This window comes from Brevibacillus sp. FIR094, assembly GCF_050477165.1.
Taxonomy (GTDB): domain Bacteria; phylum Bacillota; class Bacilli; order Brevibacillales; family Brevibacillaceae; genus Brevibacillus.
Map to the genome: position 1 here is coordinate 1 of NZ_JBEAES010000041.1, position 46,957 is coordinate 46,957.

At 47.6% G+C, this 46,957-nt stretch carries 47 protein-coding genes and 1 pseudogene; 8 read left to right on the forward strand and 40 right to left on the reverse strand.

The features are described 5' to 3' along the window. Positions 1–151: 151 nt before the first annotated feature. From ACQ5DJ_RS25710 to ACQ5DJ_RS25755, 10 genes are all read right to left on the reverse strand, one after another. The gene (locus ACQ5DJ_RS25710) at positions 152–937 is read right to left on the reverse strand and encodes a 3-hydroxybutyrate dehydrogenase (RefSeq protein WP_429844907.1); all 786 of its coding nucleotides are present in this window, start codon (positions 935–937) and stop codon (positions 152–154) included. Between the two features lie 66 nt (positions 938–1,003). Beyond that, positions 1,004–2,386: a GntP family permease gene (locus tag ACQ5DJ_RS25715; protein WP_429844908.1), complete on the reverse strand. Its 1,383-nt coding sequence runs from the start codon at positions 2,384–2,386 to the stop codon at positions 1,004–1,006. Between the two features lie 413 nt (positions 2,387–2,799). Further along, a complete protein-coding gene (locus ACQ5DJ_RS25720; RefSeq protein WP_429844909.1) occupies positions 2,800–4,170 on the reverse strand; it encodes a sigma-54 interaction domain-containing protein in 1,371 nt (456 codons plus the stop codon). Positions 4,171–4,250: 80 nt separating this feature from the next. Then, a complete protein-coding gene (locus ACQ5DJ_RS25725) occupies positions 4,251–4,634 on the reverse strand; it encodes an MmcQ/YjbR family DNA-binding protein (protein WP_429844910.1) in 384 nt (127 codons plus the stop codon). A gap of 31 nt (positions 4,635–4,665) precedes the next feature. Further along, on the reverse strand, positions 4,666–5,892 hold the full coding sequence (locus ACQ5DJ_RS25730) for an MFS transporter (protein ID WP_429844911.1): 1,227 nt from the start codon (positions 5,890–5,892) through the stop codon (positions 4,666–4,668). A gap of 278 nt (positions 5,893–6,170) precedes the next feature. Beyond that, on the reverse strand, positions 6,171–7,511 hold the full coding sequence (locus tag ACQ5DJ_RS25735) for an alpha/beta hydrolase-fold protein (protein ID WP_429844913.1): 1,341 nt from the start codon (positions 7,509–7,511) through the stop codon (positions 6,171–6,173). 9 nt (positions 7,512–7,520) lie between these two features. Continuing rightward, a complete protein-coding gene (locus tag ACQ5DJ_RS25740; protein ID WP_429844914.1) occupies positions 7,521–8,540 on the reverse strand; it encodes a FecCD family ABC transporter permease in 1,020 nt (339 codons plus the stop codon). Beyond that, positions 8,533–9,540 carry a FecCD family ABC transporter permease gene (locus ACQ5DJ_RS25745; RefSeq protein ID WP_429844915.1) on the reverse strand — a complete coding sequence of 336 codons (1,008 nt, stop codon included), beginning with the start codon at positions 9,538–9,540 and terminating at the stop codon, positions 8,533–8,535. Before ACQ5DJ_RS25745 ends, ACQ5DJ_RS25740 begins: the two co-directional genes overlap by 8 nt. Positions 9,541–9,559: 19 nt before the next feature. Next, a complete protein-coding gene (locus ACQ5DJ_RS25750) occupies positions 9,560–10,564 on the reverse strand; it encodes an iron-hydroxamate ABC transporter substrate-binding protein (protein ID WP_429844916.1) in 1,005 nt (334 codons plus the stop codon). Between the two features lie 112 nt (positions 10,565–10,676). Then, positions 10,677–12,326 carry an AraC family transcriptional regulator gene (locus tag ACQ5DJ_RS25755; RefSeq protein ID WP_429844918.1) on the reverse strand — a complete coding sequence of 550 codons (1,650 nt, stop codon included), beginning with the start codon at positions 12,324–12,326 and terminating at the stop codon, positions 10,677–10,679. 282 nt (positions 12,327–12,608) lie between these two features. Between ACQ5DJ_RS25755 and ACQ5DJ_RS25760 the strand changes: the two genes are divergently transcribed. Then, positions 12,609–13,622: an ATP-binding protein gene (locus ACQ5DJ_RS25760; RefSeq protein ID WP_429844920.1), complete on the forward strand. Its 1,014-nt coding sequence runs from the start codon at positions 12,609–12,611 to the stop codon at positions 13,620–13,622. A 205-nt stretch (positions 13,623–13,827) separates the two neighbouring features. On the opposite strand, the gene ACQ5DJ_RS25765 is transcribed toward ACQ5DJ_RS25760, so the two are convergent. From ACQ5DJ_RS25765 to ACQ5DJ_RS25775, 3 genes are all read right to left on the reverse strand, one after another. Continuing rightward, positions 13,828–14,343, reverse strand: a complete 516-nt coding sequence (locus tag ACQ5DJ_RS25765) for a DinB family protein (RefSeq protein ID WP_429844921.1) — start codon at positions 14,341–14,343, stop codon at positions 13,828–13,830. 84 nt (positions 14,344–14,427) lie between these two features. Next, positions 14,428–15,393: a helix-turn-helix transcriptional regulator gene (locus tag ACQ5DJ_RS25770; RefSeq protein WP_429844922.1), complete on the reverse strand. Its 966-nt coding sequence runs from the start codon at positions 15,391–15,393 to the stop codon at positions 14,428–14,430. Between the two features lie 69 nt (positions 15,394–15,462). Beyond that, the gene (locus ACQ5DJ_RS25775) at positions 15,463–16,113 is read right to left on the reverse strand and encodes a polysaccharide deacetylase family protein (RefSeq protein WP_429844923.1); all 651 of its coding nucleotides are present in this window, start codon (positions 16,111–16,113) and stop codon (positions 15,463–15,465) included. Positions 16,114–16,397: 284 nt separating this feature from the next. Between ACQ5DJ_RS25775 and ACQ5DJ_RS25780 the strand changes: the two genes are divergently transcribed. After that, the gene (locus ACQ5DJ_RS25780; RefSeq protein WP_429844924.1) at positions 16,398–18,401 is read left to right on the forward strand and encodes a dipeptide ABC transporter ATP-binding protein; all 2,004 of its coding nucleotides are present in this window, start codon (positions 16,398–16,400) and stop codon (positions 18,399–18,401) included. Positions 18,402–18,463: 62 nt separating this feature from the next. On the opposite strand, the gene ACQ5DJ_RS25785 is transcribed toward ACQ5DJ_RS25780, so the two are convergent. Then, a complete protein-coding gene (locus ACQ5DJ_RS25785) occupies positions 18,464–20,719 on the reverse strand; it encodes a heavy metal translocating P-type ATPase (protein WP_429844925.1) in 2,256 nt (751 codons plus the stop codon). Between the two features lie 190 nt (positions 20,720–20,909). After that, positions 20,910–21,206, reverse strand: a complete 297-nt coding sequence (locus ACQ5DJ_RS25790) for a hypothetical protein (protein ID WP_429844927.1) — start codon at positions 21,204–21,206, stop codon at positions 20,910–20,912. Between the two features lie 142 nt (positions 21,207–21,348). Here ACQ5DJ_RS25790 and ACQ5DJ_RS25795 point away from each other — a divergent pair, with 142 nt between their 5' ends. Continuing rightward, positions 21,349–21,723 carry an ArsR/SmtB family transcription factor gene (locus ACQ5DJ_RS25795; RefSeq protein WP_035290894.1) on the forward strand — a complete coding sequence of 125 codons (375 nt, stop codon included), beginning with the start codon at positions 21,349–21,351 and terminating at the stop codon, positions 21,721–21,723. Positions 21,724–21,765: 42 nt separating this feature from the next. Here the strand turns inward: ACQ5DJ_RS25795 and ACQ5DJ_RS25800 are convergent, their stop codons facing one another. From ACQ5DJ_RS25800 to ACQ5DJ_RS25895, 20 genes are all read right to left on the reverse strand, one after another. Further along, entirely contained in the window at positions 21,766–22,206 is a 441-nt protein-coding gene (locus ACQ5DJ_RS25800) for a hypothetical protein (RefSeq protein WP_429844928.1), read from the reverse strand. Positions 22,207–22,232: 26 nt separating this feature from the next. Further along, on the reverse strand, positions 22,233–23,642 hold the full coding sequence (locus tag ACQ5DJ_RS25805; protein ID WP_429844929.1) for a sensor histidine kinase: 1,410 nt from the start codon (positions 23,640–23,642) through the stop codon (positions 22,233–22,235). After that, positions 23,639–24,319, reverse strand: coding sequence for a response regulator transcription factor (locus ACQ5DJ_RS25810; RefSeq protein ID WP_429844930.1), 681 nt, complete (start codon positions 24,317–24,319; stop codon positions 23,639–23,641). Before ACQ5DJ_RS25810 ends, ACQ5DJ_RS25805 begins: the two co-directional genes overlap by 4 nt. A gap of 16 nt (positions 24,320–24,335) precedes the next feature. Then, the gene (locus ACQ5DJ_RS25815) at positions 24,336–25,592 is read right to left on the reverse strand and encodes an efflux RND transporter periplasmic adaptor subunit (protein ID WP_429844931.1); all 1,257 of its coding nucleotides are present in this window, start codon (positions 25,590–25,592) and stop codon (positions 24,336–24,338) included. Between the two features lie 20 nt (positions 25,593–25,612). Next, positions 25,613–28,663, reverse strand: a complete 3,051-nt coding sequence (locus tag ACQ5DJ_RS25820) for an efflux RND transporter permease subunit (protein ID WP_429844932.1) — start codon at positions 28,661–28,663, stop codon at positions 25,613–25,615. Between the two features lie 236 nt (positions 28,664–28,899). Beyond that, positions 28,900–29,517 carry an alpha/beta hydrolase gene (locus tag ACQ5DJ_RS25825; protein WP_429844933.1) on the reverse strand — a complete coding sequence of 206 codons (618 nt, stop codon included), beginning with the start codon at positions 29,515–29,517 and terminating at the stop codon, positions 28,900–28,902. After that, entirely contained in the window at positions 29,514–30,464 is a 951-nt protein-coding gene (locus ACQ5DJ_RS25830; RefSeq protein ID WP_429844935.1) for a ring-cleaving dioxygenase, read from the reverse strand. The genes ACQ5DJ_RS25825 and ACQ5DJ_RS25830 overlap by 4 nt, the downstream gene beginning before the upstream one ends. A 22-nt stretch (positions 30,465–30,486) precedes the next feature. After that, positions 30,487–31,125, reverse strand: a complete 639-nt coding sequence (locus ACQ5DJ_RS25835; protein WP_429844936.1) for a nitroreductase family protein — start codon at positions 31,123–31,125, stop codon at positions 30,487–30,489. Positions 31,126–31,679: 554 nt separating this feature from the next. Then, complete coding sequence (locus ACQ5DJ_RS25840) at positions 31,680–32,243, reverse strand: hypothetical protein (RefSeq protein ID WP_429844937.1); 564 nt, start codon at positions 32,241–32,243, stop codon at positions 31,680–31,682. Between the two features lie 17 nt (positions 32,244–32,260). After that, a complete protein-coding gene (locus ACQ5DJ_RS25845) occupies positions 32,261–32,773 on the reverse strand; it encodes a hypothetical protein (RefSeq protein ID WP_429844939.1) in 513 nt (170 codons plus the stop codon). 417 nt (positions 32,774–33,190) lie between these two features. After that, positions 33,191–33,694 carry a DinB family protein gene (locus tag ACQ5DJ_RS25850; protein ID WP_429844940.1) on the reverse strand — a complete coding sequence of 168 codons (504 nt, stop codon included), beginning with the start codon at positions 33,692–33,694 and terminating at the stop codon, positions 33,191–33,193. A 35-nt stretch (positions 33,695–33,729) separates the two neighbouring features. Further along, on the reverse strand, positions 33,730–33,873 hold the full coding sequence (locus ACQ5DJ_RS25855) for a hypothetical protein (protein ID WP_429844941.1): 144 nt from the start codon (positions 33,871–33,873) through the stop codon (positions 33,730–33,732). A gap of 167 nt (positions 33,874–34,040) precedes the next feature. Beyond that, positions 34,041–34,355: a DMT family transporter gene (locus tag ACQ5DJ_RS25860; protein WP_069852705.1), complete on the reverse strand. Its 315-nt coding sequence runs from the start codon at positions 34,353–34,355 to the stop codon at positions 34,041–34,043. A gap of 19 nt (positions 34,356–34,374) precedes the next feature. Then, positions 34,375–34,710 carry a DMT family transporter gene (locus tag ACQ5DJ_RS25865; protein WP_376900230.1) on the reverse strand — a complete coding sequence of 112 codons (336 nt, stop codon included), beginning with the start codon at positions 34,708–34,710 and terminating at the stop codon, positions 34,375–34,377. Positions 34,711–34,819: 109 nt separating this feature from the next. Continuing rightward, positions 34,820–35,392, reverse strand: a complete 573-nt coding sequence (locus ACQ5DJ_RS25870; RefSeq protein ID WP_429844942.1) for a TetR family transcriptional regulator — start codon at positions 35,390–35,392, stop codon at positions 34,820–34,822. A gap of 61 nt (positions 35,393–35,453) precedes the next feature. Continuing rightward, the gene (locus ACQ5DJ_RS25875) at positions 35,454–35,795 is read right to left on the reverse strand and encodes a GNAT family N-acetyltransferase (protein WP_429844943.1); all 342 of its coding nucleotides are present in this window, start codon (positions 35,793–35,795) and stop codon (positions 35,454–35,456) included. Then, positions 35,792–36,007 (reverse strand): hypothetical protein, encoded by a 216-nt coding sequence (locus ACQ5DJ_RS25880; RefSeq protein ID WP_429844944.1) that lies wholly within the window; start codon positions 36,005–36,007, stop codon positions 35,792–35,794. The genes ACQ5DJ_RS25875 and ACQ5DJ_RS25880 overlap by 4 nt, the downstream gene beginning before the upstream one ends. Before the next feature lie 19 nt (positions 36,008–36,026). Next, the gene (locus tag ACQ5DJ_RS25885) at positions 36,027–37,133 is read right to left on the reverse strand and encodes a threonine aldolase family protein (RefSeq protein WP_429844945.1); all 1,107 of its coding nucleotides are present in this window, start codon (positions 37,131–37,133) and stop codon (positions 36,027–36,029) included. A 17-nt stretch (positions 37,134–37,150) separates the two neighbouring features. Then, positions 37,151–38,356, reverse strand: coding sequence for a serine hydrolase domain-containing protein (locus tag ACQ5DJ_RS25890; protein ID WP_429844946.1), 1,206 nt, complete (start codon positions 38,354–38,356; stop codon positions 37,151–37,153). Between the two features lie 120 nt (positions 38,357–38,476). Next, positions 38,477–39,031 (reverse strand): bifunctional transcriptional activator/DNA repair enzyme AdaA, encoded by a 555-nt coding sequence (locus ACQ5DJ_RS25895; protein ID WP_429844947.1) that lies wholly within the window; start codon positions 39,029–39,031, stop codon positions 38,477–38,479. 169 nt (positions 39,032–39,200) lie between these two features. Here ACQ5DJ_RS25895 and ACQ5DJ_RS25900 point away from each other — a divergent pair, with 169 nt between their 5' ends. The 3 genes from ACQ5DJ_RS25900 (at position 39,201) to ACQ5DJ_RS25910 (ending at position 41,656) form a co-directional block, all read left to right on the forward strand. Further along, on the forward strand, positions 39,201–40,133 hold the full coding sequence (locus tag ACQ5DJ_RS25900) for a DNA-3-methyladenine glycosylase 2 (protein WP_429844948.1): 933 nt from the start codon (positions 39,201–39,203) through the stop codon (positions 40,131–40,133). 19 nt (positions 40,134–40,152) lie between these two features. Further along, positions 40,153–41,271, forward strand: coding sequence for a deoxyribonuclease IV (locus tag ACQ5DJ_RS25905; RefSeq protein WP_429844949.1), 1,119 nt, complete (start codon positions 40,153–40,155; stop codon positions 41,269–41,271). An 85-nt stretch (positions 41,272–41,356) separates the two neighbouring features. Further along, positions 41,357–41,656: an Ada metal-binding domain-containing protein gene (locus tag ACQ5DJ_RS25910; protein ID WP_429844950.1), complete on the forward strand. Its 300-nt coding sequence runs from the start codon at positions 41,357–41,359 to the stop codon at positions 41,654–41,656. Between the two features lies 1 nt (position 41,657). On the opposite strand, the gene ACQ5DJ_RS25915 is transcribed toward ACQ5DJ_RS25910, so the two are convergent. From ACQ5DJ_RS25915 to ACQ5DJ_RS25930, 4 genes are all read right to left on the reverse strand, one after another. Beyond that, positions 41,658–41,900: a hypothetical protein gene (locus ACQ5DJ_RS25915; protein WP_429844951.1), complete on the reverse strand. Its 243-nt coding sequence runs from the start codon at positions 41,898–41,900 to the stop codon at positions 41,658–41,660. A 20-nt stretch (positions 41,901–41,920) separates the two neighbouring features. Next, positions 41,921–42,316, reverse strand: a complete 396-nt coding sequence (locus ACQ5DJ_RS25920; RefSeq protein WP_429844952.1) for a hypothetical protein — start codon at positions 42,314–42,316, stop codon at positions 41,921–41,923. A 4-nt stretch (positions 42,317–42,320) separates the two neighbouring features. Beyond that, positions 42,321–43,100, reverse strand: coding sequence for a cyclase family protein (locus tag ACQ5DJ_RS25925; RefSeq protein ID WP_429844953.1), 780 nt, complete (start codon positions 43,098–43,100; stop codon positions 42,321–42,323). A gap of 136 nt (positions 43,101–43,236) precedes the next feature. Beyond that, positions 43,237–44,040, reverse strand: a complete 804-nt coding sequence (locus ACQ5DJ_RS25930) for a MerR family transcriptional regulator (protein WP_429844954.1) — start codon at positions 44,038–44,040, stop codon at positions 43,237–43,239. Positions 44,041–44,132: 92 nt separating this feature from the next. Between ACQ5DJ_RS25930 and ACQ5DJ_RS25935 the strand changes: the two genes are divergently transcribed. Next, positions 44,133–45,143 (forward strand): alpha/beta fold hydrolase, encoded by a 1,011-nt coding sequence (locus tag ACQ5DJ_RS25935; protein WP_429844956.1) that lies wholly within the window; start codon positions 44,133–44,135, stop codon positions 45,141–45,143. 186 nt (positions 45,144–45,329) lie between these two features. After that, the gene (locus tag ACQ5DJ_RS25940; RefSeq protein ID WP_429844957.1) at positions 45,330–45,881 is read left to right on the forward strand and encodes a dihydrofolate reductase family protein; all 552 of its coding nucleotides are present in this window, start codon (positions 45,330–45,332) and stop codon (positions 45,879–45,881) included. A 205-nt stretch (positions 45,882–46,086) separates the two neighbouring features. On the opposite strand, the pseudogene ACQ5DJ_RS25945 reads toward ACQ5DJ_RS25940, so the two are convergent. Further along, positions 46,087–46,957 (reverse strand): annotated as a pseudogene (locus ACQ5DJ_RS25945) (collagen-like protein); the annotation flags it as partial.

The window sequence follows — 46,957 nt, forward strand, 5'->3', positions numbered from 1 at the left end:
CGTTTTCTTTTCTCGTATTTTGTCGTCGTTCTTGGCGACAAGGAATAATCTATCATATCTAAAAAGAGAATACAAGACCTTTTTTACTAGTTTTTTAAAAAAAGATAGCAAAAATGAAAAAGCCCCTATAAAAATAGGGACTTTAACAGGCTTACTGCGCTGTATACCCGCCATCGATGACGACAGCCTGACCCGTGACACCTGACGCTTTCTTGCTAGCTAAAAAGGCAGCGTAGTTCGCTACTTCCTTTACTTGCAGCAGTCTCTTCTGCGGCACCAGCGGGTAGATGACTTCTTCCATCACTTTTTCCAACGGCACATTTCTTGTCTTAGCCAAATCCGCTAATTGGTTTTGTACCAGCGGCGTATCGACATACCCCGGACAAATGGCATTTACCGTAATACCAGCGGCTGCACCTTCTAGGGCAGCAACCTTGGTAAGCCCGATGACTCCGTGCTTGGCACTGTTGTACGCTGCCTTCCCCGCAAAGCCAATCAAGCCGTTGATCGAAGACATATTGATAATACGTCCATGACCTTGTTGCTTCATAATGGGGAACGCGTGTTTAATCGCAACAAAAGGCGCTGTCAGCATAATACTTAGCATTTGTTCAAATTTTGCAGTCGGGAACTCTTCTATTGGAGAGACAAATTGCAATCCGGCATTATTCACTAAGATATCAAGTCTGCCAAAAATCTTGACTGTCTGCTGGATGCACGCCTGCACTTGTACCTCGTCGGTAACATTACAACCAAAGCTGATTGCTTCATGCCCTTCCTTTTGCAATTGGTCTGCTGCTGCTTCCGCTGCTTCCCCATTCAAGTCCAGTATGACGACTTTCGCCCCTTCCTCGGCGAACGTCCGGGCAATCTCCAAACCAATTCCACTCGCAGCCCCTGTTACTACTGCTACCTGCTGCTCCAACAACTTCTCCATGCCTTACTATCTCCTCTCCTGTTCCTCATTTTCTCTGTCTATAAAATGGCTGATCTCTGATGAAAATTAGAAAATAGAAACGGCAAATGCCAGAATGAACACGACCGCTGTTTTCAAAACCGTAATCGCGAAAATGTCTTTGTACGATTGACGATGAGTCAAACCAGTAATCGCGAGCAGTGTAATGACCGCTCCGTTGTGTGGCAATGTGTCCATACCACCAGAAGACATTGAAGCAATACGGTGCAGCAACTCAGGGCTGATTCCCGCAGCATTTGCCATCTCTAGGTATTGCTTGCTCATAACCTCCAGCGCGATCGACATACCGCCCGACGCTGAACCGGTCACACCTGCCAGTACGTTTACAGCCAGTGCCTCAGAAACCAGCGGATGATCACTTGCTCCCATAATCCAACCTTGGATGAGTTTGAAGCCCGGCAATGTTTTTACAACGTTTCCGAACCCAACTTCGGAAGCAGTATTGAAGATCGCCAAGAGAGAACCCATCGCGGCTGCCGTCAAACCACTCGCCAGCTTGTTTTTTACTTGTTTCACATTGATTAAAATTGCGGCAATAATTCCAAGACAGAGCGAAATAATCAGTGACCAAGAAGATACAACGTTTTTCACTTTCTCAATCTTAAATGATTCTTTGAGAATCGCCGGATCGTACCACGTCTCTACTGTCCAAATCCCTCTGCTGAACAAATAGTTACCCACGAGCACCAATGCCAACGGGAGAATCGCAATCCAGATGTTCATGTAGGATTCATTTTTGATCAGCTCTGGCTCATTCGTATGTCCCTCGCCATAGCCTTCCCCAGCAACGGCAGCTTGCTTGCGTCTGCGCTCCAGCCATAGCATCCCGCCAATGAAAACCATGATGGCGCCAATCGTTCCTAGAACAGGTGCAGCATAAGCATCCGTACCGAAATAAGTCGTAGGAATGATGTTTTGAATTTGTGGTGTACCTGGCAAAGCGTCCATCGTATACGTAAAAGCGCCGAGCGCAATCGTTCCTGGAATGAGACGCTTCGGAATATTGGCTTCACGGAAAATCGCAGCGGCAAACGGATACACAGCAAATGCCACAACGAACAGGGAAACTCCGCCATACGTCAAAATCGAGCAAGCCAAAACAACAGCCAAGATCGCACGATTGGAGCCAAGTGCTTTCACAATCGTGTGGGCAATGGACGAGGCAGCACCGCTCAACTCCATGACTTTTCCAAAAATGGCACCCAGTAAGAAAATAGGGAAGAATGATTTCACATAGTTTGCTGCATTCGTCATAAAGGTTTCGGTGTAGCTCGGCAGCAGAGAGATCCCGGAAAGAACAACGGCCAGCAGCGTAAAAATAGGGGCAAATACGATAACAGGATAGCCCCGATACGCAAAAAACATCAGGAGACCGAGCGAAATCAAGATGGATAACACTTCGATGATCATATAATTCTCCTTTCAATTTCTCCTCCGCTTACAGAGGAAATGGTGTGGATTCGCTTGGAGAAAACGCTTTCATATTCAACCCATTTGCATGGACCATGCCAATTCCAGCCGATTCCAGAAAAATCGTTCAACCATGCCCGTTCATTGTGCCTCCACTGTTTGCAAGCAGATGATAGCGCTTGCAATTCTTCCGGATTTCCGGAATTTCTTGTCCGGTTTTATGGAATCTAGCAAAAATCTGCCCAGCTTTTAGGGAATCTGCTCGAGGAAGGCTACCGGGTTTAAGCGGGAGGTCATCTTGCTCTATTCCAGAAAACCGGAATCTACCAAAAAGTTATCCCTGCAGATGAAAAAAGCCGCGAACCTGGCTCAACGCCACATCCCCGACTTATACGCGCCTCATACTACTCGTACTACTGGTACTTCTCCCACTTTTCGTAAAAGCTGGACTTGCTGATTTGCAACAGCTTGGCGGCGGAAAGCTTGTTCCCCCCTGCTTGCTGCATCGCTTGGCGAAGTGCTTCCTGCTCAGCCTCTCCCAAGACTTGTTTCAATGGGCGAACGGCATGAGTTGGAACTGACAAGAACTCGAGTGACCCTTCGTCAGATACAGGCAGCCAAACATGCTCCTTTTTCAGGACATCGTCTTCCATTAGATGAAGGGCTCGTTCCAGCACGTTTTTCAGCTCTCGTACATTGCCTGGCCAGGAGTAGCCCCGAAGTACATTCCATACTTCTTCATCAATGGCCCTGACCGCAACGCCAGTGGACTCGCCAAGCTGTTTGAGCAGATTCGAAACCAGCTCCGGCAAATCCTCCAGACGCTCGCGCAACGGAGGGATCGAGAGTGACACGACATTCAACCGATAATAGAGATCTGCCCGAAACTTCCCTTCCTTGATGCTTTGAAGCATGTCCGAATTCGTGGAAGCAATCACCCGCACATCGATTGGCGTCGTCCGAACAGCACCTACCCGCTCGACTTCTTTTTCCTGCAACACACGCAGTAGCTTGGCTTGCAGCGGTAGCGGCATGTCCCCGATCTCATCCAGCAAAATGGTTCCGTGGTTGGCCAACTCGAACTTTCCTTTTTTTCCGCGGCGAACAGCTCCGGTAAACGCTCCTTCTTCATAGCCAAACAGCTCTGATTCTAGCAAAGAATCCGGAATAGCGGCACAATTTACCCGAATGAAAGGACCCATTTTGCGCTTGCTCTCGGCATGAATGGCGTGGGCAAACAGCTCCTTGCCCGTCCCGCTTTCGCCTGTGATGAGCACAGTCGAATCGCTTTTCGCAACTTTCTGAGAAAATTTCTTAAGCTCCTGCAGCTTCTGGCTGTACCCGACGATTTGATCAAAATGATAGGTAGCCCCCATTCGCCTCCGCAGCTCTTTCTTATAATAGGTCAGCTCATCCTTTAGCTGAGCAACCATCGCAGCCAAAGCGGTGAGCTCCTGCACATCCTGGAACAGCACCGTTCCCAGAACGGCAATCACTTTACCTTCGTCCATGATCGGTATGCGATGCGCAATCATGTTCTGTCCTTTTATTTGCTGAATATCGGCGATCTCGGCAACACCTTCCTGACCGACAATATGCATCCTCGTGTTTTCGATGACATCCGTCACTGGCTGTCCGATCACGTCCTGTACATTCAGGAATTCCCGATAGCTACGATTCAATAAGAGTATTTTTCCGTCCTTGTCCGTTACGATCATCGGTTCATGGGCATTTTCAAAAACGACCTCAAGCAATTTGCTCATCTGCTGGAGATTCCAATCCAAAACCGGCTCCCCCTTTGTCTGAATGCTGCTGTGTCGAACGTTCGCTCATTACTCGTTACGCCCAAATTATACAGGAACGATCAGAGGAGGTGTTGTAATTGCTTGACCAATCGCTTGGGAGCCGCGCACATGTAGCCTTCCCGTATGTAATCCTCGATTTCACCATAGCTAGTCACGTTTTTGTCCAGGATTGAAACCCAGCCGTGATGACCAATGTATGGCGTCTTGTAAAAATGCTCCTGGGCAAGCAAAATCTCTTGGGTCGTCTTCAGCACCTTCACAGAAAGGGAGGGGCCATCCGTGCCCCCCTCTCCCATAATGACAAACGGCTTGTCGTTTACGCGAAACGATGTATGTCCAAAAGCGTCTATCTGCTCCGTTACTTCTGGCAACCGCAGCGCCAGCTCGCGAACAGCAGCTACCATCTTCAAACCTTCTATAGAAGAAATCTGTTCGTGCACCATCTGGTTCAAGCCTCCCTTTACTTCCAAACGCTTATATACCAGTCTGTTCTGTACTTTGCACCACGTTTCCTTCCCTCATACGATAAAGCGGCAAAATAAAGCTGAGACCAATGATCATCAGGAATGCAGCGATCCCGTATATGACTGCGAGCGGAAGATGCAGCTTCAATACCCCCGTGATACTCATCATGACGACCATGGAGCCTGTAAACAACGGGGTCAGTATTCCATTCACCCGACCGATAAAAGTACTGTCGGTATTTTTAAGCAGCATGGTGTTGATTCCAATTTGAATAGAGGGCAAGAGCAATCCCGCGATGAACTGGGCAACAAGCGTCAGCCACAGATTCGTGGACATCCCGCAAACCGCTACTGCGACCGCATTTCCAAGAAGTCCCATGACCAATAACTTTTGAGGTGGAATCGTTTTGGCAGCTGCCATCGTCATGGCGCCTCCCGCAATCATCCCCACACCTTGGGCGGTAATTAACCATTGCAAGCTTTCTTTCGGTAATTGCAGTTGTTCGGTCACGATAAAAATCCCAAGCGGTTGAATCATTCCCAATGAGAAACCCACAGCCAAAAAGCAAAAGCCAAGCATAGACAATACGCGACTGGAGAACACATAACGAATCCCGCTGACCATCTCCCCAAGCAATGCCGTTTCTTGCTGCTCTTCTTTCTCGACACGATCTGGCGGCAACAAATACAGGACGCCGGCCGCAGAGAGGAACGCAACTGCCGTGATGACCATGGCAACCTCCATCCCCCATTGCTGGAACACAAATGTACCGACAATCGGACCAAATACCATGAAGATCGCGAAAATAGTCTGGTACGCGGACATTCCTACCTGAAGTTGTTCACCAGGTACATGCAGCTTGAACAGCTTCATTCCGGACGGTTGAGAAAACTGAGAGAGAATGGCTGAAATGAGTGTGGCAAAAAAAATGGCCTTCCACGAGCCGTAAACGAAGGTAAGCAGCACTCCGACAACCGATAGAGCACTGAGCACCTCACACCAGACCATCGTTTTTCTCGGTTGCCAGCGATCAGCAAACGTACCAGCAAGAAAGGAAAACAGAAAGATTGGCGCATACTCTGCCACAGAAATCATGGAAACCGCGAACGGATCGCCTCCTGTATGATCCATCACAAAGAGCAGAATCGCCATGTTGCGCACCCATACTCCGATTTGCAGCAGAAATGCTGATAACAAAATAGCCCTGACATAGCGGTTTTTCAAAACATTTGACATAAAAAAGCCTCCTTATCCATTGCGATCTGGACAGGAGGCTACGCATATTATCGTCAAAAAGACATAGAAACCCTTTGATGAGTCTAAAAAAGGATCTACCATCTATTCGCCAATATGCACATACTACCCCTATCCGAAAACGCATCGTTTTGTCCGATTGGTTTTGTGGAAATAGGAGTTAGCAGATCATTGGCTTAATGGTCACCCTTTCTTGTAGAATGACCCAAGGGTACCACAAAAAGTAATCCTGTGACAAGAAAAATTCACTTGATCTTGTCCTATGCCTTGTCGACGAGTGTGATGCGCTCTGCTGCTGGAATACGAGGCTGAGCGCCAGGAATCGCGGCTGGATATCCGATATGCAGGTTCCCTAGCACTTTTTCTCCTGGTCGGATGCCCATCGCTTCACGGAATTCCGGCTCGTGAATCCACGGATACGTCTCCCACGTCAGACCGATGCCTTTTTCCCACGCCAGCAAGCTAAAGTTATGAATGACAATGCTGGTGGAAGCGAAATCGTCTTGGCGTGTAATCAGGTTCGGGCTTTCTTCCATGATGACCGTCATCAGCATCGGAATCGCCATGATTTTATTGTAAAACTTCTCGCCGACTTCTTTCTTTTTCGCAGGATCAATCTCCCGCTTTTCCTTCATGATCCGCACGGCCTCCGCGATTCTTCTCTTGCCTTCCCCGTACGTCACAATAAAGCGCCAAGGTTGTGTCATGTGATAATTTGGCGCCCACACGGCTGTATCCATCAGTTCTGTAACCAGCGCAGGGTCTACCTCACGATCTGTAAAGCGATGAATCGAGCGACGCTCTCTAATCAATTTGTCCAGTTCCATTTCTTTCTCCTCCTTCTCATTCCAGAGCCATTGCAACGCCCCCGGAAATCTGGCGTTTGCACATTCACTCAAATGATCCGCCCCTTCCTCAATGAATAGGGCGAGCTGATCCGCTGTGAAGCCACTATCAGCCAATATCTGATGCGCTTCTTTTGTCAACGGGACCATTTGTTTCTGGATGTTTTGTTTTTTGGCACCTTCCTTACTGCCAACATCCATGTAGATGCGCAGTCCGGGACGGTACATTTTCTTTTCCCGCATAAACGGAACCATGCCTTCATACCAATACGAACCCGAGATGCTGCCGATTTTCGTGAAAACGTCCGGATATTGGTGCGCAGCGTACATCGAGATCAAGCCACCAAGCGAAAATCCGATGATCCCTGTTTTTTCCGGCCGAGGGTCTGTCCTGTACTTGCTGTCGATATAAGCCTTACATTCATTGGCGACGTAAGAAAGATACGCATCTCCTTGTCCGCCAAAATCAATGTTACGCTCAGGCGAGATCGCTTTGGAAAACCAAGGCGTATAGTCATCCCTGCGGTTTCCTGGTTGGATGCCGACGAGAATCAGCTCAGGAATTTTTCCCTCTACAAACTGATCTTCGATTACATCGAGTGCCGTACTAAACGCAGGATCAAACAAGTCACCGCCATCATGGACATACATAACGGGGAATTGGGACGTACTCTTGTCATAGGATGGCGGCAAATATACGAGCAGTGCTCGGTGATGGCATACGTCTGCAAACAATTGTCCCTTCACAATTTGCACGTCCCCTCTTTATTTTTTTCTTCTACTCAGTAAATAGAAGAAATACGGTACACCGATGATCGAAATGACGATACCCACTGGCAGTTCAATGGGTGTGAACACAATTTTGGCGATAAAGTCAGCTGCCACGACCATGAGCATCCCGATTGTCCCCGACAAGGGAAGAACATACCTGTGCTGGATTCCCGTCAAACGCTTCGCAATATGCGGTGCCATCAAACCGACGAATCCGATGCCTCCCGAAACCGAGACACACGCGCTCACGATCCCAATACTCGACAGCAGGAGAATATTGCGCTCCTTTTCCACGGACACACCCAGATTCTTGACGGACTCCTCACTCAATTGAAGCAAATCGAGAATATGCACCTTGCGCATCAAAACAGGAATGAGGATGACTAGCCATGGCAGCATCCCAGCAATATGCGTCCAGTTGGCACTCCAGATACTTCCCGAGAGCCATACGGTTGCCATTTCAAAATCGTTGGGATTCATTTTTAACGAGAGATATAGTGACACGGCACCCAATCCGGAGCCAATGGCGATCCCCACCAGAATCAGTCGTTGTGGGTCAAGTGCTCCGTTACGCCAAGCAAATAGATAAATCAGTCCAGCCGCAAGCAATCCGCCTGTCAAACCGAACAAAGGCATGGCGATGATGGAATACCAGCTCGCATCCATGAATTGCCCACCGAAGAAAAACATAAAGGCGACGATAGCGGCTCCTGCCCCAGCGTTAATACCCAAAATCCCCGGATCAGCCAGCCCGTTACGGGTGATCCCCTGAATGACAGTACCAGCGACCCCTAAGCCAAAGCCGACCAACGCCGCAATAACAATCCGAGGCAGGCGGAAATCGAAAATAACCAAATCGTATTCCGCTACAGGATCAATACGCAATAACGTATGGATGACATCAAATATCGTCATGTCAAATACACCGTTGGTCAGACTGATATAAATCGCTAGCAAAATCAAGGCTATGTTGACGAGAAACAGCAAACGAAATTTACCTTTTCGATTAGGCATGCTTTCCCCCTCCTCTCTTGTAAATCAAATAGAGGAAGAATGGAACGCCAATAAAAGCCGTTACCACACCGATTGGAGTCTCAAATGGACTGTTCATAAATCGGCTGAGAACGTCAGACAAGGCGAGGAAAATACCGCCCAATAAACCTGCACATGGAATGATCCATCGATAATCGAGACCTACCAAAAAGCGGGTAATATGCGGAATAATCAGCCCGACAAAAGCGATTTTTCCTGCTAACGCAACAGAAATACCTGTCAGAATGACAACAGCGGTCGTTGCCAGCACTTTGACCATCACCGTTCTCTGTCCGAGACCGCGCGATACTTCGTCACCCAAAGATAAGATCGTAATCGATTTGGACAAAAGAAGTGCGAGGACAATCCCGACGATGGCAAAAGGAACCGCTAGCTTCACCAGGCCTGGCTCCAAGAGATGTAGCCTAGCATTGTACCAGAAGCTGACGTTTTGCGAGACTTGAAAATAAGTAGAAATCGCAGCTGAAATGCTACTCAAAAAGGTACCCGTAATCGTGCCGATGACCGCCATACCCACGGGTGTCAAGCCGTTTGGTAACAGTCGGGAAAAAGCGAGAACCATCGCCACCGCAAATGCTGAACCGATCAGGGACATGGTAATCATCGTGACACTCGTAGCGGATGGAAGGAATACCATGCACAGCGTAACGGCAAAGACCGAACCGTCAGACACGCCCATAATAGAGGGGGACGCGAGGTAATTCCTCGTCATCCCCTGCATCAACGCTCCTGATATCGCTAGAAATGCTCCGATCATGAGTGCGCCCAAAACTCTTGGCAAGCGAGAATGCATGACAATTTGATGATCCACATTCCCTTCATCAAAAGCAAAGAGAGCTTGATAAATGGTTCCGGCATCAATCGACTTGGCTCCGTAATGAATGGAGAGCAAGATGGTAAGCAGGATCACCAATGGCGAAACAGCTAGTATGATCATGGAAGTTGCTTTTTTGGATTGCATAGCCTACCCTCGCCCACTTTTACTTGGCAGACAAATTTTCAACAGCCGCCTTCAGGAATTGTGTTTTACTCCAAGCAGTACCGCCTTGTGCGAGAGGATCGACTACGTTTACGTAGACCTTGCCGTTTTTCACTGCATTCACGCTCTTCCAAATCGGGTTGTTCTGCAAATCTTCCAATACGTTCGGCTTGTCTTTATTCTCGTCTGGAGAGAATTGGATGAACAGATAGTCCGGGTTGATCTGGCTGAATTTCTCCATGGAGATAATTTCTTGTGCCTTCGCCGCTTTTACTTCTTCTGGTGCAGTTAAACCAAGGTCTGCGTACAGAGCTGGGTTGAAGAACACCTTCTCTGGATAGATGTTGATGTTTCCTTGGCGCAGACGAATCACCAACACTTTTTTATCCTTCACGCTGTCTCCCAATTTTGCTTTTGCCGCTTCAATCCCTGATTTGTATTCATTGAGCGCTTTCTCTGCCTCAGCTTGCTTGCCAGTCAGTTCACCCAACAATTGCAGGTTCGCTTCCCAGTTGGTTGAAATATGAGACACAGGGAAAGTAGGAGCAATCTTGTTCAGCTTCTCAGCCATTTCTGGCGGAAATTTGCTACTGCCCAAGATCACGTCCGGCTTCAAGGACAGGATCGTTTCCAGGTTCGGTTGTATTTTCTCCCCGATGGATTTGGCTTCGCCCGTAATCGGCGCAAACATCTCCGGGAATTTGCCGCCGACAGAAATCGCGCCTACCGGGTTTACGTTCAGCACAAGGGAATCTTCCATGGACTCCATGCTGCCTACAATGACGATTCTTTCTGTTTTGCTAGGAACGGTATATTCTTTATCCAAATATTTGATTGTGCGTGTCTCAGCTTTATTCGCATCATCGGCCGGCTTTTCTGCTGTAGCTGTTGTCGCAGGTGCTGAGGTAGGTGCAGTCGTGTTATTCGCTGCTTCTTTTCCTCCGCCGCACGCTGTCAGAGCCAATGTCAGCGCTGCAATGCTCAAGCCTAGGTATATCTTTTTCATTCTTGAAAGACCCCTCTCAGAAATGTAAGGTTTCACTCTGCGCGAGTGATAACGATTATCATTCGTGATTATAAAGCATCCACTCGTACACGACCATGGACGAAATCCAGAATCAACATGGACGATCTCCTGAAAACAATCTCACACTCTCTTCCACGATCCGTTCATGAGCCGTTGCCGAGTATTCCCGCCAAGGGTCCGACATAATGACATGCGCCCGATTGTTGCGGACTGCTTCGATCTCTTGCCATGGTCCCGATGCTTTCAAGGCTTGGAAGCATGCCAACGTTTCAGCCTCTTGGCAAACCAACAGCAACAAGCGATCTGGCGCGAGTGTAGCTAATTCCTGTACGGTCACAAGCTGGTCGTACTCGTTCTGCTCCGAGACAAAAGCAGGTTTGACTTGCAGATCTTGATAAAATACTTCATTCATGCTGCGATTGCAGTGAACATAGATCTGGTTTTTCAATATCCGCACGATGAGCACCGTTTCATCGTCTAAAACGTGTTGAAGCTTTGCCCGGGCCCTCTTCACCTTTTTCTCATACTCGCAAAGCCAATGATGCGCTTCCACGGACTCACCCAAAAAGTCTGCCATAAGCTGCAGTTGTTCTTTCCATCCCCGCTCTTCAAAGGGTACATACAAGGTGGGCGCAATCTCGTTCAGTTGCTTCTGTTCCTGCAGACTCGTCTCGTCCAAGCCGATGATCATGTCTGGCTTGGCATCGCGAAGCATTTCGATATTGGCTTTCCAATTCTGATTGATTCGAAACGCGCTCAGATGTACCGGGATATCGTTTCGATAGCTGTGATGATAGTAAGCCGTCCATTTCGGGTGCAGTGGCGCCGCGTAAGGGATCATTTTCAAAGCCAGCAAATGCCCGATGATGGCCGAGCCGTACGCCGCAATTTTTCGTTGGCGGCTTTTCATATAGAGAGTGGGTGAAACACCAACAGCTTTCTTGAATTTTCGACTAAAGTAAAACTCGTCGTTGTAGCCCACTTGATGAGCGATATCGCGCAGCTTGGCATGCGACTGCACCATCATCTGCTTCGCCCGGCTGATGCGAAGCTCTGCCAAATAGTCCATAGCTGAAATGCCATACGTTTTTTTGAACAGATCGACGAAATATTTTGGACTCACCTCAGCGATACGAGCCAGCTGTTCTATCGTCACATTTTCCGAGTAATGCTCTTCCATATGTGCACGAGCCCGCTCCAGCGCCATTCCAGAATCTGTGGCCGAAAAGTGAGCATGCTTGACGATGTGGTACCATAGCTCTTGAAACGTGTTTTGACCTCGAAAACGCTCGAGTGCCGTATCCTGCTTCCATAGATTCTGGATCAAATCACAATAGACAGGCAGCTGCCCTGCCGATTGGACAGAGATCTCTCCCCGAAAAGGAAACATATCCTTTTCCCGAAGAGCTTGGAAGCGCCGATGTCTGTCTCTCGTTTCCATAAAGACATCAAAACGAAGCATGTACATCTCCAAATGATCAGCCGAATCAGGGACGATGCCAAACGTTAGCATAGGAGGACATACGTAAATCGCGTCCTGCCGCAATTGATACTCCTCGTTCTCCAGTCGCAGGCGCCCTCGTCCCCCGGTTATTACCAGCAAAATATGCGAATGAGTAAATTGTTGGCGTAATCGGTCATGTCCTTGTGCTTTGAGCCATGTAATATCACGCAGCTTAAAAATGGCTTCTGCCATGGTCTTCTCTGTGAATTGTTGAACCAAGGCTTGTGTTTCGTTCATGTTCTCACCTCTGGTCGATCCTCTATGTAAATATTGATAATCATTCTCATTATCATCAATAGAGAAAGTATATCAAAAGTGACGCTTGCTTCCTATCGGGAATATTTAATCGATTTGAACCGATAACTTGAACGTGGTATGGTACGTACCAATAGAAAGGGAACGACGGGAGGGCGGCAGATGGCGGGGAGGCTTTGCGAAAAGTGTCAAAGGACGCCTATTGCAGCAGCTATCCTAGTCACCCGATTGAAACCATTCAACATAACGGAGTGAAATGAAAATATGAAACGATATGTTCTACCTTTTGTCTCTAGCCTCGTTGCGATTACTTTTGTGACAGGGTGCACCTCAGCCCCTGATCAACTGACGGTAAAAGACCCTACCCCGCCTGCAACGGAAAACACAGGGAAGTCTCCTGCTGATGCAACAAAAGGCGAAAAGCCTTTGGATGATTTGCTCAAGCAGTTCACCGTACTAGCTGCGCAAGCCAAGGAAGCGAATGAGCTAACTGTCTTTTTGGATCAGCATCTGGCGAAAACGGACACGAAGACTGCCGATCAATTATTTTTTGCCCTTGATCAGTACTATGAAAAACATCTGCCTACGATAAACGATAACTTCAAGGCACTCCTCGCCCAGCCGGGAAATGCGGATAAGCTGTACGCCTTGCAATACCCATATGATTTCAACAAGCTAGAAGGCGATGACAGCTTCAAGCAATGGCTCCTCGATCAAACAGAGGGTGGACTCGTCTTAAAGGCAACGAACGACATGTCCTTCTACTGGCAAGTAGATTACAAGGCATTGCAAAAATATGCCGCTTCGCTCGATGAGGAAGGGAAGGATTACTTGTCTATTCAAGAAACGGAAACGGGCAAACCGTATTTGGGTGAAAGCGGGTTACAAATCACGCGAGCCGAGCTCGGACCGAGAATGGTGGAAGTCGAAGAGTATTTGGTCAACTACCGCAGCAGCCCACGTGCAGTGAAGCTCCGTACTCTCTATATCGACTATGTCAAAACATACTTATCTGACTACCGTTATGATGCGATTGACGAAAAAACAATGAAGCTGCTCCCGGCCGTCAAGGAAGAGTATCAGAACTTTGCCAAGAAATATGAAGCGACGAAAACAGGACTGCTCGTTAAGGATTACTTGAGCGAGGTCGCCAAAAACAAGGACGTGATCTTTGAACCCGGCAAGCCTGGTGAAAGCATCTTCGGAGACGCCAAACCGAACATTAGTCAGTTCTGGAACGGGGTCGAGGGGCGGATTACTCGGACGATGAATCCTTAAAAACAAGTCATTTTCGTTGCTGTAGTGGAGGAGAGGGAACAGGAGAAAACGACTCAGCTTCTAGGGCCACCCGCTGGGGGCTTGACTGGCCGACTCCATGCAAAAAGCGAAACCTCGTCCAAAGTGGTCCAATCTGGATGTTTCTCAGAGGTGGACGCTTAAGGGCGTGTTTCGCTTTTTGCATTGCGTCTCGGTCGGAAGACTTTTACTGTTCTACCGCGGAAGTCTCGAACAAATAGAAAATGTAATCGGAGGAAGCTCCCGCGTGGCCCATTTGTCTGAGCATGGCGGAGATATTGCCTCGGTGATAGGTTCCGTGGTTGGCGACGTGTTGGACGATGTCGGCATAACGAGCATGAACCGTGCCCAATGCCGGGTGCGTATAGGCCGAGGTGTCTTCCATCGAGATTTGCCCGAAGAAATCTCTGAACTGCTGGGCTGATTCGGCAAACAGTTTTCGCAGCTCGTGTACGTTCTTCCCTTTTAATTCCTGCAAGAGAACCCCTACTTTTGGTCCTACCTCTTCGTAGCTCTCCCCCTTCATGGCCAATAACCAAACATAATCCGTCTTGAGAACGTGAGCCAACGTCTGGGTGATGGTCGGAAACACACTCGGAACCTCCTGCTCACTAACTCCCTCCGGTACCTCCTGCAACCGCTCGAATACCTTTTCGTTTGCCCATACATGATATTCGTACAAACGCAATGCTTCATGCTTCATAATCAATCTGCCCCCATTCACTTTTTCCATTTCTTCTTTGCTTTCAATATAAATCAACTCTACTGACAAAAATGGTCAGTGAATTCAAGTCGACTGATAAAAATGAAATAAATCGGCAGCGATGGCAGCCAAACGCTCTTTTACAAAGGCTGGCTCTTCAACTTGAATGGATTTTCCGTATGGCAAAAGATAATGAGAAAGGATCGAATGGGCCATATGCTCATCTACTTGAAAGATCACCTGCGCCTCGCTGCGCTCGATCACAGTATGTCCGAGATACCAATGCCTGCACAAATCAGCGAGTGACTGTGGTCTTCCTTTGACCTTGATCAAAATGGTGTTGCCCTGCTTGTCTGCTTCCGGTAGTAAATTCGAGAGAAAAAAATGGCGCGCAGAAAATTCAGGAGGGCGTTGAAAGCTGGCATCTGTACGTTGGATCTCATAAACACGATCTGCACGAAAGCTGCGAATGGTACCTCGGAGATGGCAATAGGCAACGATGTACCAATTTCCCTTCCAATAAACAAGTCCGTATGGATTGATTTGACGCATCTGTCTCGTTGTCTGGTAAGCTTTCTGATACTCCATCGAGAGGGTGTATCCATTGGCAACAGACAGCTCCAGTTCCTGTAGGGTAGATTCGAGAGAAGGATCAACAGGAGGCTGGATCACCTCAAAGCCGATACTATGTCGGTCAATCGCGTCACGCTGCTCTTCATTTGTATAACGTTTTAGCTTGGAAATGGCCCGGTGTAAATCTGCTCCGAAGGGATAACCGGCCTCTTGGGCAAAAGCCGCTGCATGAATCAGGGCTTTTTGCTCGTTGAGGTCGAAAACCAACGGAGCTTCATTGAAATGCTGAAGTAAACTGTAGCCACCATTGTGTCCGGCATCGGAAATGATGGGTACACCGCTCGCACACAATGAGTCGATATAGCGATAAACGGTTCGAATATTGATCTCGAGAATCTCTGCCAATTGCTTGGCTGTCATTCGCTTGCCGGTCTTCAACAGCCACAAAATGGAGAGCATATTATCGGCTTTGGACATGGACGGATTCGCTCCCCTGAAAGAAATCTTCTGATTCTACTAATTACCACAGGATTCAATCCATTTCCTCTATCTGCCCCTTCTCCTTTTCTCGACAGGACAGGTCTTTTCTCGATACGCTGGCAGTTGAAACATGGCGGAAACGGTTGAGAAGCTATATTTCTGTTCACTTAACACCTCAATGACATAGGGCAAGGCGTCCACACTCCCCTTTAGCGTGTCTTTCGTACCGCCAGCGGAATGTTGAAGCACGACTGCTCCTGGGGTGACATGTCCCAAGATGTTTCTCGCGACCTGTGGGCCAGTGAGACCTTTCCAATCCCAACTGTCTATATCCCACAAAATCATTTCGTAGTCTCTCGCTACAAGCAGCTGGTTGACCTCCTCATTCACTGCTCCATATGGCGGCCGAACTAACCGAGGTCTCACTCCTACTACCTTTTCGATCTGATCCGAGGTACGTTCTACCTGCTCCTGTACAGCCAAGAGAGGTATTTTCGTAAAGTCTGGGTGATCCCAGCTATGGTTTCCTACAATGTGACCTTCCTTTACGATCCGCTCCAGTATTTTCGGATTGTACTTCACCATTTGTCCCACGCAGAAGAAAGTTGCCTTTACTTGATAGTGGGCTAATATGTCTAACACACGAGGCGTCCACAATTGATCTGGTCCATCATCAAAAGTGAGTGCGATTTCCTTTGACTGATTGAGCTTGTTCACAAGCGTTACCCTCCCTATAAGCCAGTATTCGGCTGCATTGATGCATTGTATGACTGGGCTCTCGTTTGGTAACTCTAAAAAAGCCCCTATTCTAGGCTTTTAGCAAAATTCAGGAAGAGATCGGCATGAGTATGCAGCGTATAAAAAATTTTTTTAACAACAGTTAATGAATATAGTATAATGATGATAATGATTTTCATTTTCGTAAAAATTCCTACTAGAGAGATTGTTGGATATACATGGAGGGTTAATCACGACAAAGCATGTTCGAAAGGGAGGATTATATGGGAAAAGTTTTAGAAGTAAAAGATTTGCATGTGTCATTCGATACGTATGCAGGTGAAGTTAAAGCAGTACGGGGCGTCTCCTTCGATCTGGAAAAAGGAGAAACGCTGGCGATTGTTGGTGAATCTGGTTCCGGTAAATCCGTAACCTCACAAGCACTTATGCGCCTCATTCCTTCTCCTCCTGGACGCATTCCAAAAGGACAAGTTCTTTTTGAAGGAAGAGATTTGGTTACGCTTTCCGAAAAAGAAATGCAAGATGTTCGCGGTCGCGACATCTCGATGATCTTCCAAGACCCGATGACTTCCTTGAATCCGACGATGACTATCGGTAACCAAATCATGGAGAGCTTCATCAAGCACCAAAAGCTAAACCGTGCAGAAGCGCGCAGCCGTGCTATTGAACTGTTGGAAATGGTAGGGATTCCATTTGCCAAAGAACGTGTCGATCAATACCCGCACCAATTCTCTGGTGGGATGCGCCAACGGATTGTCATTGCTATCGCACTGGCCTGCAATCCCAAAATTATCATCGCCGATGAGCCGACAACTGCTCTGGACGTATCGATTCAGGCGCAGATTTTGGAGTTGCTGAAGGAACTGCAAAAGAAGATGGGTACCTCGATCATCTTTATTACGCATGACCTCGGTGTAGTTGCTAACATGGCAGACCGTGTAGCAGTTATGTATGCAGGTAAAATTGTGGAAATCGGTAAAGTCGATGAAATTTTCTACGATCCTAAGCACCCGTATACATGGGGTCTATTAGGTTCCATGCCTAGCCTCGATGCCAGCGATGACGAGCTGATGTCCATTCCTGGATCGCCGCCTGACATGTTCAAGCCACCTGTAGGGGATGCCTTCGCAGCTCGTAACCCATTTGCGTTGAAGGTCGATCTGGAATATGAACCACCGATGTTCAAAATCTCCGATACGCATTATGCGGCAACATGGCTCTTGCATGAAATGGCACCTGACATCAAGCCGCCTGCTTCGGCTGTGAGACGAAAAGTCAATTCTGATAATGCGACTGACGCTCCAGTAAGCACAACAAAAACCTTCAACTACGAGAACCGTGAGAAGCTGGTTGAAGTCAAAGATTTGAAACAGCATTTTGACCTCGGGAATGGTCATACGCTGAAAGCTGTAGATGGTATCACCTTTGACATCTACAAAGGGGAGATTTTCGGTCTTGTGGGTGAATCCGGTTGCGGTAAATCCACCACAGGACGAACCATCCTTCGCCTGTACGATGCAACTGGCGGAGAAGTCCTGTTCAATGGGAACAGTGTACACGGAAAGAAAACACTCGAAGAAAAGAAATGGCTCAACCGCAAAATCCAGATGATCTTCCAAGACCCGTACTCGTCGTTGAATCCACGTCTGACTGTATCCGACATTATTGCAGAGGGTCTAGACATTCATCGTCTGGCTACCAAGGAAGCACGCATCGCCAAGGTACACGAGCTGTTGGAAACTGTTGGCCTCAACCGCGAGCACGCAAACCGTTACCCGCATGAGTTCAGCGGCGGACAGCGCCAACGGATCGGGATTGCACGGGCATTGGCTGTTGATCCGGAATTCATCATTGCCGATGAACCGATCTCTGCTCTCGACGTGTCCATTCAGGCGCAGGTCATTAACCTGCTCAAGCGCCTGCAAAAAGAAAAAGGCCTGACTTATCTGTTCATCGCCCATGACCTATCCATGGTTAAATACATCAGTGACCGCATTGGTGTTATGTACCGCGGACGTATTGTGGAGCTGGCAGAAAGTAATCGCCTGTACGAGAATCCGATTCATCCGTACACCAAATCGTTGCTCTCGGCAATTCCATTGCCAGACCCTGATTATGAGCGCAACCGTAAGCGCATCGTTTTCGATGATCAGGAATATTTGCGAGATCAAGGGGAAGAACGCGTCTTGCGTGAAATTGAGCGTGGTCACTTTGTTGCTTGCACCCAGAAAGAATTCGAAAGATATGGCGGCGGCGTCTTGGTGTAAACCATAAACCATATACACAAGAAAAGGGAGAGAGCTTCGACAGCTCATCTCCCTTATTTTATTTAGTCCTTCATCCGCAAGAGTCTCATGCTGTTTAAGATGACCAGCAATGCGGCTCCCGTGTCACTGAGTACCGCTAGCCACAAGGTTAGATAGCCTGGGAATATCAACACAAGTGCGACCAGCTTTACGATGATCGAAAACCAGATGTTTTGCTTGATAATCGTGAGTGCTTTTCTGCTGACCTTCATCGTGTGTGGCAGCTTTTCGAGATTGTCAGCCATCAGTACGATATCCGCGGTTTCCATTGCCGTATCGGTACCAGCTCCACCCATGGCAATCCCCAAGTCAGCTGATGCCAGAGCAGGCGCATCGTTGATCCCGTCACCCACCATGGCGACGACCTTGCCTTCTTGCTGGAGTCGCTTGACCGCCTCTACCTTATCTTGTGGCAGTAGCTCTGCAAAATAACGGTTGACGCCTGTCTGGTTCGCTACCTTTTTCGCCGTACCCGCATTGTCACCAGTCAGCATGACGATGTCTTCGATACCTGCGGCCTTGAGTTTGCCAATGGCACTAACCGTAATCTCACGAATGGTGTCAGCAACGGCAATCATCCCGATCAATTTCGTTGCGGTACCGATCACCACCAGCGTATGTCCCTCACTCTGCAACGACTCGATTTTCGTTTGCCATGCCGACAGATCGACTCCCAGCTCTTGAAACAGTGCGGGCTTCCCTGCATAAAATGTCTCGGCTCCGATGACAGCGCTCGCCCCTTTTCCGACGATCGCCTTGAAATCTTGCCCACTCTGGGAAGCGACCTGCTTTTGTTTCGCATAGGTGAGAATCGCTTGTGCAATCGGATGGGAAGAACGCTCTTCAATCGTTCTGGCGATCGAAACTACTTCGTCTTCGCTTCCCCCCATCTCGATAACCGTTGCAACCTGTGGTTTTCCTTCCGTCAATGTGCCCGTTTTATCAAAGGCAATTGCGGTGATCGCTCCTGCCTTTTCCAAAAACGTACCGCCCTTGATCAGGACGCCGTTTCTCGCGGCATTTCCAATCGCAGACACAATCGCAACTGGCGTGGAAATGACCAGTGCGCACGGGCAAGCAACAACCAGCAGCTCAAGTCCTCTGTAAAACCATTCTCCCCAGGTGCCGAGTCCGAGTAATGGTGGGAAGACGATCACGAACAAAGCAAGCACGAGCACGATTGGTGTGTAGATCTCAGCGAATTTGTCGACGAATGCCTGAGTCGGCGCTTTTTTCTCCTGCGCTTCCTCCACGAGATGAATGATTCTGGCAATCGCCGTATCCTCCACCAGCTTTGTTACCTTGATCTCCACCGCGCCGCTTTCGTTGACACTCCCTGCAAAAACACTGTCGCCGACCAGCTTATCTACGGGAATCGATTCACCTGTAATCGGCGCCTGATTGACGCTCGATGTCCCGTGTACGATCACACCATCCAGCGGGATTTTTTCTCCTGGCTTCACTACGATGACTTGGCCGACAGCGATGTCCTCAACTGGCTTGCGGGTAAGAGACTCCCCCACCTTGACCCACGCCTCAGGCGGAGCCAAATCCATCAAATTGCGTATGGAGTCGCGCGTTTTTTCAATCGACTTGGTCTGTAGCAGGTTTCCGATAGAAAAGAGCCAGACGACCGTTGCACCCTCCAGCCACTCACCGATTAATGCTGCTCCAACAGCCGCAACAGACATCAATACGTTCATATCCAATGAACCGCTTTTAATCGCGTAAAAAGCACTGCGCGCAGGTCGGTATCCGCCACTTATGATCGACAACGCATAGAGCACAGTAACGACTAGTGGAGATACGCTTGGTGAAAGGGAAGCTAGAAAACCAAGAGCCAATAACACACCGGAAATGGTAGTCAGTATCGTTCCTGCTTGATCCGTTTTCGGTACTGCTTTGGCGGTTCGCCTCGTAAGTAGCATGGCACTGTATCCAGCCTTTGCAACTTCCTTGACCACCACATCGGCTTCCAGCCCATCCGCGACGAGCTGCATTTTACCCGTGGAAAAGTTCACGTTTACCTCTTTTACGGCAGGCAACGCCTGCATATGCTTTTCCAGCGATTTGGCGCACGAACTGCAATCCATACCTGTAACGCGATAGACAACAGCGTGTGAAGAAAGAATGCCTGCGCTTTCTGTTGCTGTTGCTGTTGCCGTTGCCGTTGCCGCAGCCGCAGGCTCGAGAACCGTGAGAATTTTACCAGCATGCTTATGCTCACTGCCGCATTGATGCCCGCTGCAACACTCTTCTTTTTTTCGTTCTTCTGCCATCTGTTCTCACCTTTTTCCAAGCATCTATTTTGCCCAGCTTCGAATGAAATCAATCCACAAACATTCAAACAAGTATTTAATTATTATATTATCGCATCCTTCTGGTTCGTTCAAGAATTGATTTGAATATTCCGCCCATTTTTTTACAGCTCGAGAATAAAGAAAAAGACCCCTATTCCTAGGAGTCTTGTTACTTGGTACGGGCTTCTACAGGTGTTGGGGTGGTCTGCCAACGCTCCCCACAGTCCAGACATTTGCACTTGATTACTTTACGCTTTTCTAAGGCAAGACGAACGGCAAACAGGATAAAGGCCCCTGACAGTCCGAGGAACAAAAAGATGACAGGAGTCCCTTTCACCAAAATGCCGATCAAGGCAAGCACTGCCAAAACCGCTACATAAATGGTTATGTATAATGGCTTATTGATCGATTCCGTCAAATCGATTTTTGCAGAACGGCACTTCGGGCACTTTGGTTGCGCACTCATGGAATTCTCTCCCCATTTCTTAGATCATGTTCATCTTACACGAAAACAGAGAGGGACACTACACTGCTATGAAAATGTCGTTTTTCCTTTTCACTTTCTCCGCAAATGTCTATAATAGTAGGACATTGTAGAGCATGAGGTGATGGTTACAGTGGATGACATCTGTGAAATCCAATGTTTTGATGAGGAAAAAGTAAATCGGTTAAAGCCGTTCGCCACAGAATCAGAAGGGGTAGCAAAAATCTTCAAGGCGTTGGCCGATGACACCCGCGCCAAAATCATTCACATCCTCTCGATGGAAGACGAGCTCTGTGTCTGTGACGTGGCTGCTATCATCGGAAGCTCGATCGCTAACACCTCCCACCATCTGCGTCTTCTTCGCAACATGGGACTAGCCAAGTACCGCAAAGAAGGAAAGCTCGTTTTTTACTCGTTGGATGATGACCATGTACGCCATCTCATATCTGCGGGAATTGAACACGCCAAAGAACAGAAAACCATTGTCCGAGCTACCTAATTGCTCGGGCTTTTTTGTTACTCCCGCATTTTAAACATTTGATTAACCATGGCGGTTTACACTCGTTTTCCGGGTAAACCGCTTCCTGATCGCCTCTATTCCCACAAATATAAGGAAGTAACATATCGCAGCAAACACAAAAACCGTTGCCTGCGGATAAAACAAGGCAGCATGTGGATCAACACTCACTAACCATTGAATAAACACGGGCACATAGCCGATGACCGCATATCCACCGAAACGCACCGTGTATTTTTTCCACCCGATCAATTGCGACCTATTCACTAGCCCGTCCACGAATACCGACAGCCATACGAAGACAATCAGATTCAATGCCATGCTGAAGAGCACACCCAGCAAATACTCTTTTCCGAACCCATACGGCGCACTTGGATCACGATAGTTATAGATGATCAACGCAGCATACAGACCGGTAATAAAAGGGGATATGACTGCGGCGAGTAGACGCCTGCCGATATTCATGGAAATCACTCCCTTGCTTCGCTTCGTTATGATTCGTTTGTCGTTCTCGCAGTAGGATGCTCACCCGTTGGTAGACTGACCGTGACCGTTGTCCCTTCGCCTATGCGGCTTTGAATGTGAATGCTACCTTTTGCGACCTGCAAAATTTTTTGCACGATAGAAAGACCGAGACCGCTTCCTGTCGCTTCCCGATTGCGTGACTTGTCTCCTTTGTAAAAACGGTCAAAGACATGCTCCTGCTCTTCTTCTGACATGCCGATCCCCGTATCCCGAATGGTCACGCCGATTCGCGTATCCTGTTGAATCGCAATGGAAATAGAGCCAGCCGTTGGGGTGAATTTGATACTATTGGCAAGCAGGTTCATCCATACTTGATTGAGCAGTTGCTTGTCACCCACGATGAAAGTCTCCGGTAAAGTCAGCTCCATCGTGAGCTTTTTTTGTTGCCACTGATGCTCCAAAATTAAGAGGACTTGCCTGATCTGCTCATCCAGACGAAAACGTGTCGGTTCGTACAGACCTGTCTCTTTGTCCAGGGAAGCGAGCGTCAACAGCTGTTTGCTTAAGGAAGACAGCCGCCTGCTCTCCTCTTCGATGATAGTCAAGTACGTCTCCCGCTGTTCGCTTGTCACACCACCGCTGCGGATGGCTTGGGAAAAGCCTTGGATCGATGTCAATGGAGACTGAATTTCATGTGAGACATTGGAGACAAACTCTTGGCGCATCTCGTCCAGTTGTTTGAGTGACTCAGTCATCTTGGAAAAATTCATGGCCAAATCGCCGATTTCGTCCCGACGAGCGATGTCCAGGTGGATATCGTACTGCCCTTCTGCCAGCTTTTTGGTCGCATGGCTCAGCTTCTCGATCGGTTTCACCAAATAACGGGTAAATATCAAAATCAGAATTAGGCTAAGTACAAACATCGCTGCCAGCAGCAAGGCAAACATAATATGCACCTCGCCAAACTGCTGCTCAATATTTGGTCGTACAAACAGGGCGTATTTTTTCCCTTCTGCTGTAAGCGGCAAGCCGATGCTGTTTGTCAACGTGTTTTCAAAAAATCCGGTCACAAACAAGCCGTGCTGTTCTTCTGTAATCCCTCTGTAAGTCTCACCCGCTAACACTCTTTGAACAATGGCAGGTTCTATCTGCTGATCGCGAAAAGGTGCTCCGAATTGGCTTACTGTGCCATTCTCATCCACGAGATGCAGCTGAAAATTCAAATTGGCCACATGGGTCATGAAGGCGGGCAGGTCGAGTGTGGATTTATGCTCATACAAATCGATAATTTGCTGTCCGATGCTCGTGATTTTTTGTTCATTATAAGCACGCAGATTTCGTTGATAATACTCATTTGCCAACAAAAATCCAAGTGTGCCACTGATCAGTACAATTGCAACGAAGGTAAGAACTACGCGGACGTAGAGAGATTTCACTGGCCTCGTACCTCCAGCTTGTAGCCTAAGCCGCGAACGGTAGAAATGACAAAGTCATTTGTTTTCTCCGTAAATTTCTCTCGCAGCCGCTTAATATGCACATCGATAGTCCGACTATCGCTCTCAGTATCGCCGCCCCATACGAGCTCCAACAGTTGATCTCGGGTAAAGATCCGATCAGGAAAACTGGCAAGCTGGGCAAGCAGTTCAAATTCTTTTAACGGTAAATGAATCAACTCTTCTTTCACCTTCACAACATGGCTCATCCGATCGATGACGGTATCGTTCATGACGATGATTTGTTTACTGACCATCTGATAGCGACGCAGTAAGGCCTTGATACGGTACAGCAATTCGGTAGGCTCAAATGGCTTGGTTAAATAATCATCCGTCCCCGCCAAAAAGCCTTTTTCCTTATCCCGCACTTCTCCCTTTGCCGTTAGCATAATGACAGGGAGGTCGTAAAATTCCCGTATCTCCCGGCACAGCTCCCAGCCGTTTTTGCCTGGCATCATCACATCCACGATGGCGAGCTGGACAGATTCCTGTTCCAACAGCTGCGAAGCCTCATCTCCATCCACACAAGCCAAGACGTGGTATCCCTCTTTTGCTAAATAAAACCGCAATAGCTCACGTACATGTGGATCGTCATCCGCAATCAGAATCGTCAGTTTCATCAAGCTGGCCCCCTTGTTACTCGCCCTCTGGTTCTCCTGCTTCATTATTTTGAATGATACTCACTTGTATACCATCCTGCAAATCGTCATGCCCGGAAACAACAACGGCATCTCCAGCGTTCAAGCCTTGACCAATCAAGACAGTATTCGCATTGCTTTCAAGCACTTGTACCTCTTGCTCGATGGCTTTCCCTTCTTTTATTACGAACACAAACTGCTTTTCTCCTTTTTCGATCAGCGACTCCATCGGGAGGATGCTCCCCTTTTTAGTTTCGGTATGATTCACGAAGACATCTGCCCTCATACCGGGGCGCATGACTCCTGCAGGATTCCCCAGAACAATTTCCACCGGGTATGCTTTCACGTCTGGAGTAGAGCCCACACCTACAAACGAAATCTCCCCCTCTTCTTGCAAGCCGGCGCTTGGGACAGACACCCGAACCTTCCTTCCCTTTTGCATAGACACCAATGAATCTTCCGGTATCTCTATCGCTACCTTCACCTTGTTCAGAGAAACAAGCTCGGCCACCTTCCCCTGCACGGCGATCACATCCCCAACCGCGATCAAAAGCTGATTGATGGTTCCATCCATGGTTGCTGTTACTTTCGTATCACTTTGCGCTTTTGCTGCTTTTTCTACGGCGATTTTGGCGATTTTCACGTCTGCCTCTGCTATTGATATACCCGCTTCGTCTTTGAAATCCGCCATATTTGTTGTGCGATAGGCGTTTTGGGCGCGAATCCAATCTTCTTCGGCAGACGTCAGTTGGGCCACTGGTAATGCCCCTGCATCAACCAGCTTTTTGACTCGCTCATAACTTTCTCTCGCATGTGCGAGCGATTCCTCCGCAAGTGATTCAGCAGACGCAATCTTCCCATCACCCATACTTTGACCCGCTTTTGCCTGTTCTAGCCGAGCTGTTGCGGATTCGAGCTTGGCCTGGGCTTCTTTTAAATCGAGCTGTTGCTTCGTATTGTCCAACTCCGCGATGAGCTGCCCTTTTTTTACGAGATCGCCCTTCCGTACGTAAACCCTGGTAACCGTCCCTGCTGCTTTCGTTACAACATTGCCTGACTCTTGGGCTACAATGCTGCCGATGTATGATTTGTCGGCAGACAGACTTCCTTCCTTGGCGATTTGTATCGTTACCGGAACTGCTGCAACAGGTTTAACTGGCTCGCTTGTATCCTGCTCACCAGAACAGCCTGTTACCATGAGTCCGATCATCAGAAAAAGACATGCGGTTTGTCCGAACCTCCACTGCTTTTTCATCTGCACACTCCTCCCATGTCTTACGCGACCAAATTTCTGCGTTTTGCCTGCTGCTTGCGATGTGTAAAGCGATAGAGTGCTTCATACCCCACAGGTACGACAATCAGTGTCATCAAGGTGGATGAAAGTAACCCGCCAATCACGACAAACGACAATCCCTGGGACAGCATGCTCCCTTCTGAAAAACCAAGCGCAAGCGGTAACATGGCTGCAATGGTAGCCACTGCTGTCATCATGATCGGCCGAAGGCGTGTTCTGCCCGCTTCGATAATCGCTTCGCGCACGGAGATGCCTTCTTCTATATGCTGCTGGACCCTGTCGATCAACACGATGGCATTCGTCACCACGATTCCAATCAGCATCAAAAAACCGATCATGACCGTCATATCCATTACTCCGCCTGTCATCCACAACGCGAGTAACCCTCCTACGGATGCAAGTGGAATCGACAAGAGAACTGCGATGGGAGACGAGAGATTACCAAAGGAAGCGACCAGTACCAGCAAAACGAGAAACACGGCTGCACCCATGGCGGCGATCATTTCTGTAAAACCTTTTTGCATATCCTGCTGAACGCCTTCCGAACTCATCTTGACACCATCTGGCAGAGCGAGTTGTTGCAGCTCACGTGTCTGTTTCGCTGCGACTCCCCCTTTGTCCACATCATTTAAGATGTCTGCGGTAATCTGGATGTACGGCTCCCCGTCCTTTTGAAGAAGCTCTGGCGTTACGTCTACTTTTTGCAACGTGGCGATTTCCTCCAGAGACACCTGCTGTCCAGAAGGCGACTTTATCCAAATCCTCGGCAAATCTGTCAGCTCAGCCAATTCCCCGGTTCCAAAAACAAGCTCGAATTCTTTCTCACCCTGCCTGAGATTTTTCAACTGGGTAGAACCAATGGCAACACTCACTTCTTTTGCCACCTGCTCTGGCGTTAGTCCCCAGCGCAGCGCTTGATCACGATCGACTTTGATGGTTACCTGCTTGCTTCGATTGGATACATTGTCTTTGATGTTTGCGAGTTGAGGATTTTCTTTGAGCGTCGCTTTGATCGTTGTCGCTGCTGTCTGCAAGGTAGACATATCCTTGCCATAGAGGACGAGCTGATAGCCACCTTGACCGCCAGCTGCTGGCTTACTGAATGTGACCTGCGCATTTGGCGGAATCAATGGCTCTACACGCTTGCGCAGCTGTGCCTGTACCGCATCCTCATCGGAACCGCTCTTTAGCTTGATCGTCATATCAGCCAGATGGGATCGTTTGGCTGCATCATCGACTGCTCCCATCTTGCTTTGGACGTACATCACTTGCGGTTCCTGGAGTATCGTTTGCTCAATCTCTTGTATCTTTGCGCTCGTCGTATCAAGCGAAGTCCCTGTCGGCATGCTGACTTTGATATACAGCAGATTCATATTCAATTCAGGTAAAAATCCTGTGGGCAGCCGTGAAGCTAGCCCCACACTCCCACCTACCAACAGCAAGGTCACCAGGGCAACCTTTCCTTTGTGTGCGAGTGCTCGTTTAAGAAAAGCCACGTACTTTTGCGAGATAAAACCCTCTCGATGCTCTCTTTCACCATCCTTGGACATCGTGATGCTGGCCAATAGCGGAACAACGGTTACCGCAACGAGTAAGGAAGCCAGCAAGGACCAGGAGACAGCGGCTGCAAATGGTTTGAAAAAGTCGCCCAGCATCCCGCTTACAAACGCGATGGGCAAAAAAACAGCGACTGTCGTCAGTGTCGAGGAAGTGATCGCATTGCCTACCTCGCTGACTGCCTTCCTAATCGTGTCTTTGGTTCGCGGCTCATGTTGAAAGCGCCGGAAAATGTTCTCGATCACTACAATGCTGTCATCGACTACCCTCCCGATTGCTACTGTCATCCCGAACAAGCTCATGATGTTCAGCGTAATGCCGTTCATTTGCATGCAAATGACGCTGACGAGCACACAGAGCGGAATCGAAACGACGACAATCATCGTCGTTCTCACACTGCGCAGGAATAAAAAGATGACGGCAATTGCCATGAAAATGCCCATGATCCCCTCTTTTGCCATGCCGCCGATTGAGCTCTTTACAAAATCAGAGCGGTCCGACACCATCTCCATCGATAAATCAGGGTACTTCGTTCGATAGTCCGCCAGCTTTTCCAGTATCGTGTCGCTGATTTCCACGATGTTTCCTTCTGCTGTTTTCGTGATTTGCACCGCCACTGCGGATTTTCCATTCAATCGACTAATCGATGTACGATCCAGTTCCCATTGGACATCTGCCAAACTTCCGAGCTCCACGTACCCTTGCTCCCCGACGCTATTCGCTTTTTTCGGCAAAGGTATTTTCGTCCGTTGCAGATCTGCCAGACTGGTGTATTCATTGGAAACGCGGGCAATATAGTCCTGCCCATCCCCTGTAACACTGCCAACAGTCTGCGCTGTGTGCTGAGCTGCAATACTCTGTCTCAGGTCGGAAACCGTCATGCCATAATAGTGCAACACCTCTAGCCTCGGGTTGATGCGTATGATCTTGCTCTGTGTTCCAATAACTTCGACTGATTCTACACCTTTGATTGCTTGCAGCTCCTCGACGATTTTATCCTCTACCAACCGATAAAAGGCTTCATCGCTGCGCTTCTGCTCCTGATTGCTTATTGCCAAGAAGTACATTGGTTCCGAACCAACCATGCGCAACTTCACTTTCGATCTACCTGCTGTATTGGGTAGCTTTGTGTTTGCCACACTTTTTTCGATCTCATCCTGTACCTTTTCCATATCTGCGGATGAATCAATCGAAATGGTCAGCAGAGAATGATTTTCCTGAGAGCTAGATATGTACGTTTTAACTCCGCTCACTGTATCTATTGCTTTCTCCAGTGGCTTCGTCACATCCTCAAGGACATCTTTTGCCGAAGCATTCGGATAACCCGTCGAAACAGTGATCATCCCTAGCTTGGCCTGAGGTTCACTTTCAACATTGATGACGGCAAAAGAGTATATACCGCCCACGATGACAAGTAAGCAGATGATCACAACGAAGGCTGGATTTTTTAACGATAATCGGGTCAGCCATTGCACGAATCGTATGCCTCCCTTCTATTAACCCATCCGCACATAAACACCGAACGGGTATCTCTGTTGACAAATATAAGGAAGTAATATGAACGACAGATGAACGAATGCTGCTGTTCCCCAAAAATTGTTACACAAATGCTTAACGCAGCGGAAAGCGTCCCGCTTTCCCGGAAAAACAACCGTTTGCGCGCACAAAAAAACGGCAGGCACCAGGGCCCGCCGCTCTTGTTACTCATCGATTACTTGCGAAACATCTCTGTAAACCACGCGGCCGAAGCCTCTACTTCCTTCACCGTCAGCTGATGACCATATGAATCCCAATGCACAGTCACGTCAGCACCTGCTTCTGTCAGTAGTCGGTTCAGCTCCTCCGTCTCTTGTGCCGTACAAATCGGATCATTCGTGCCCGCTCCGATGAACACCGGAATGGCTGACATATCAGGCAGAGCTATCCCACGGCGTGGAACCATTGGATGGTAAAGAATCGCCCCTTTTAGGGGATTCGGGTAATGGAACAGAAGACTCCCTGCGATATTCGCCCCGTTCGAATAGCCGACTGCCACGATATTGTCTCGCTCGATCTGATACGTAACCGCCGCCTGATCCAAAAACTCATGCAGCTCCTGCGTGCGGTGGACCAAATCCTCTTCGTCAAAAACACCCTCTGCTAGGCGTCGGAAGAATCGCGGCATACCGTTTTCGAGAACATTCCCACGGACACTCAGAACAGAAGCGCCTGGATAAATGCGATTGGCCAGTGGCAAGAGGTCGTTTTCATCTCCACCTGTTCCATGTAGCAGCAACAGTGTTGGTGCTTCTGGATCGGTTCCTTTTCGGAAAATATGCTTCATATTCATGATTTATCTTCCTCCAACACTCTGACTGTAATCGTCGGCAAGCCTTGCTCAATCTGGGTGCGACGTGGCTCATACCACTCGGGGAGCATCAGTTTTTCGCCCAATGTTTCAAATGGCTCATCTCGTTCAAAGCCTGGAGGATCGGTTGCAATCTCAAACAAAATCTCGCCAGGCTCGCGGAAATAGATGGCATTAAAGTATTGACGGTCAATAATATCTGTCGGATGGAGACCGGATTGAGCCGCGCGCTGCTGCCAAAGTTGGTGATCCTGATCGTCTATGGCACGCCATGCGATGTGATGAATTGTTCCTGCGCCACCTTCTCCTCTCGGTATCGGCTCGGCATTCACGTCAATGACATTACCCAAATCGCCGTGAGCCTGGAAACGGACAAGGCCGTTTTCTTCGCCAACTCTGGTCAGTCCCATCAGTCTCTCGAGAACATCCATCGTGTGGGCTGGAGCCATGCTGTACAAGATCGCTCCGCCGAAGCCTTTGATCGCCTTGTCAGCCGGCACTCCGCCAAAGGACCAATTGCTCGCTGGGCCGCCTTCACGTTCCACGATCTCCAGCTGTAAGCCGTCTCTGTCCGTAAATTGCAGATACGTTTCGTTAAAACGCTCCATGCGGCGGTACTCGATTCCGAATTTTTTCAGTCGATCCTCCCAGAAGGAAAACGCCCCCACCGGAATCAAGAAAGTCGTATAGCCAACCTGCCCACCGCCCACGCGTCCGCGGCGACCAGATTCCCACGGGAAAAAGGTGATTGCTGTACCTGGACTGCCGACCTCATTCCCGAAGTACAGATGATACACATCTGGCGCATCGAAGTTGATCGTTTTTTTCACCATGCGCAATCCGAGAAAACCTGCATAAAAATCAACGTTATTTTGGGCACTTGTGACAAAAGCTGTGATATGGTGAATCCCTGCTGTTTGCTGTGTCATTTTGAATAGCCTCCTCTAATTATTATTTACTTGCTTGGAATGTGTTGTAGCTCACGAACTCTCCAACGGGCTTGCGGTACCCTCTGACACGCTGGTTGGATGTATCTTCTTTTCCAATTGTGATCATCAGAGCTGGCACAAAGCTGTCTGGAACCTTTACTATCTCTTGGACGGCTGCTGGGTCGAATCCGATCATCGGGCAAGTATCCCAGCCCTTATCCTTGGCAGCGAGCATGAACAGCATTGCGGACAAATTGGCATTGCGGATCGCTTCATCGCGCTTGAACTGCTCTCCTCCAGACTCGTACATCGTTCTGACAGAAGCATTGTTGTGCTCGTACTCGCGTTGATCCATGATTCCTAAATGAAGAAGACCTTCATTGATGCGCTCTACACTTTGGTACGCATCCTTGTCTCCGAATACAAGCACAACTGCCGAAGCGGTTTTTACCTTATATTGTCTATATGCCGCTTCATATACACGCTCTTTTGCTTCTGGGTCAGTAATAACCACATAGTGGGCGTGCTGCAAATTGAATGCAGATGGCGCGAATTTGACCAGCGACATGATTTCATCGATCTCAGCAGGTGTTATCGTTACGTCAGTTAGAAACTTGTTTGCGGATCTTCTGTTTTTTACAAGGGTAGTGAATTCACTCATGGGACTTCCTCCTCGATTTTTTCTATCTCATTCATTTTTTAATATCTTAAATTAAAGATAATAGCGTTTAAAAATGTTCCTGCTTGGGGAAGTAGGATGAAGATGTTACAAAAATTAATATCTTGAATTTAAGATAATTATAGGACTAAAATTCTCCCTTGTCAACAGCCCAAGGCCAGAAGAATGAAATCTCTTCCAGCCTAAGCTCTTGTTAGTTAGCGTACCAATAAGCAGCATACTCGGACATGATTGACGGATATCTGATTAGACTAAGTAACTCATGGAACCATTAGACGCTTCCCAACGTGCTTTTCTTTCGTTTTACTAGTTATTACTCCAACTGTAGAATAAATATCCCCTTATCATTTTAGTCGTTCAGTTAACTCAGCCACTTTATTCTCTAAATCGTTTAACCTTCGATTAATCCTGTAAAAAATAGGTATGTATAATACAGCAATGATAAAAACAGTCCACACCACTTTAACTCATCCCCCGTTCCTTTAATGTGAAACAGCAGTAATAATTCTAATAAAGAATTATTACTGCTGTAATTATTAATCAAATGACTCTGCTATTTCTTTCAATTCTTCTGGTGTATAGGATTCTTGAGATTGCAGAGCAGTTTTAGTTTTTCCTTTATCACCACTTGAAAGTGTTAAACTATAGGATAAATCAGAATCCTTCCAATATAAAACTTGAACAACTCTATTATCCATGTATTTACTTTCTTTATCGTCATTAACTTTCAAAGTTGCAAGGTCGTATTCATCACTAAAAGGAACGATATTTGCATCGGAAACATTGACTGTTGCATATTCCCCAGTATCTTCATTTACATAGGTTATTTCCAAAATCTTATTCTCACCTATTTCCATAATTTGCGCATAACTGCCTGTTGGTTCAAAAGGCAAATTACCTGGCTGCTTGACATCAAAATCGATTTGTTTTAGAGCCTCATTAACTTCTATTGTTTTAATAACTTTACCTTCCTTGTCATTGCTTTCTTGTTCAGCTGCTACTACTACGGGGTTTGATAGAAAATGAACGTAAGCTACCGAGCAAGCTACTCCAAGACATAAACTTATTCCTGCGCCGATAACTGTATTTAGAATTTTCATGAGTTAAACCTCCTTAGTCATTTGATATAAAATTCACTTGCTTGTTCCATACTAGAGCAATCCCATGGTTGAGAGTTACAAGCTACTGGTGGGGCATTTTGAATAACTAAAAAAGTTTGGGGATTTTTATCAGGATAATAACCGGCTTTTTTATTTGGCCCCACAGATAGACTGCTATAGTCGAGCAAATGTTTCCCAGAGTGGTCGGAAGTGTTGTAAATAGTTTTTTTATCGTGTGGTGAATAAATATAAAAATTTTTGTAGATAGGGTCTCCACGTCGAACATCTGGAGTCCATTTTGAACTTACAAATTTTATAGAATATGCATCTGGTGCTTCAACATAATCTGCTTTTTTGTTTTTATAATAGGCCAGTTCACTTGTATCTGAAAGATTATTGTTGCAGGTCATATAACTACCAGCTTTTACACCGCAAAAATCGTCTTGCGCTGAAACAAAAACAGTTGACATTAAAAAACTTAGTACAAAAATAACCGAGAACAATCCCATTTGAAATTTTTTCAAATTCAATCAATCCTTTCCTAATTTTTACAATAATAATAACAATAATTTTAATTTATTTCAATAATTTGTATTTTCTTTCATATCCATTTTATATCCGTTAGCATGACTAGGTTTCATAGGTTTATATTACTCAGTTGGTTTTATAGAGACTTTAGGAGGGCGTTTGTTAGGTAGCTCTATATCTTTACAATTTACTTGGTGGAAAAAACACTAGGAAAGTGAAGAGGTTGAGGAATATAAGTTGCCATTTGCGTAGGTAAAACTTATGACTTTTGGCTGAATCAGCATGACAATTGCTACGGCTTGTTCTCGTGAAAACAAGTACATATCGATTTTCTTAGTATTGGTTCGACCTTTACTCCTAACAAAGTGGGAGTGAAGGTCGAAAGAGTTCCGAACACTAACTTTTCAAGGCTCCGTATGTCAGTTTTCGTACCAATAAAGAGCATACTCGGTCATGACAGAAGGATACCCCATTTGGCGAAGCATCGCCGTTATGTTTCCACGATGATACGTTCCGTGATTGACCACTTGCATGATGATTTCTGCCAAGCTCGTATCGCGTACTCTCGTGTACGGGTTATCAAGGACAATGCGCCGCTCCAAATCTTCTTCTTGGCTGAGAAAAGCTCTGTATTGCTCGACCAGTTCGGCATACAACTGCTCTACTTCCTCCAAGCTTTTTCCCGTAATTTTCTTCTCTTGCTGCCATGTCTCATTCATGGCCATTTGCATATCCATCCCCTGCAATATGAGAAGCCAGGTTTGATCCACCATATAAATATGCTCCATCACTTTTGAAACGGTCGGAAAAACGCTTTGGACCTCCTGCTCGTAAACACCTTCCGGAAGTTCCTTCAAGCGATTGATTAAGGTTTGATTTGCCCACTTGTGAAAGTCGTACATGTTTTTGGCATAGTGCGTCATGATAAAGCCCCCTCTTTGGTTCGTCGATAGCTCTATCATAGACCCGCTTCCCTGACAAATATGGTCAGTGATGCTTCCTTCTCCAACCAATATCTCATTTTTTCTAATGAAAACAGTTGTTCATGTGGTGGACTCAGTGGGGGAAACGCTTCTTCATACAGCGATTTTGCTACTTGCATATGGTTGCCCCTACATGACCAGACCCTCCGACTACCACAATCCAGCAGACGAGAGCTGATCTGGCAGTTGTTTACCCGATTTGGCGTACAGGCGAACCAGTGAAAACCTAATCAAAAGCCCCCTTCTTACAGCTACCGCGCTGCCAGAAAGGGGCTTTTAGCTATCATTAAGCGATGAACTTCAAACCAACAATACTGATGACAATCCCTGTAATGAACAGAATCCGCTTCCTGTCCCTCGACTCTTTGAAAAACAACATCCCTACCAGTACGCTTCCTGCTGAGCCAATGCCCGTCCATACAGCATAAGCTGTTCCGACCGGGAGCGTCTGTACAGCAGACGAGAGCAAGTAAAAGCTAATACTTGCGAAGATCAAACAAGCAACCGTTGGCTTCCATTTTGTAAATCCTTCGGTTAATTTTAACGAAATCACTCCACCAATTTCTGCGAAACCAGCAATAATCAACATCGCCCATGCCATGCTGTCCACCTCCAAGTTGTTATGCGTTCTCTTCTTCTGGCTTGCTCGACAGCTTCAATCCGATAATGCACGTGAGCAGCAACAGGATAAAAAAGATTTTCAAGAAAGATACACCTTCACCCAAAAACGTAAATCCAACGACGGCCGTTCCCGCTGCACCAATCCCCGTGAATATCGCATACGCAGTTCCGACTGGAATCCTCTTCATTGCCTGAGCAAAAAAGTAGAAGCTGGTTACGATTAATAGAACCGTGACGACACTCACTACGGGCTTCGTGAATCCATCCGAGAACTTCAGTCCCAATGCCCAAGCAATTTCGATCATTCCGCCAATGATTAAATAAAACCATGCCATGTGATCACCTCTTTGATGTTTATGTTTCATTTGAAAATGAATGAACGTCAGTCATTTTTTGCCAAATAAAAAAGAATTGGATATGCTCCAATACTTCTTTATTGGATACCTAGTGATCTTTTGCAAAACGAAGCATCTCCGCTTTATATTCATCTGGTGCTACATTCTTCTGATCGCTGCTGTAATAGCGTTCTGATGTGGCCTCGACCAGCGTAATAATCATTTTGGCCGTCCATTTTACATCAATATCTTTCAAGATGGCGTTATCACTGATTGCTTGCACGAGGACGCCTTCCATCCACTCATAAAAAGGCTTGTAGATCATTCCCCATGTCTCCAATGAATTATCAAGTGCAAATCCGGAATAGCAAAGGATGATGACATCCCTGTATTCATCGGTAAAGGAAAAGGTCTCATCAACCAAAACTTCGAGAACGCTCTCGATATCCTTTTTTCCCTGTAGCTTATCATTGATCCGCTGGAAGGTAATCGTCAGCAGATTATCTGCAATCGCTGGGACCAGAGCCATCTTGGATGAGAAGTACAGGTAAAACGTCCCTTGGGCAATCCCTGCTTTTTTTACGATATCGGATATGGACGTCTTATCCAGCCCTTTTTCCGATATGATCTCGATTGCCGCGTTGAGGATTTTGGAATATTTATCGTCTTTACTGACCGCCAAGTAACTTCCCTCCTTTTAACCGAACGATTACAACTGACTGACTGTCATTCATTTTATCAATTCATTTTGAAACTGTCAAATCCAGCTGAAAAATCAGCTCCTCGCCATATTCTCCCGCATACCTTAATCCTTGATCTACAAACCCTGCCTTTTTATACAGTTGAATCGCCGGGGTATTTGTATGATGAACCGTCAACACAATTTCATTCCGCATCGGGTAATGCTCTCTCGCGATGTCAGACAGGCTATGTAATGCTTTCAAGGCGTAGCCCTTCTTTTGATGACGGGAATCGATCGAGAACGACTTGAAAATAATCGCCTGATCATTTGGTGTGTAGGGATTACCTGTGCGTGGCGTGAATAAGGCAAAACAGCCGATTAGATGACCTTGGTATAAAATCACATAGGGCTGCTGATCAGAATTATTTTGAGATACTTCATGATATCGACTGGCATAGACGTGTAGATCGCTTGTTCTAGCGGCAAATCGTAAGCCATAATCGAAGGGTAGTCGCTTTTATCGTACGGTCTGATAATGAACATATCAGTTCCTTTCTCTTCTTCCGGCAAAATTCGCGGCAGCCCGGTATGAATCTGTAAGCACCAGACTGCCACCACCCCGAAATTGATTCATTTACTCGGCTTTTGATTTCTGTTCCCCTATTTTCTGATTCAGCTTTTTGAATGCCAATGCTAGCTCTTCCTTCGGGATCATCGCATACCGATCGCCAATACTTACCTCATAGGAGCTAGAAGATTCGTCGTCCTGTCTTACATAATGCGTGAAGCCAATCCCTGTCTCTTCACTAAGTGAGATTATGATACGCTCGAGCTCTTCTTTCGGCAAATCTGCGTGCACATGAAACATGTTGGATACAGGCACGGCCGGTCTCGTGGATATCCCCTGGCATTGGTTGTACAATCCCGCCAGCTCTTTTGCATGCTCGTAATATTGAGTGAATTTATGTTTTCTCTGCTCAAAATGGTATTCTGCCGTGACAATATACGGGTACAAACTAATCAGGTCCCCACCATGGCGTCTTTTCCATACCTTCGATTGCTTCGTGAAATCTTCATCCCCAGCCAGGATCGCTCCGGCAATTCCACCTATTCCTTTGTAAAAGGAAACGTACACGCTATCAAACAATGCGCATACCTCATCGGCTGATTTCTGGTAATACGGCAGGATTTCCAAAAGCCGGGCACCATCTAGATGCAACCGAATTCCTTTTTCCCGACAATAACGGGAGATCGCCTCCAAATCCTCATACGCGGGTAGTTGTCCGCCAATCTCACGCTGTGGCAATTCCAGCAACAGGCACGCGATATCGTCGTCCATGCCGAGAACATCGTCCAGTTCAATCACTCTGTCTTTATCCGCCAGCAAGACTGCCTCAATCTGATGCAACTCCTTGAGCCCATCCTCCTCGTGAATCTCCAAGTGGCAGAGTGGATGATAGGCGACCTTTTTGATTCCCTTCTCATCGCACCAGATGCGTAACGCGATTTGTTGGGCCATCGTACCGCTGGGAAAGAATACGGCAGACTCTTTGCCCAAATATTCGGCCATCTTACTCTGGAAATTCTCGATGAGTTCGCCTGTTCCGTACATATCACCCTCTACATCCCCATCCACCCTGGACAGGACCTGCTGCAATTGATGGAGGTCTCTCTTGCTGTGCCCGGCGATTTGATAAGTGGTCTTTTTAAATACTTCTCGCAAGGATTTCATATCGCTCATTTTGGCAGTGCTCCTTTTTATTTCTCATCTTCAATCGCTTGATAGGCAGTGGTCCAGAAATCAAGGAAAGCACCAGGTGGTTGTGGTGAATCCATCAGACGCTGCGTCAAGAGAATGCCAATCATTTCTTCCTGCGGATCTGTGTAGGCTGACGTTCCGAAACCACCGTCCCAGCCAAATCGCCCAGGCACCGTCCACAGATCATAACGCCTTATGTTTACGGCCATTCCGAAGCCCCAGCTGCTATGGCCACCGAAGAAAACGTGGAAATCAGCCTTCTGTTGTGCGGTCAGATGATCCATTGTCATCAGCTCTATGGATGGACGGGACAAAATCCGCTCACGTCCGTAACTTCCCTTGCCCAGCATCATCTGGCAAAACGCCAAATAGTCGTCCACGGTGGAAACAAGCCCTCCCCCACCTGACTGGAAAACCGGCGGCTTGCTCCACTGACCCGTTCTCGGATCACCGTAAACCTTCAGTCCTCCATTGTTGTAATCACTCATGTAGCTCGGTGGCAGCCTATCCAGCTTCTCCGCCGGAACATGAAATCCGGTATCCTTCATGCCAAGCGGCTCAAAAATACGTTCCTGCAAAAATGCTTCCAATGATTGTCCGGTTACGCGTGAAATCAGTACACCTAATACATCCGATCCTATATGATACGCCCATGATTCTCCCGGCTGGTGGAACAGTGGCAAGCTTTCGAACTGCTTCATCCATTCATCTGGTGATTTTGTAGGGAGGTCCGGTCCAGGGACGAATCCCTTTTCTGCCATGGCGCGCTGAATGGGGTACACATCCGGGGGAGCCATGATGTATCCGAATCCAAGCTGAAAGGTAAGTAAATCGCGCAGCGTAATTGGGCGCTTGGCTGGTACAGTGTCATCCAACGTACTATCGATTCTACGCAACACCTGGCGCTGACTCAGTTCCGGCAGCCATCGATCTACACTCTCATCCAGCCGTAGCCGACATTCCTCCACCAAAATCATGGCGGCTACGGCAACAATCGGCTTCGTCATGGAAGCAATGCGAAAAATCGTGTCACGCCGCATCGGTTCTCCGCCCTCTAGTGATTGCGTGCCAATTGCATCGACATGCACCTCGCCTTTACGATAAACCAGTGAGACCAGTCCTGGCAGTTCTCCGCGCTCGACATAGCCACTCAGCCTGTCATGCATGCGTCCGAGTCTGTCTAATGAAAATGCTCCCTTGCTCATCCCTTAACCCCTCCGTCCGGTTTTCAAAAAAACGCTTATGGAAGTGGTGGTTATTCTCGGATGCAGATGCTTCTTACCTTTAAGATATCACATTTCACGAGCAGCTTATGTCGTTTGTTGTTAGACGTACTGTTGGCGATATTCACTCGGGGTCTTACCCGTCATTTTTTTAAACAACGTGATAAAATACGGCGTATTCGACATTCCCACCAATTGCGCAACATCCGCGATCTGGTTGTTCGAATGAACCAGCAGCTCTTGCGCCTTTTCTATCCGTTTTTTCTGGATGTACTCCACGGGCGTCATATCCATGAGTCTCTTAAACGTTCGCTGCAAATGAAACGGACTGCCATGGCACATATCAGCCAAATGCTCCAACGTCAGCTTTTCGTTATAATGAGAATCAATATACTGTGTAATTTGTGCCACCCACTCACGATCAGGCAACCTCTCTCCCGTGGGTTTGCATCGTTTACATGGACGAAACTCTTCCCGCAGGGCTTGGCTTGCATTTTGGAAAACCCGCACGTTCTCCCTCTTCGGCGGCTTCGACTTGCACGACGGTCTACAAAAGATCTTCGTCGTTTTAACCGCATAAAAAAATTGATCATCGTAAAACGCATCGTTATGAATAATGGCATGCCACCGCTCATCGGTTACCCGTTCCTCCAACACATTTCATCTCCTTTGCCATAGCCGTTATCGAATCGCTTGCTCTTACCGACAGTATACCCCCACGCTACGTGATCCGTACTACTAGAAGATTAAAATAGCAAGATAACGAAATGACAGTATTGCTTTTTTTGTTATAAAACTAGGAGGAAGTCAGACAGGAGGTTTTCGCATGACAAGCGGTCTATCACACGAGGCTTGGGTCGATAATAGAGAAGAAATAATCTTGCCCGTACCTACGGAATTCAGTTTTTCGCAAAATCTTCAATACTTGTCCAGAGCATCCAACGAATGCATGTTTCACATTCAAAACGGGCGCCTCTACAAAGCCATCCCGATTGAACAAGATCCACAAGTGGTCGAAATTCACGCAGATAACGATCAAGGATTGACTGTACGTTTTCTCAGCCCTTCGCTTCCCACTGAAAACGTCCGGATAGAGGTAGCACGCTATGTCCGCGATTGGTTCGATCTCGATCGAGACCTGGTTCCGTTTTATGAGCTTGCCGCAGGGGATGTTCTTCTAAAGCAGGCCGTTGAAAAGTTCTACGGGCTGCGGACCATGGGCATTCCCGACCTGTTTGAAGCACTCAGTTGGGGAATCATTGGACAACAAATTAACCTGACCTATGCGTACACGCTTAAACGGCGGTTGGTAGAGACATTCGGAAGACGGGTAGAGTTCGAAGGACAGACGTATTGGCTTTTTCCCACAGCGGCAAAAATCGCCGGATTATCCGTCGCTGATCTGGATGGATTGCGCATGACGACCAAGAAATGCGAGTATTTGATTGACGTCGCACAACTCATCGTTGAAGGGAAACTATCGAAAGAGCTATTATGGGACGGAGGAGATTATCAAACCGCGGAAAAACGTTTGACCTGCATCCGCGGGATTGGACCGTGGACGGCCAACTATGTGCTCATGCGCTGTCTGCGAATACCCTCTGCTTTTCCCATTGATGATGTCGGCCTGCACAATGCGATCAAATTTTTACTAGGCAAAGAAAAAAAGCCGACAAAAGCAGAAATACGAGAGCTGTCCAAGGCTTGGACGAATTGGGAGTCGTACGCTACTTTTTATTTATGGCGTTTTCTTTATTAATCAAAGGAGGTTCTATCCTATGCTAAAAATAGGTTCGCACGTATCATTCTCCGGTAAAGGACTGCTGAATGCCGCTGAAGAAGCAGTCACTTACGGCTCGAGTACCTTCATGATCTACACGGGTGCACCGCAAAACACCCGCCGTAAGCCGATCGAGGACCAGTACATTACGGAAGGCAAAGAAGTAATGGCCAAGCAGGGCGTGGATGAAATTGTAGTACATGCCCCGTACATTATTAACTTGGGCTCTTACAAGGACGATACCTATGAGCTCGCTGTCCGCTTTCTGCAAGAAGAGATTCGCCGGACCGACTACATTGGCGTCAAAAATATCGTGCTGCACCCTGGCGCATACACAGACAAAGACGCAGAATACGGCATCGCCCGAATTGCAGAAGGCTTGAATGAAGTTCTGACAGGCGTCAAAGACACCAACGTGAACATCGCGTTGGAGACGATGGCGGGCAAAGGGACGGAAATCGGTCGCAGCTTTGAGGAACTCGCGGCCATCATCGAGAAAGTAGAAGACAACAGCAGGCTGACCGTCTGCATGGATACTTGCCACATTCACGATGCTGGCTACGATATTGTCAACGACTTCGATGGCGTCTTGGAACAGTTTGACCGGACAATCGGCTTGGATCGTCTCGCCGTCGTTCACTTGAATGACAGCAAAAACTTCCGCGGGGCTGGCAAAGACCGCCACGCGCCAATCGGTGCGGGACTCATCGGCTTTGATGCGATGAATTACATCGTGAACCATGAGAAAATCCGCCACCTGCCGCTTGTACTGGAGACACCTTGGATCAGCAAGGATAAAGGCAACGAGCGTCCGATGTACGAAGCAGAAATCGCCCTCCTGCGCGGGGAAGTGGACAAGCGTTTCGGTAACGAATTCATGGACCATGTAGAGCGAATCGATTTCTTTTTCCGCAAACAAGATATCACCAGACGTGAGTATGTGATTGGGATTTGGGAGCTGCTCAAAAACGACGCGAAGGCAAAGAAAGCCGATGGCCGCGAGCCGATGGAGCGTCTGTACGATCTTGTGAAGGAAGCGAGATTGTTCCCAGAGCTCACCGAAGAGCAGATCAATCACCGCTTGGCTGCCTACTTCGCGATTCCAAAATTCTCGTAATGTAAAAGCACTTGATGTAGGCTGACCATGGCTTCCTCCTGTTGGAGTGAATCCGACACACGTACCAATAAAGGGGGGGAGCCATATGCCTACGCCAAAAAAGCCAGCACCTCAAGATGCTGACTCTACCAAAACATACACCCTGCTCGGAGCTGATCGCTCTTTTTATCAAAGTAATACTCCAGGTACATTAGGAGGGTACCAGCCACACAAGATATATGGCCGGCTGGATTGTCCCTCTGCCATCAGAGCCATTACGCGAGGCGGTTATGTGCGCCATCGTGTATTTTTTGCGGATGAAGCTACCGCTATTGCTGCGGGGTATCGGCCTTGTGCTGTTTGTTTACGAGAAAAATATTTGTTGTGGAAAACGATGCGTGCGTAGATCAATGCGCTCTGCCATTCCGTTCATTTCCTCGCTTGAAATTCCCTGTGATTTTCGCCAGATGCAATTGTACTGTCTTGTCATCTTCAGCTGCATGTAACTTTTCCAGAAATCTTTCCGCTTCCTTCCCCTTTAACGTTTTTACCAGCTTCCCTTGATAGTCAATGAATACCGTCTGATCTTTTGCGATCCGATAGTGAAAGGGATCTTCGTCTAAACGATTTCTTTTATCAATCCGGTTCATTTGCCAGCCTCCTGGTCTCTCTATAGAACACCTGCTGGGATTCGAAAGAGTACATAGTTACCCGTCCACATTTGTGACGTGATAATCATCTTCTCTTTCCCCCGTTCAAAAAAGTATCCGGCCCCTTCTTGCTGGATAAAGGTCCAGCCTTTTTCTGTCACTGCTCGTTTCATCGCTTCTGCCGCTGAAGCTTGATTCGCTTGCGGCCCATACCCATACCAATCGACGTTTTCCTCCGTCGTCAATTTGACGATGGTTCCCGTGTTTTCGCCCAACAGCTCCGTCACTTCTCTTTTGGACTTGGATTCGAATGGTAATGCAGGATACCAGATCAGAGAAACATACGCGATCATGATGAAACAAAAGCCCAAGAAGAATAGGAGAAACAGAACTTTCGCTCTCTTGTTCATGTCCATGCAACTACTCCTCTTCCTCAAAAATCGCAACAGGACGCGCCCATCCCGCGCTCGCTCCTTTCACTTTTACAGGAAACACAGAAACGGTAAACCCGTAGGGCCTCGGCAATTGCTCCAAGTTCGCCAGCTTTTCAATTTGGCAATACTCTTTCTCTTTTCCCACATAGTGAGCCGCCCATAAAACACCATCGCGTGGATTTTGTTTATAATCAGCCGCTTGAACGGAAAACGGGATATCCCATCCCCACCCATCGGTTCCCATGACCTTAATTCCTTGATCAATCAGCCAATGTGTTGCTTCGGCGGATACTCCTGCATGTGATTGAAAATAGTGCTCTTCATAGTATCTTTTATCCGCATCCGTCCTGATCAGGACAATATCGAACGGTTTCAGTTCGTACTGGATTTGGGCGAGCTTCTGTTTGACATCATTCACCGTGATTTCGTAGCCAGACGGCTTCTCACTAAAATCAAGCAGGACACCATCTCCGTAGAACCACTCCAACGGTAATTGATCTATCGTTCTTGCTGGCTCTCCCTCTGAGGTAGGCCAGTAATGCCAAGGTGCATCTACATGTGTTCCTGTATGTGTCGTGAGTGTCACCGTTTCACTCGCCCAAGCCTTCTGTTCGGGAAAATCCGTTGGCTGCAGTCCAAAATACTGCGCAGCTTGGACAGCCCCTTCTTCATGACTATTGTATTGAATCTCAGGTGGAAACGGTTCTTTTGCCAGACGATCAAGAGGCACACTCAGATCAATGAACCGACGTGCTTTTCTATTCATAGCAGGATTCCCTTCTTTCCCCTTTGTAATTTTCTGTATTTTCGTTCAACATTACTGTACTACCTGCCTTCCACCAGCGTCAAATGAACACAAGCAAAAGGCCAGTACCTCGTTGTCTATACAGGTACTGGCCTTTTTATGGAGATTCAATTGGAATTTGTACTTCTACATACGTATCGCCCCCATCCGGGGATTGCAGATAGGTTTCTCTGCCTGGCTGATCCTTTTTGATCCGGTATTGATTGCGCTCTATCCATTTTGCCAAGTCAACACAGGCCGTAGAAGGAACGAATGGCTCTACACGTTGGACCAGGGTGGCCATCATCGGCTCCTCTGGAAGCATACGTATTTTCAGCATATCGGATGGCAAGGGAATGTCCTGTTTGAGCACATAGCCGATCTCCAATTCGAATGCCGCCTCGTCTCTCTCCGACTCCCTCCACAAAACGATGGGAGAAAGCATTCCTCTCTTCTGCTTGCCAGCATATTGAGCCAGTCGATCAAAAAATATCGGAATCTCTTCCACCGTACCTTCCGCACGGAACGAGACCACTTTTTGGGCTTCGATTCGTTTAAAGACAACCTCTTGTTCTACGTACCGCTTTTGCTCGATCGATAGCAGACGCTCCTTGATTCGATTCAATCGTGCTTGCTCCTCCTCAAGTAGCTGCTCCATTTCCCTTTCTTTTTGCCTGAATATGCTGTGCACTTGTTCCATGGACATCTCTTCATGAAGCAATTGCTGAATTTGTTGCAACGTAAATCCCAAGTCCTTGTACATGAGGATTCGATTGAGCGTAACCAATTGCTCTGCTGCATAAAACCGATAGCCAGTCTCTTTGTCGATATCCGCTGGCTTCAAAATGCCAATTTGATCATAAAAGCGAAGCGTCTTTAAGGATACTCTGCTCAATCGGGAAAATTCACTGATCTTAAACATGGAAAACCCCCAATCTATCATTCCCTTGACTTTACCCTGTACGGGAACGTTTATAGTGGAAAAAAATCATGCTTACAAAGGGGCAATACGAGATGGATTACGACATTTTTCACTTGGGAGAGGTTCGCTTGCAGTCAGGAGTGACCCTACCACATGCATATATTGCTTATAAAACGTATGGCACGCTCAACGCAGCCAAGGATAACGTCATTATATTTCCTACATCGTTTGGAGACCAGCATTACCAAAACGAATGGCTCATTGGGGAAGATAAGGCTTTGAATCCGAATCAATATTTTATCATCATTCCCAACATGCTCGGCAACGGGCTATCGTCCTCTCCGAGCAACACGGCAAACCCGTATGATCAGGCGAATTTTCCACACGTAACGATCTACGATAATGTCGTACTTCAGCATCGACTCATTACGGAGAGGTTCGGCATCAAAAAAATTGCGCTGGCAACCGGCTGGTCGATGGGGGCCATCCAGGCTTTTCATTGGGCGGCGAGCTATCCAGATATGGTCGAACGATTGGCTCCTTTTGCCGGAACCGCAAAAACATGGCCGCATAACATCGTCTTAATCGAAGGCATCCGAGCTGCCTTGCAGGCCGATGTAGCTTGGAATAATGGGCAGTATACAGCATCTCCCGAGGTTGGCTTGCGTACCTTAGGGCGTGTTTATGCGAGTTGGGGATTTTCACAGTCATTTTACCGCGAGGCATGCTATAAAGCTTTGGGCTATGAGACACTTTCCGAATTTATCTCGGGATTTTGGGAGGAGAGCTTTGTTCCGTCGGATGCAAACGATTTGCTAGCGATGATGTGGACGTGGCAGCATGCCGACATTAGCCAAAATGATAAGTACAATGGAGACTTTGAGGCGGCGTTGCGAAGCATCCAGGCACGAACGGTTGTGATGCCTGTACGGACTGATTTGTATTTCACGCCAGAAGACAGTGAATATGAGACGAAGCACATCCCTAACGCTACTTTTAAGCCGATTGAATCGATCTGGGGACACTTGGCCGGGTTTGGGCTTAACCCTGCCGATACCGCGTTTATTGATAACACCTTAAAAGAACTGTTGCGGACAAACTGAAAATGCGAAGTAGAGGGACACCTATAAAGGTGCCCCTTCCTTTTTTTTCGTAAGGAGTGACCAACCAGATCAGCAACCTGCTGGCCCTCAATATCGATTACGAAAAAATGTTGCTCAAACAAAATGCGTGCAAGCCCTAGATCGTTTCACATAAAATGAAATGGAGAAAAAAGGAGGGATTTCCAAATGGCCTCATTAATTTATCATGTTGCTGTATCGCTAGACAATTTCATTGCCGATCAAGGGATCATAGATGGAAATATTGAAAACACTCTCTTTTTATTTGAGGGAGAACATGTACCGGACTTTTTATCTGAAATTCAGGAATATGATGCTGTGCTGATGGGCGCCAAAACCTACGAGTTTGGATTTAAATTCGGTGCCAAGCCGGGCGAACCAGGTTATAAGGGAATCAAGCATTATATTTTCTCAAACTCCATGCAGTTTGAATCCAATGCAGAGGTCGAGCTGGTCAAAGGCGATGCCATCGAATTTATCAAGAATCTCAAGCAGCAAGAAAACAGCAAGCTGTGGCTATGTGGGGGCGGTGAATTGGCAGGAGCGTTACTGGCACATCAACTGATTGATCAATTAGTGCTGAAAGTGAATCCGGTGATGGTCGGTGAAGGTGTCCCTCTATTTGGAAGTGCGAAGCCACGCCTCAAACTCGAGTTAGTGGACATGAAACAGTACGCGAACGGCGTAACGAAACCTACTTACAACATTGTTTATATATAAACTCGCTTCACAAGAAAAACGGGACCGCATCATTCGGGCCCGTTTCTCTTATGAAATTACAACGGTATATTTTTCGGTACTTCCGCAGCTTCTACATACTCTATTTTTCCAAGTAAGCTCCCTTTGCCCATGCCTTCAATAAAGTACCTTCTTGCCTTCCCCATTGTACCCCGTCAATGTGTACGAAACCCGCACGTTATCAGTGTTATGTGGTAGCTAGTAAAGCTCCCGTTAAAGTGATAGCACCGATAGCATTAGCAGTCCCGTCATTCGTTAGTGCGACTAATGAATACGTGACGTTCCCCGTCCCAGGTGTTAAATCAACGTGGTTCACACTCGTTGCTTCAAAGGTGCTATTTCCAGCTGAATGGTGATTGATACTAAAGATGGTCGTAGCCCCACGTAAAATTTGCAGCTGAATACTCGTAGTCCCCGCGGTAGATTCCCAGCCGACGATCCCCGTTAACCAAACCGTGTTGCCAGCTGACACTCCTGTCATTGTGATCGTTTTAAGTGTTGTGGCAACAGTAGTCAACGGGATTGCCGAACTTCCTACCGTGTTTGGAGTGTTCTGAGATACGTGAAATTGTTGGAAAGCTCCGGTTGGGCCTGTGGCTCCAGTTGGGCCTGTCGCTCCTGCTGTTCCTGCTGTTCCCGTGGCTCCAGTTGGGCCTGTCGCTCCTGCTGTTCCCGGTGTTCCTGTAGCTCCCGTTGGGCCGGTCGCTCCCGCTGTTCCTGCCGTTCCCGTAGCTCCAGTTGGGCCGATCACTCCCGCTGTTCCTGCTGTTCCCGTGGCTCCCGTTGGACCAGTCGCTCCCGCTGTTCCTGCCGTTCCCGTGGCTCCCGTCGGGCCAGTCGCTCCTGCTGTCCCCGTTTCTCCTGTTTGACCTGTAGCTCCTGTAACTCCAGCTGTCCCCGTTCCTCCTATTTGACCCGTAGCTCCTGTAACTCCAGTTATCCCCGTTTCTCCGGTTTGACCCGTGGCCCCAGTAGCTCCAGCTATCCCTGTTTCTCCGGTTTGACCCGTGACCCCAGTAGTTCCGGTTACCCCGGTTGCCCCGGTTTGACCCGTGGCC

What these genes read in the sequence shown, in the direction of transcription:
- ACQ5DJ_RS25710 (WP_429844907.1), bottom strand. Translation starts at nt 937, where the DNA reads ATGGAGAAGTTGTTGGAGCAGCAGGTAGCAGTAGTAACAGGGGCTGCG.
- ACQ5DJ_RS25715 (WP_429844908.1), bottom strand. Translation starts at nt 2,386, where the DNA reads ATGATCATCGAAGTGTTATCCATCTTGATTTCGCTCGGTCTCCTGATG.
- ACQ5DJ_RS25725 (WP_429844910.1), bottom strand. Translation starts at nt 4,634, where the DNA reads ATGGTGCACGAACAGATTTCTTCTATAGAAGGTTTGAAGATGGTAGCT.
- ACQ5DJ_RS25730 (WP_429844911.1), bottom strand. Translation starts at nt 5,892, where the DNA reads ATGTCAAATGTTTTGAAAAACCGCTATGTCAGGGCTATTTTGTTATCA.
- ACQ5DJ_RS25740 (WP_429844914.1), bottom strand. Translation starts at nt 8,540, where the DNA reads ATGCCTAATCGAAAAGGTAAATTTCGTTTGCTGTTTCTCGTCAACATA.
- ACQ5DJ_RS25745 (WP_429844915.1), bottom strand. Translation starts at nt 9,540, where the DNA reads ATGCAATCCAAAAAAGCAACTTCCATGATCATACTAGCTGTTTCGCCA.
- ACQ5DJ_RS25750 (WP_429844916.1), bottom strand. Translation starts at nt 10,564, where the DNA reads ATGAAAAAGATATACCTAGGCTTGAGCATTGCAGCGCTGACATTGGCT.
- ACQ5DJ_RS25755 (WP_429844918.1), bottom strand. Translation starts at nt 12,326, where the DNA reads ATGAACGAAACACAAGCCTTGGTTCAACAATTCACAGAGAAGACCATG.
- ACQ5DJ_RS25760 (WP_429844920.1), top strand. Translation starts at nt 12,609, where the DNA reads ATGAAACGATATGTTCTACCTTTTGTCTCTAGCCTCGTTGCGATTACT.
- ACQ5DJ_RS25765 (WP_429844921.1), bottom strand. Translation starts at nt 14,343, where the DNA reads ATGAAGCATGAAGCATTGCGTTTGTACGAATATCATGTATGGGCAAAC.
- ACQ5DJ_RS25770 (WP_429844922.1), bottom strand. Translation starts at nt 15,393, where the DNA reads ATGTCCAAAGCCGATAATATGCTCTCCATTTTGTGGCTGTTGAAGACC.
- ACQ5DJ_RS25780 (WP_429844924.1), top strand. Translation starts at nt 16,398, where the DNA reads ATGGGAAAAGTTTTAGAAGTAAAAGATTTGCATGTGTCATTCGATACG.
- ACQ5DJ_RS25785 (WP_429844925.1), bottom strand. Translation starts at nt 20,719, where the DNA reads ATGGCAGAAGAACGAAAAAAAGAAGAGTGTTGCAGCGGGCATCAATGC.
- ACQ5DJ_RS25790 (WP_429844927.1), bottom strand. Translation starts at nt 21,206, where the DNA reads ATGAGTGCGCAACCAAAGTGCCCGAAGTGCCGTTCTGCAAAAATCGAT.
- ACQ5DJ_RS25795 (WP_035290894.1), top strand. Translation starts at nt 21,349, where the DNA reads ATGGTTACAGTGGATGACATCTGTGAAATCCAATGTTTTGATGAGGAA.
- ACQ5DJ_RS25800 (WP_429844928.1), bottom strand. Translation starts at nt 22,206, where the DNA reads ATGAATATCGGCAGGCGTCTACTCGCCGCAGTCATATCCCCTTTTATT.
- ACQ5DJ_RS25810 (WP_429844930.1), bottom strand. Translation starts at nt 24,319, where the DNA reads ATGAAACTGACGATTCTGATTGCGGATGACGATCCACATGTACGTGAG.
- ACQ5DJ_RS25815 (WP_429844931.1), bottom strand. Translation starts at nt 25,592, where the DNA reads ATGAAAAAGCAGTGGAGGTTCGGACAAACCGCATGTCTTTTTCTGATG.
- ACQ5DJ_RS25825 (WP_429844933.1), bottom strand. Translation starts at nt 29,517, where the DNA reads ATGAATATGAAGCATATTTTCCGAAAAGGAACCGATCCAGAAGCACCA.
- ACQ5DJ_RS25830 (WP_429844935.1), bottom strand. Translation starts at nt 30,464, where the DNA reads ATGACACAGCAAACAGCAGGGATTCACCATATCACAGCTTTTGTCACA.
- ACQ5DJ_RS25835 (WP_429844936.1), bottom strand. Translation starts at nt 31,125, where the DNA reads ATGAGTGAATTCACTACCCTTGTAAAAAACAGAAGATCCGCAAACAAG.
- ACQ5DJ_RS25840 (WP_429844937.1), bottom strand. Translation starts at nt 32,243, where the DNA reads ATGAAAATTCTAAATACAGTTATCGGCGCAGGAATAAGTTTATGTCTT.
- ACQ5DJ_RS25850 (WP_429844940.1), bottom strand. Translation starts at nt 33,694, where the DNA reads ATGACGCACTATGCCAAAAACATGTACGACTTTCACAAGTGGGCAAAT.
- ACQ5DJ_RS25855 (WP_429844941.1), bottom strand. Translation starts at nt 33,873, where the DNA reads ATGCAAGTAGCAAAATCGCTGTATGAAGAAGCGTTTCCCCCACTGAGT.
- ACQ5DJ_RS25860 (WP_069852705.1), bottom strand. Translation starts at nt 34,355, where the DNA reads ATGGCATGGGCGATGTTGATTATTGCTGGTTTCGCAGAAATTGGTGGA.
- ACQ5DJ_RS25865 (WP_376900230.1), bottom strand. Translation starts at nt 34,710, where the DNA reads ATGGCATGGTTTTATTTAATCATTGGCGGAATGATCGAAATTGCTTGG.
- ACQ5DJ_RS25885 (WP_429844945.1), bottom strand. Translation starts at nt 37,133, where the DNA reads ATGAGCGATATGAAATCCTTGCGAGAAGTATTTAAAAAGACCACTTAT.
- ACQ5DJ_RS25890 (WP_429844946.1), bottom strand. Translation starts at nt 38,356, where the DNA reads ATGAGCAAGGGAGCATTTTCATTAGACAGACTCGGACGCATGCATGAC.
- ACQ5DJ_RS25900 (WP_429844948.1), top strand. Translation starts at nt 39,201, where the DNA reads ATGACAAGCGGTCTATCACACGAGGCTTGGGTCGATAATAGAGAAGAA.
- ACQ5DJ_RS25905 (WP_429844949.1), top strand. Translation starts at nt 40,153, where the DNA reads ATGCTAAAAATAGGTTCGCACGTATCATTCTCCGGTAAAGGACTGCTG.
- ACQ5DJ_RS25910 (WP_429844950.1), top strand. Translation starts at nt 41,357, where the DNA reads ATGCCTACGCCAAAAAAGCCAGCACCTCAAGATGCTGACTCTACCAAA.
- ACQ5DJ_RS25915 (WP_429844951.1), bottom strand. Translation starts at nt 41,900, where the DNA reads ATGAACCGGATTGATAAAAGAAATCGTTTAGACGAAGATCCCTTTCAC.
- ACQ5DJ_RS25920 (WP_429844952.1), bottom strand. Translation starts at nt 42,316, where the DNA reads ATGGACATGAACAAGAGAGCGAAAGTTCTGTTTCTCCTATTCTTCTTG.
- ACQ5DJ_RS25925 (WP_429844953.1), bottom strand. Translation starts at nt 43,100, where the DNA reads ATGAATAGAAAAGCACGTCGGTTCATTGATCTGAGTGTGCCTCTTGAT.
- ACQ5DJ_RS25930 (WP_429844954.1), bottom strand. Translation starts at nt 44,040, where the DNA reads ATGTTTAAGATCAGTGAATTTTCCCGATTGAGCAGAGTATCCTTAAAG.
- ACQ5DJ_RS25935 (WP_429844956.1), top strand. Translation starts at nt 44,133, where the DNA reads ATGGATTACGACATTTTTCACTTGGGAGAGGTTCGCTTGCAGTCAGGA.
- ACQ5DJ_RS25940 (WP_429844957.1), top strand. Translation starts at nt 45,330, where the DNA reads ATGGCCTCATTAATTTATCATGTTGCTGTATCGCTAGACAATTTCATT.